Below are 57671 nucleotides of genomic sequence, written 5' to 3' on the forward strand. Positions count from 1 at the left end.
GTTGGAAACGTAGTAAGGCCCGAGATCGAGGATCGGGCCACCACCCGCCTGGAAAAAGAAGTCCGGGTTTGGGTGCCACATTTCCATGCCCGGGCTCTGTACGAAACAGGTGCCTGACGTCACCTTGCCAATGGCGTCACTATCGATCAGGTGCCGGGCAAGCTGGTGTGCTCCGCCCAGGAAGGTGTCGGGGGCCGACCCGACCCTGAGGCCTTTTTCCTTCGCAATCGCGGCAAGGGATTCGCCCTCTTCCAGGCTGAGCACGAACGGCTTTTCCGAATAGACATGCTTGCCGGCTTCCAGAACGCGTCTGGAGACTTCGTAGTGAACGGCCGGAACCGTCAGGTTGACGATGATGTCGATATCGCTTGCCGCCAGCAGGCCGTCAACGGTTTCGGCTCTCAGGCCGAATTCCTCGGCACGTGCTTTTGCGGCAGCTTCATTGATGTCGGCGCAGGCGCGCACCTCGATGCCCTTGAAGAGCGGAGAGAGGCGCATGTAGGCGGCCGAAATGTTTCCGCATCCGAGGATGCCGATGCCAAGTGTCTTGCTCATGGGGTTACCTCAGTAGGTGCGGAAGGCCGCAACGGAGCGGGTGGCGAAACGGTCGAAGTCGGAAGGCTTGTCGTGTTCCATGACGAAGAGATCGACCCCGACGCCGCGAAGCGCCGACATGATGCCCTTCCAGTCCATGGTGCCCTGGCCGACGTCGGCCCAGCCGTCCTCGTCGGCACATTCGCCCTCTGGCGCGATGTCCTTCACGTGGGCCGTGGTGATGCGGCTGGCGTATTTCTCGATCCAGTCGAGCGGGTCCTGATTGCCGCGCACGATCCAGGCAATATCGGCTTCCCATTCGATGGAAGGGGCGGCCTCCATCAGGATGTCCATCGGCAGGCGGCCATCGGCGCAGGCATTGAATTCGAAATCGTGGTTATGCCAACCGAACCGCAGGCCGGCATCGCGGATCTTTTGACCGATGGCTTCCAGCCGCTCGGCGATGGACTGCCACATGGCCGCATCCGGAATGCGTTGCTCGGGCGGCACGGCGGGAACGAAGATCCGCTCCATGCCAAGGGTCTGGGCAGTGCTGATCACCTTGGCGAGGTCGTCTTCGAACTGCTCCATCGGAAAGAAATGTCCCGACGGCATCTTGAGACCCTGGGCGTCGAGCATGTCGCGAAAGGCCGCCAGGTTCTCGTAGTTTCCACGGAACCCCTCGACCTGGGTATAGCCGAGATCCGCAAGCCGCTTGAGAACGCCGTCCCATGGGGTGAATTCGCGGGCTGAATAGAGCTGGAAAGAAATATCCATCTTGATTGTCCTGAAGTGGTTAAGGACCGGCCTAGAGCCGGGATTCCGAGGTTTTGTCGAAAAGATTGGCGCGGGCGGGATCGAACCCGACCGTGATTGCGTCGCCGTGCCGGATGTTCGCCTGACCGTCCATGCGCACCCACAGCGTCTGGTCGCCGGTGGTAAAGCGGACGAGCGTATCCGAACCGAGCGGTTCCACCAGTTCCACCTGCCCGTCCAACCGAACGAGCGCGGTGTCTGCTTCCGCGCCGCTGACCATGTGTTCCGGACGGATGCCGAACCAGGCAGCGCCTGCGGCAGGTGGGCCGTTCTGGAATGTGTAACCGTCAAGCGAGAAGGTCTTTCCGCCTGACGCGAACCGGTAGTTTCCGCCGGCTTCTTCCAGCTCTCCTTCAAAGAAATTCATGGTCGGCGAACCGATGAACTCGGCCACATACTTGTTGGCCGGCCGGTTGTAGATCTCGTTGGGCGAGGCCAGCTGCAGGATCTGGCCACCACGCATGATGGCAATCCGGTCGGCCAGCGTCATGGCCTCGATCTGGTCGTGGGTGACGTAGATCATGGTGTTGGACAGCTTCTGGTGCAGCTGCTTGATCTCGACCCGCAGGTCCGCCCGCAGCTTGGCGTCCAGGTTCGACAGCGGTTCGTCGAACAGGAAAACGTCGGCATCGCGCACCAGAGCCCGGCCGATGGCGGCACGCTGGCGCTGGCCACCGGAAAGGGCGGCCGGCTTGCGGTTGAGCAACGGTTCGATCTGCAAAACTTTTGCGGCCCGGTTCACCCGCTCCTGGATTTCCGCCTTGGGCAGGCCCGCGTTCTTCAGGCCGAAGCTCAGGTTCCCGGCAACGGTCATCTGCGGGTAGAGCGCATAGGACTGGAACACCATGCCGATGCCGCGCTGGGAAGGCTCCTCCCAGGTCACGTTGCGCCCGCCGATGAAGATCTGCCCGCCGGTCACGTCCAGCAGCCCGGCAATGCAGTTCAAAAGGGTTGATTTTCCGCAGCCCGAAGAGCCGAGCAGCACGAGAAATTCACCCTGGCCGACATCGAGGTTGAGATCCTTCAGAACGTCCAGGCTTCCGAAACTCAGGGAAAGGTTATTGATGGAGATACTTGGTTCCATGGGTCGTCTCGTTAGCCTTTCACCGCACCGGCGGCGATGCCGCGCACGAAGAGTTTTCCGGAGATGAAGTAGATGGTGAGGGGAACGAGGCCGGTCAGAATGGTCGCGGCCATGTTGACGTTGTATTCCTTCACCCCTTGCGTGGAATTGACGATGTTGTTGAGCTGCACCGTCATCGGATAAAGGTCCGGCTTGGTGTAGATCACGCCGAACAGGAAATCGTTCCAGATACCGGTCACCTGCAGGATCATGGCGACAACGAAGATCGGCAGGCTCATCGGCACCATGATCTGGAAGTAGATCGCCCAGAATCCGGCCCCGTCCACGCGCGCCGCCTTGAACAGTTCCTGCGGCACGGAGGCGAAATAGTTGCGGAACAGCAGCGTCAGGATCGGCATGCCGAAGATTGTGTGCACGATCACCAGCCCGGTCAGGCTGCCGTAAAGGCCGATTTCCCGCAGCATGATCACGATCGGATAGATCATCACCTGGTAGGGAATGAAGGCCCCGACGATCAGGATCGTGAAGAAGGTTTCCGAGCCCTTGAAGCGCCAGTTGGCAAGCGCATATCCGTTTACCGAGGCAATCGCGATCGACAGGATTACGGACGGGATCAGGATCTTGACCGAATTGAAGAAGCCGCGTGACAGGCCATCGCAGTTGAGGCCGGTGCAGGCTTCCGCCCAGGCCTTCACCCAGGGCTGGAAGGTGATCTCCACGGGAGGTGAGAAGATGTTGCCAAGCCGGATCTCCGGCATGCCTTTCAGCGAGGTGACGATCATCACGTAGAGCGGCAGCAGGTAATAGAGGCAGACGACGATCAGCGTGCCGTAGATCAGGATGTTCCTGCGGGACAGCGCCTTGCGCGGCTTGCGGCCGGCGGGGCCTTCGACCATCCGGCTGCCGGATGGCGTGCCGTCGCCGTGGCGGAGTGCCCGGTCGGGGCCGGCTTCGGCCGGGCCGGCATCGTATTTCATCGATCCTTTGAGGAGGTGGGGCGTCTTGGTCATTTGCGCTTGCCTCCGAACTCGAGATAGGCCCAGGGCACAACGATGATGACGACCGTCAGCAGCATCATGGTGGAAGCGGCAAAGCCCTGGCCGAGGTTCTGCGACAGGAACATGGCGTCATAGACGTATTTGGCCGGAACTTCGGAGGAGATGCCGGGCCCCCCGCCGGTCTGGGCGACGACCAGGTCGTAGACCTTGATGATGCCGGAGGCGATCAGCACGATTGCGGTGATGAAGATGCCGCGCATCATCGGAATGACGATGAAGATATAGGTCTTCCACATCGGGATGCCGTCGATCTTGGCGGCCTTCCAGATGTCCTCGTCAATCCCCCGAAGACCCGCCAGCATCAGGCACATGATCAGCCCGGTTCCCTGCCAAAGGCCGGCGATGAGGATGCCATAGATGACGATCTCGGGATTGTAGAGCGGGTCGAAATTGAAACTCTCCCAGCCGAGGCTGCGCACCACGTGCTGGATGCCGAAGTCGGGATTGAGAATCCACTGCCAGGCAAGACCCGTGACGATGAAGCTGAGCGCGAAGGGATAGAGCAGGATTGTTCTGAACGTGTCCTCGAACCGGATCTTCTGGTCGAGCAGGGCCGCCAGCATGAAGCCGATCAGCAGCGAGAAAATCAGCGAGAATGCTCCGTAGATGGCCAGGTTTTCAATGGAGATCAGCCACTTGCTGCTGCTCCACAGCCGGTCGTACTGGGCAAGACCGACGAATTTCTCACGCGGCAGGAGCTTGGAGTTGGTGAAGGAATAAAGAACCGTCCAGGCGGTTCCGCCGATGAAGACCACCACGGCGGTGATGATCATCGGAACCGCGGCCACCTTGGCGCTGATGTTCCGATGCCACCTCGCGGGGCGCGTAGCTGCGGCCATGCCGAAAACTTCCTTGTCGAGACGTCCAGGGTGATGTCGGGCGCTCCCTGCGCGCCGGAGCGCGCAGGGCTGGAGGACGCCGCCTGGCCGCTGTCCCGGTAAAGTTGGGACCGTGCGGCGCGGGCGGCGGGCCTTTTTCCGCTGTTAGTCGGCGTTGCCGACGATCGACGCGAACATCGACTGTGCGTCTTCAGCGGTCATGGACGGGTTGTTGAAGAACTCGACGAAGAGGTCGTTCACCTGGGTCAGGCTGTCGGCGGACATCAGCTGGTCCGGAGACTGGATGACATTGCCTTTGGCCAGGATGTCGAGGCCCTTCTTCATGCAGTCGTTTGCAGCCGCAAGATCGACGTCGCCACGCACTGGCAGCGAGCCTTTCTTCAGGTTGAAGGCAACCTGGGCTTCCGGGGAAAGCATGACCTTTGCCAGTTCGCCCTGGGCTTCGGTGATGGCCGGGTCGTCCACTTTCGGGAAGTAGAACGCGTCGCCACCGGTCATGATGACCTCGTTGACGCCAAGGCCGGGCAGGCAGGTGTAGTCCTCGCCGGCAACCTGGTTGGCGACCTGGAACTCACCCTGCGCCCAGTCACCCATGATCTGGCCTGCGGCCTTGCCGGTGATGACCATGGTGGTGGCATCGTTCCAGCCTTGGACGTTGGAGTCCTTGGACATGTCGCGAGCAGTCGCGGCGGCCTGGAAGACCTTTGCCATTTCCTCACTGCCGGCAAGCTCTGCATCCTTCTCGCCGAAGATCTTCGTATAGGCCTCAGGTCCGGCGAGCGCGGTGAGAAGCACCTGGAACGCCAGTGTCGTCTGCCAGGGCTGCTGCCCCATGGCCAGCGGCACGATGCCTGCCTCCTGAAGCTTGGGTGCTGCGGCAGCGTATTCGTCCCAGTTGGTCGGAACCGCCAGGCCGTTGTCCTCGAACACCTTGTTGTTCAGCCAGAGCCACTGCTGCGAATGAATGTTGACCGGAACGCAATAGATGCGGCCATCCAGCGTGCAGCTGTCGAGCAGGCTGGAGGGATGGATGACTTCTTTCCAGTTACCTTCCTCTGCAATGTCCGTGAGGTCGCGCATCAGGCCGGCTTCCACCAGTTCCTCTGCCTGGCGGCCATGGTTGAACTGTGTTGCGCCCATCGGATCGCCGCCGGTGATACGGCTGATCATGATCGGGCGGGCTGTGCCGCCGGAACCGGCAATCGCACCGTCAACCCACTTGTTGCCGGTCGCGTCAAATGCCTTTGCGAATTCGGCAACCGCAGCCGCTTCGCCGCCTGAAGTCCACCAGTGGGTAACTTCCAGGTCGGTCGCATTCGCGGCCGTTGCTGCACAAAGGGCGGTCGTTGCTGCAAAAACTGCACGTAGTGCTTTCATCATTTCCTCCCATCGAACGTGAACTGTCCGATTGTCCTCACCATGCGGCCTCCACCGCATTTTGTAATCGATTACATTTTATTGTATGCTATATGTAATCGATTACATTCATCATTCTCGGGAAACGGTCTTGTGTCAACCCGGAATGTCGGATCAGACAGTTTCGAGGACGAACCCGCCGTCATGGCGGCAGGCGCCCAGGCTCAAAAAAGAGAAATACCGGAGAAGGCCTTGGCCCAGAAAATAGCACGAATTCAAGATGTTGCCAAAGAGGCGGGCGTATCGACCGCAACAGTCAGCCGGGCGCTGAGCAATCCTGAACTTTTGACAGAGGCAACCCGCGACATCGTCTTCGCGGCGATCCGGTCCACCGGTTACCGGGTCAACCGGGCAGCGCGTAACCTGCGTACCCAGCAGGCAGGAGCCATCCTGGTTCTGGTGCCAAACCTCGGCAATCCGTTCTTTTCCCAGATCCTGGCCGGGATAAGTGCATCCTTCGGCAACCGTGACTATTCCGTCCTGATCGCCGATACCAAGGACCATGCCACGAGTGGCAAACACGTGGTCGACTACTTTCTGGACGCCCAGATCGACGGCATGATCTGTCTGGACGGAGCGATCTCCCACCAGGAATTGCAGCTGTTCGAAGACAACGGCGTCTCCGGCAAGATCGTCTTTGCGTGTGAATGGGCGCACGACGTGGCGTTGCCTTCCGTGCGCAGCGACAACGTTCGCGGGGCGCAACTGGCCGTCCGGCACCTGTATGACCTTGGCCATCGCAAGATTGCCCATGTCACAGGTCCGCAGGAAAATGTTCTGACGCATGCCCGGCGCGAAGGCATGCTGGCCGAACGTGCAAGGCTGGAGCTGCCTGCCCGTGAGGAATGGATCATCCGGGGCGACTTTTCGCTGGAATCCGGCCGGATGGCCGGTGAGAGGATCCTGGCGATGAATGATCGGCCAACGGCGGTTTTTTGTGCGTCTGACCAGGTTGCCTTCGGGCTGATCTCGACGCTGACCGCAAACGGTGTCCGCGTTCCGGAGGATATTTCCGTCGTCGGGTTCGATGATATCGAGCTGTCGGAGTTTTATGTCCCGGCACTTACAACCATTCGGCAGGATCGGCGCGCGCTTGGTGCCAGGGCTGTTTCCCTCCTGCTGGATTGTATTGACGTTGCGCACACCAAGCCAGACGTCGTGATGGAACCGGTAATGGTTGATGTAGAGCTGGTAGTGAGGGCCAGCGCCGTGCCGCCGGTTTGTTGAATGGCAGCCCTGTTGCCCACCGCTTGTGGGGTCGAAAATCGAGCCCGCAAGGTTCAAGCAGGCATGCGGTTGTAATTTTACAGGCTGCGCGAATTCGATGTAGGCGTCGATCAGCAGTGAATCTAGCCTGCAGCATAAATCATGCAACTTAACGTCGGTGTGAAAAGAAAATCTAAGGTTGAATCGAATACATCTTTCTTGCTCGCAGTCAGGTCATGTGTACCTGTCAATTTATTGGGTGAACGAATTTGCTAAGTCGGTAAATTGTTCCTACTAGGCAAATATTGCCCGAAACTGATTTCAGTTTAATTTCGGCGTTATTTTATTTTTATTTCAAAGATTAAATTAGACTACATATTTATTGTAATTTATCGCGGTGGTTTAGCGTTTAGTTAACTTGAATATGTCACTCTAGATAGTACCGTCAATTTTTGGGTGATAAAAATGCGTAGTTTGGCTTTTGCCTTGGCATTGTCCCTTTGCACTTTTTTCTTACACACTGACGTGTCGTCGGCACAGGGCCCGCTGAAAGTCGTGGGTACCGGTGACGGCCTTGAAATGCTTCAGGAAATTGGTGCGGGCTTTGTCGAAAATCGTTCCGATATCAATCTTGAAATTCCACCAAGCATTGGCTCGGGTGGCGGTATAGCCGCCGTCAGCTCCGGCACGGAGCGCCTGGGCCGGGTCGCGCGTCCCCTGAAGGACAGTGAGGTGGAATTCGGCCTCGTTTATCTGCCGATTGCAAAAATACCCAGCGCAATCTTCACGCACCCGTCTACCGGTATCGATGCTTTGACCAGCGAAGAACTGGTCAAGCTGTATTCCGGTGAAATAGTCAATTGGTCCGAATTGGGCGGTGCCGATCTGCGTGTCCGCCTCGTCCGCCGCGAAGACGCGGACAGCACCTTGCAGGTTTTGAAATCGTCGATGCCGGGCTGGGCGGATATGGAGTTCTCGCCGCGCTCGAAAACGGCCCTTACCACCCAGGAAGCAATTTCCAGCGCGCGCGAAGTCGAAGGCGCGATTGCTTTCGGTCCTTATTCGAAGCCGCTTGAAGACGGACTGTCGGTCCTCAAGATCGATGGTCACCATCCGACTGATCCGGGGTACCCGAGTTCGGTAACCCTCGCCTTGATCTACAAGGAAGGCACGCTGGACGATGAGATGAAGGCCTTCATCGACTACGCCCAGTCGGGTCAGGCTCACACATTGATCAGTAACTACGGTGGCGTACCCGTCGGTAGATAACCCAATTGGTCCACATGATCCGTCACTCGTCCCTTCTCTGGCATTATACATACGGCGCCGTTTTCACGGCGGTGTGTGCATTTGCCGGTCTTATCGGACTGGTGGCTTTCCAGCTTGAAGACAGCATGCAGCGTCAGGAGGCCGAGCTTCTGGAGCTTTCCCGCGCGCGTCTTGTGGAAACCCTGTCCGCCGACGTGAAGCTTGCCGGGACCCGTATGGAGTTCCTGTTTCAGGACAGGCTTCGTCGGATAAATGCGTTGTCGGAGAGGGTGGATACCGCCAAGGCCGTTGAGTCACGCAATGTCGTGGCCATGTCGGAACTGCTTGGCCCGGCGGCGAAACTGGCGGATGTGGATGGCATCGTCGTTCTGGACGAGGAAGGCCATGTGATCGGCGCCTCATCCTATTCTGCGGACCTCGTCGAACTGGGGTCCAAGATGCAGGGTCTGAGCTTCTTCAACGAGGTTGCCAAGTCGCTGAAAGACAGCTTTCCGGGAGAGAAGCTGACCTATTCCGGCGTCTTGCCCAAATCCGAAACGGGTGTGTTCGTGCCGGGCGATCGGGACAATGAAGTGTCTCAGATCGCGTTTGTCCCGGTTTTCGATGATTTCGGCTATGTGATCGGCGGACTTGTCGCGCAACGTTGGCTGCGGCCGGAAGAGCCACTCCTGGCGGATCTGGCAAAAATCAATTCCTTCGAAATGGCGATCGTTTTCGACGGTCAGATCATTTCCACGGCGAATTTCACCGGAAACTATTCGGATCTCACACGCTCGAAGGAAACGCCGAACATCACCCTGGACGGTGGGCATGTCATCGAATGTGGTGTCCCGGTCGTTCCCATGACTGTCTGTGCGCTGACGCCTATCGCGGCGCTGACCGAAATTCAGAACAAACTGACCCGCATCGGCACCGAAGAAGAAGCCAAGCTGCTCCGGCGGCTGTTCCTGTTCGGACTGATCGCGCTGGTGGCTTTTGCTGCAGTCGCCTTTCTCATGTCGCGGCAGATTACCCGGCCGCTGACCAAGATCACACGTGTATTGACCGGCATCGCAGCGGGCGACTTCGAAAGCAAGGTGGTTGGCACCGAGCGGCTGGACGAAGTCGGTGACATCGCCAGATCGGTCGTTTCCTTGCAGCGATCCGTCAAGGAACGCGACGCCTTGCGCGAACGCGTGCACGAAAAGAACTCCATCCTGCGCTCTCAGGAAGCCCAGTTGCGCGAGCAGAACGTTCTCTTTGATGCTGCTCTCAACAACATGTCGCACGGTCTGTGCATGTTCGACGTCGATGGCAGGTTGATTGTTTCGAACCAGCGCTACGCCGAATTGTTCGAAGTCGAGCCGGGCAGGATAAAGTCGGGTATGACGGCTGCTCAGCTCGCAACGCTGCAGAAAGTTGATGCCGTTGAAACCGGTGACATGGCTCTGCACGATTCCCGGATCGGGGATCACAGGTATTCAGGTGGCTCGCAAAGCACCGAAATGGTGAAGATCCGCTCGGGCCGTATCGTCCTGACCACCCGCCAGCCGCTGGCGGAAGGTGGTTGGGTGGCGATATCCGAAGACATCACCGAACGGCAGGAAGCCCGTGACCGGCTGGCGTTCCTGGCGCGTCACGACCTTCTGACGCAGCTGCCGAACCGCATCGAATTCCGGGACCAGCTGGACATGCTGTTGAACCAGCAACTGGTCAAGGGGGGCGAGTTCGCCATTCTGTGCCTCGACCTGGACGAGTTCAAAACGGTCAACGACAGCCTTGGGCACCCGATTGGCGACGAACTCTTGCGGCAGGTGGCGGAGCGTCTGCGCGCCCTCATCGGCCGAAAGGACGTTGTCGTCCGCCTTGGCGGCGACGAATTTGCGATCCTCACCGGTCTGCCCTGCAGGCTGGCTGATGTCGAGGAACTGGCGCAGTCGGTAATCTGGGAGATTTCCCAGCCGTTCCAGATCACGGACCATGAACTCGTAATCGGCGTCAGCATCGGCATCACAATTGCGAGGGCCGACGGCACCGCAGGCGACGAACTGTTCAAGCAGGCGGACCTTGCGCTCTACCGGGCCAAGGAAGACGGCCGCAATACCTACCGTTTCTTTGAAAAGGACATGGGCACGGCCGTGAACGACCGGCGAGAGCTCATAACCGATCTCAGAACCGCGGTCGCCAATGACGAACTGGAGCTTTATTTCCAGCCGCAATACACGCTCGTGGACGACCGGGTGTCCGGTTTCGAGGCGCTGGTGCGCTGGAACCACCCGACAAGGGGCATGGTTTCTCCGGCCGATTTCATTCCGCTTGCCGAAGATACCGGCCTGATCACCCAGCTGGGCGAATGGGTGTTGAAGGAAGCGTGCCGGATCGCATCCAATTGGCCGGACCACCTCAGGATCGCCGTCAACCTGTCACCCCGGCAGCTGCGTGGCCATGCATTTGGTCCGGTGCTGATTGATGCCCTGACGCAAACGGGTCTCAAGGCCGACCGTCTTGAACTGGAAGTGACCGAAAGCGTGCTTCTGACCGATTCCGAAGACGTTCTGGATTCGCTGCACCAGGCCAAGTCGCTTGGCGTGAAGGTGTCCATGGACGATTTCGGAACCGGCTATTCCTCGCTCAGCTACCTGCGCCGCTTCCCGTTCGACAAGATCAAGATCGACCAGTCCTTCGTCCGCTCGATGGCCTATTCGGACGACTCCATTTCCATCGTGAAAGCGGTCATCGAACTCGCCAACAATCTCAACATGACCACCACCGCCGAAGGTGTGGAGACCAAGCAGCTTCTCGACATGCTGACCGAAATCGGCTGCACGGAAGCGCAGGGCTACTATCTGGGCAGACCCATGCCTGTCGCCAGCACCGAAGAGCTGATCTATGCGGGCGAACGGTCTCTGACAACCGCCGCGCAATAGTCCGGCAACACCCACTCACTTTCAGGAGAGGCAGGTGTAGCGCCCTGGCGTCAGCCGGCGGAAGCCGAGGTGAACGGTGCGGATGCCTTTCGGATAAGGTTTCCAGCAAGGGCCAGCAGGCCGCTCTCTTCTTCCGCCACAAAAAACGGATCGGCGTAGAAGGTTGCCCCTGCGCCTAGCGCGATCTCCCGCATGGCGTCGACATGTGACGGCGCACCGGCCGAATAGACGACGTGATCGGGCGTAAGTTGTCCGACCAGTTCATGCGGCCGCGCCTTGCGCACCGTCTCGTCGTCGCCATCGCCTGCCGTCAGCGTGATCGGAATGCCCCGGCCTTGCAGCCAGCGTACCGCGTCGCGCATGTAGATCCCGTCCCGGGTTCTCGACCCGGCAATGATGCGGATTTCACGGCCGGTCTGGCCCAGGCTTGCAGCAACGGCGATCGACCAGATCGGTGCGAACCCGGTGCCGGTCGAGGTGAGCAGGATCGGGTTCTGCTGCCGCCGCAAAAACGCATTGCCGAACGGGCCTCGCAGCTTGACGGCATGTCCCTTGGCAATTTCCTTGCCCAGCTTCGACGATACGATGCTGTCCGGGTAGACCTTGATGTGAAACACAAGGACGTTCTCTTCCGCATCCAGGTTGAGCGGGGTCGTCGGGCTGTAGTCGCGCGGCGGATATCCTGCAAAGGTCGCGCGCAGATATTGCCCCGGCAGCCAGGGCACGGGCCGCGCCGTCTTGACCCGAACTTCCAGGTATCCGTCCTTGATAGGCCGAATGCTTTCCACCGTTCCCTTTGTGGTCTTCACCAGCGGCACCGGGTCATAGGCGATCTCGGCATCGCCTTCCAGAACGGAAAGGCATCCGAGCACGGTGTCCTTTTCCCGGGTGCCCATGTCATCGATCTGCCCGCTCAAAACGCGGACCCGGCAGGTTTCACATTGGCCGGAACAGCAGTCGTGCGGGATGACGAGGCGTCCGCCCAGCCCGGCGTCGATCAGCGTGTCGCCGACATTGGCCTTGATGGCCTTCCCGTTGATGGTGACCGTACAGGTGCTTTTCGACATGAGTGATTACATCCGTTGAAAGAAACGTCCGGAAAAGACAGGAAAGGCGGGAAGGGCAGGCCTCAATTGAAGGTCAGCCGCACGGGACGGGAATGGCGGGTGTGGCGGGTCTGATTGTGGTCGAAGGCAGAGACCCACAGGAAAAGACCGTCCGTCATGGCAAGGTCCTGGCTCTGGCCGGTATCCATGTCCCGGACGACTTCAAGCGTCCAATGGTCGTCCTGCCACCTGGACCCACCCAGCAAATCTGCCCGGCTGCCGGAGTATTCACCCTCGATGAGAACCCCCGGAATAACCGTCCCGACCGGGATCTCCGCATCTTTTTCCGGCGAGTACGGCACGCTTTCGTTTTCGAACATCCACCACTGCGAGCCCTCGTCTTCGCTCACTTCCGTGGAAAGATCGATGGTGCCCATCAGCGATGTCATCTTCTGATAGTCAACCGGGAGCCGGCGCACGCCGACGGTCCCGTGGTAATGGGTCACGGGATCGCCGATGTAGTTGTAGACGTAGAAAGCCTTGCCTTCATCGGGATTGTAGCCGGCGCTGTAGCGGCTCTTGCCGGCAGCCTGGGCTTCGTTCGGTTCCACCGGCGTCGCGAAATGCATGTCGTCGACGCGCCCCAGCATGCCGCCGCGCGCTGCTTTCCATTGCCACACGTCCACCAGGCTGCCGTCAGTCGTATAGTGCAGGCCGCGGTAATTGAAAGCGCCTGGTTTGTCACTCAGGGGCTTCGGGCCCATGTGGGTGGCACCACCGCCGCCAAAGGTGTCGGTGGTGGAAAAGGCAACCGAGAACTTGTCCTCGTAGTAGGCGGTCTCGTCGGAAATGTCGGCCCGGTTGTTCAACATGTGCCAGCCGTCTTCACGCTTGATCAGCGGATGCCGCTTCAACGACCGGTTCTTGTCTTCCCAACGGAAGGCAAACGCGATCTTGTCCCCCACCTGTACGGCGCGCACCTCGACAGTCGATTCACCTGTTCCGTCCAGGTTCGAGCCTTGCTGTGTTCGGATGAAAACAGGGGCCGCGTCCTGCCAGACCGGATCGTCCAGCGTGCCGTCCAGCTCCGGCAGGGTGGTGCCCTTGGCAACGACTAGGCTGTCGCGTGTGCCGAAATCGAGGCTGACGGCGCCGACAAGCACGATTGCGCCCAGTGCAGTCGCCAGGGCCAGTGGGTGACGGCTCATGCCCGGGAAACGTCGCAGCGCCTGCGGGCGGAACAGCCGCAGCAACTGGGCGACACCGCCATAACAATAATGCAGCACCACATGGGCAACGATATAGGTCAGCACCACGAGGGCGGCCGTGTAATGCACCGTCACCCAGATGCCACCATGACCGATGTAAAGCAGGACGCCCGTTGCCGACAGGGTGAGCACGGCCCCGAACAGGATCCAGTAGGCGATGACGTTGACCGCGGCCAGGCGCAGCTTGGTGCTGGCGGGAAGCGTCAGGACAACGATCTTCTTGGAGGAAATGCGCCGTTTCAGGCGGCCAAGCGTCATATAGGCCGCATAGGCAAAGATCACCGCCAGAACGAATATCGCCGACACATAGTGCCAGGTCCAGATTTCACCCTGTGGCAGGATCGGTTCGAAAAGCTTGGAGAACCAGGCGTGTTCCGCATCCGCCGACAGGCGCATGCCCGTCAGCAGGCTGGTGACGATTGCAACTACCAGCGTCCAATGCAGGAGTATCGTGCCGATGTCGCTGCGTACCGGAGGGCTGCGGTCCTCGGGTCTTTTCGCGGCGCTATCCGCGCCATTGGCGTGCCGGCCTCTTTGGGATTTCTTGGATGAATTGGACGATGAAGGCAGTTCCAGGGCGTGATCAGTCACTTGGTCCGTCAACTTTTCCTCCAGGGCCGCCAGCAATGCGACCGGGTTACCGGCATAGGTTGTGCAACCGGATGTCGGGAAATTTCAAAGCGCTTTGCCTAAAAAATATCACATTTTAACAAAAGTGAAGAAAAAATGGCGAATACAACTGACCTTAAACCTATCCGGGTGGTTTTACGCATGCTTAAAAATCTTCCTCTCGGGAAAAAATTCAGATGACTGAAGAACAATATTGGCGGGAAGGCGCGTGATCGTGAAAAAGAAACGATCATGAAGAATGATCGGGAAAATGGATAATTGATATTCCAATATATAGGTAGAATATCAGGTGGATCGTTTGAAAGTTGCTTTAAATTTGTGCAACGCAACAACACGTCTTCCTGAATGCTGCTTTTCCCTGGGCTTATGCCGGAATTAAGCGGATCAGCGAAGTCGGTCCGCCGTTAACGCAAGTGAAATAGGGTTGCGGCAATGCGGGAGTAAGCCTGCTGCCTCTGGCATGAGCACTTTGATGCAAGTCATACGAACGCAATCATTTCTCTCTTAACTTCATTTTGGTTGAAGCAAGTTGGGTGCCGGGCAACAGTTCAGGTTGTGTGGGATCGAAAAACCCGCCTAAGATGGTTTGCGTTGCAGCAGAACGGGTTTGGCCCGATGTGAGTTAATTTCCTTCCCAAGGGGGCGTTAATGCTGGTCTCCCACACACGGATTGTCGATATCGTTGGCGATATCATTCGCATTCAGGTGTCTTCTTCGAAGAGCGAGTCGGAGGGGCGCCCGTGCCTGGGTGATCTGGCACTGGTCGATTCAGGCAATGGTGCGACGTCTCTCGCACAGGTCATCAACATCGACCGGGACATGGTTTCGCTGCAGGTCAATTCCGGTACCAAGGGCCTCGCCAACAATTCGTCCGTACGCTTTCTGGGTGAGCCGGCCAAGGTCACCTATTCGGACAATATCCTGGGCCGTGTGTTCGACGGCGCGGGGCTACCGATTGACCGGGGCCCGGATCTGTCCAGCGACCCTTCCGTCCCGATCGGCGGACCGTCCGCCAACCCGATGAAGCGCGTGCTCGCCTCGCGTATGATCCGCACAGATGTGCCGATGATCGATATCTTCAACTGCCTCGTGGAAAGTCAGAAGATCCCGATCTTCTCGGTTTCCGGCGAACCCTATAACCCGTTTCTGGCGCGTATCGGCATCCAGGCAGACGCCGATATCGTGGTGTTCGGCGGCCTCGGGCTGATCTTCGATGACTATGCCTTTTTCCGGCAGCAGTTCGAGGATGCGGGCGTTTTCCCGCGCACGGTCATGTTCATCAACCAGGCGTCCGATCCGGTGGTCGAGCGTCTGCAGGTTCCGGACATGGCCCTTGCGGTTGCGGAAAAATTCGCCGTTGAGGAAGGCAAGCGCGTTCTGGTGCTGCTTACCGACATGACCGCCTTCGCAGATGCCATGAAGGAAGTCTCCATTGCGATGGAGCGGGTGCCCGCCAACCGGGGCTATCCGGGCGATCTTTATTCCCAGCTGGCCCGCCGTTATGAAAAGGCCTGCGATTTCAAGGGCTCAGGCTCGGTCACCATCCTTACGGTCACGACAATGCCGGGCAATGACGTCACCCATCCGGTGCCGGACAACACCGGCTACATCACCGAGGGCCAGTTCTATCTGCACAGCGGCGTTCTGGATCCCTTCGGCTCGCTGTCCCGTTTGAAACAGCATGTGATCGGCAAAGTGACGCGTGAGGATCACAACCAGATCATGAACACCATGATCCGCTTCTATTCCGGCGCACGCGATGCGGAGCAGAAGCAGTCCATGGCGTTCGAATTGTCGGATTACGACCACCAGCTTCTGAAGTTTGGCGGCCTTTTCCGGCGGCGTTTCATGGATATCAATGTCGCAATGCCCCTGGAGGAGGCGCTCGACCTGTGCTGGCAGACGCTTGCCGAATGCTTCCAGCCGGAACAGCTTTTGATGAAACAGGGGCTGATCGACAAGTATTTCCCGAAAAGCAAACCTGCCGGCGGAGCGTCTGACGAGGAGGCTGCCTGATGGCGAGGCTGGCCCTCAACAAGTCGTCTCTGGCCCGGGAAAGCGGACAGCTCTCGGAATACAAGCGCTTCCTGCCGTCTCTTGAGCTGAAGAGGCTCCAGATCATGGCCGAGCGCGCCAAGGCCAAGGAAGCAGCCGTCCGCCTCGAGGCGGAGTATGAGGAGCGATTCAACGCTCTTGCGCGGTCTCTGCCGATGATGGCCAACAAGCATGTCCCGCTGGAAGGGCTCGTGGTGCTGAAGCAGGCCGTCGTCGGCGAGCAGAACCTCTCCGGCACCCGGTTGCCGGTCCTGGAGGATATCGAGGTCGAGACGAAACCCTATTCCCGTCTGGCACGCCCGCATTGGGTCGACCCCTATGTCGCAGGCATGCAGGAACTGTTGCGGCTCAACAAGGAGCGGGAAATTGCCAAGGAGCGTATTGCCCGGCTGATCGAGGCCGAAGCGGTTATCTCTCGCAGGGTCAACCTGTTCGAAAAGGTGCTGATCCCGCAGGCGGAACGCAACATCAAGAAAATCCGCATGGCCCTGGCGGACGCGGAACGCGATGCCGTGGTCCGTGCCAAGATCTCCAAACGCAAGACAGCAGCTCGCGGCGCCGAAACCTCGGTGGCCGAACTATGACCATCGTCCCGCTCGTCAAGGTGAATCTGGTCGGCATCCTTGAGGACAAGGAAAAGGTGCTGGAAGCCACGCAGGAATTCGGCGCCCTGCACCTGATCCCCCTGACATCGGCACAAAAGGAACTGGAAGCCGTTCCCGCAGGCCGGGGGCGCGAGGCGAGCGAAGCCCTGCGCTGGCTCATGGACAGCAAGGCGCAGCGTCGTCCGGTCACCCATCTTGACGACTTCGACCTGGAAACGGTGGTCGAAAAGACGCTTGCCAACCGCAAGGCGCTCCGTGACTGCGAAGACCGGGTGGCGCGCCTTGACCAGCGCATTCAGGATGTGGAGCCCTGGGGCGAATTCAGCTTTTCCGACCTGGCCGAAATCGGCGACCACCGGCTGTGGTTCTACGTGGTGCCCAACGCCAAGCTCAAGCTGATCGAACCTTCCGACAAGATCCTGGAGATCGTCCACCGCGACAAGTACCGCAGCTACATCGTGTTGCTTTCTCCGGAAGAACCGGCGGCAAATGCCATGCCGGTGCCGCGCGTTCACGTGGGGGCGGAGGCGCTCTCGGTGCTTCGGCGTCAACATGAAGATGCGACCATCCAACTGGAAGAGCTGGAGCTGCAGCGTCAAGCTCTCACCAAATGGCGGTTCGTGCTGGCGCAGAACCTTGCCGCCGCCCGCGACCATTCCGCCCGCCACAGGGCGTCGCTCGAAACAGCGGACACCGAACAGGTCTTCGTGCTTCAGGCCTGGGCGCGGCGGGACCAGGTCGCGGAAGTCCGCACGCTTTCGGACAGTCTCGGCATCGCCCTGCTGGTGACGGATGTCGAAGAGGCCGATGCGCCGCCCACGCTTCTCGACAACAGCCCGGCGCTGGAAGCGGGAGAGGATCTGGTCGAATTCTACCAGACCCCTGGCTACAGGGGGTGGGACCCTTCGGCAATCGTCTATGTTTCCTTCGTGATCTTCTTCGGCATGATCATGACGGACGCGGGCTATGGCCTGCTTCTTCTTCTGCTGTTGTACCTGTTCCGGGCGCGCTTCAAAGGTTCGGCGTTGGGCCGGCGCATGTTCCGGATGTCCGTCTGGCTGATGATCTCGACGGCGGCCTTCGGCGTGGCAACGGGTAGCTACTTCGGTGTCGCGCCTCCCGAAGGAACGTTTCTCGCGCGCCTGAAGGTGCTGCATCTGAAAGACGTGGACACGATGATGAAGATCACGCTGACCATCGGCGTGACCCATATCGTCATTGCCAACCTGATGCGCGCCTGGCACGAAACGAGCCTGAGCGGTCGCCTGCAGCCTGTCGGCTGGTGTCTGGTGGCACTCGGTGGCCTGGCAACGTTTCTGGGGCAGGGCACTTCCATTGCGGTTATCGGTCCGGTTGCGGTGGTTGCTGGGCTCCTCTTGGTCGGCATCTTCGGCAGCGACCGCAAGGTGACATCACTCAAGACCGGCGGCCTCAGGGTCTTCGATGGCCTCGCCTCGCTGGCCCGTATCGTCAACATTTTCTCTGATGTTCTCAGCTACATGCGCCTGTTTGCGCTGGGGCTTGCGGCAGCGTCGCTTGCCGAAACCATCAACTCGCTCTCGGGCCAGCTCAACCACGCGGTTCCTGGCGTCGGTCTGCTGATCGCCATCGCGGTTCTCGTGCTCGGGCACGCCATCAATATCGGGCTGGGGCTGATCGCCGGCTGCGTGCATGGCCTGCGTCTGAATGTCATTGAATTTTTCAATTGGGGTTTGAAGGACGAGGGCACGCCTTTCCGTCCGTTCAAGAAAGAGGAGACACGCCTGTGAACGAATTCGTTGTGGCTCTCGGCTGGTTTGGGCTGTTCGCGCCGGTCGCCCTCGGCGCCATCGGCAGCGCCTGGGGCTGCGCCCTTGGCGGTAGCGCCGCGATCGGCGCCATGCTGGACAGCGACGGTGGTTACGGCCGCTTCATCGGTGTTTCGCTGATGCCGTCGTCCCAGGTGATCTACGGCATCGTGATCATGTTCTCGTTGCAGCAGCCCACCATTGATGCAGCCAATGGCGCCGCGCTTTTCGGCATCGGCCTCCTGTCTGGCGTCACCATGCTCTACACCGGCATTCGCCAGGGCGAGGTGCTCGCCTCGGCCATTCATGCCTCAAAGGCCAAGCCGGAAATCTTCGGCATTTCCCTCGCTCCGGCGGCGGTGCTGGAAGGCTTTTCGGTCTTTGCTCTCGTCTTCGCGCTGGTCCTGTCCGGCTCGATCCCCGCTTAGGGCCAGAAGGAACAGGAGGCGGCAATGTCCAAACATGACGCAGCAGACGACCTGGAGAACGCCGCTGGTGCCGGTGTCCAGGCGCTTATCGAACGGCTGAAGTCCGAAGGCGTGGCCGCGGGCCAGTCGGAGGGGGATGCCATCCTGGCCAAGGCCAGGGAAAAGGCGGAAACCATCGTTGAGGAAGCAAGGCAGAAGGCGGACAGCCTGCTGGCTGATGCAAGAGCGGAAGCAGCCAGGGAAAAGGCGGCGACGGAAGACGGGCTGAAGGTTGCCGCGCGCGATCTTGTCCTCAGCCTGCGCAACGAGCTGGGCGACCGCATTCAGCAGGAAGCCGGCCGGCTGGTGGCAACCACACTTGCCGACCAGGAATTCCTGAAAAACCTCATTCTGGCGATGGCCGCCAACGCAAAGGACAATGCGTCGGTCGACGACGCTGAGCCGATGGAGATCGTCCTGCCGGAGAAGGTCGTCACCTTCGAGGAGTTGAAGCAATCGCCCGAGGCGGTCGAGCCGGGAACCCTCACCCACTTCGTGATCGCGCTTGCGGGCGAAGTGTTGCGGCAAGGGGTCACCTTCTCCACCGCACCGGGCTTTGACGGTATCAAGGTGAAGTTGACCGACAGGGACGTTTCCATCGATCTGACCGAAGAAGCGATCGCGACACTGTTGAAGCGGCACCTGCAACCGCGCCTCAGAGCGGTGATGGAAGGGGTGCTGCGCTGACATGAGCCGGCCGCACCAATATATCGCGCTGGTGTCCAGCCTGCCCCATCTTGGCAAGCTGTTCTCGCGCAAGGACGTGCCGATCTCGGGGTTCCGCTTGAAGCAGCGGCTGTCAATGCTGGAGCCCGCGCATGCGAGCCTGCTGCGCGAGATGGTAGAGGTGACGGCCTGGGCCGGTGTTGCCGGTTATGATCGCGACATCGATGTGATCCGGCGGGCAAACAAGGTTCTTGCCGATCTGGCTGCCTATCCGGATCTGCAACATCTTGTCGGGGCACGCATGGAAACGCGGACGCTGATTGCAGCGCTGCGTCGACGCCGGGATGGACAGGAAAGCGCCGGAGATATCGAGAACTGGGGCTTCGGCCGCTGGTGCGCACAGGTCAAGGCCAACTGGAGCGACCCGGCCTTTGGGCTCGGCCATTTCATGCCGTGGGTGGGCGAGGCTCACCAACTGATGCGGGCGGGCGATCACATCGCCATGGAACGTCTTGTCCTCACCCAGGTCTTCCGACAGATGGGCCATTACGGCAACCTGCATGAATTCGATTTCGAGGCCGTTGCGATCTACGTGCTGCGCTGGGTGATCGTGGAACGCTGGTCGCGCTACAACGAGGCCGATGCACGTGCCCGGCTGGCCACGCTCGTGGCGTCAGCCCTTGACGGCAAGACGGATGACGGCAGTCAAGCCGGCCGGCCGGATCTTTTCTCAGACTTCACTTCTGCCCTTGAGGGAGCCCCTTCATGACGAGCCATGTTCAGTTGCCCGAACCGACCGCGGAAATCGTCGCCGTGCAGGACGATCTCGTCACACTGTCGCCTCTCGGCTCTGCCCCTCTCATCAAGAACGAGGTGGTCTATATTATCCCCCATGGTCCCGAACGTGATGGCAAGCCGCGGGAATATCTGAAGGCCGAAGTGCTGCGCGTGCGCGGAAAGTCCGCTGAAGCACAGGTGTTCGAAAGCACTGCGGGCGTGCGCGTCGGTGACAAGGTGATCCAGAGCGGCGAGATGCTGTCGGTTGCTCTCGGACCGGGCCTGCTCAGCACGGTTTTTGACGGCTTGCAGAACCCGCTGGCCGATATTGCGGCCGAGCACGGCTTCTTCCTGCCGCGCGGGGTGCTCACCAATGCTCTCGACCAGAACCGCAAATGGTCGTTTGAACCCAAGGTGAAATCCGGTGACGTGGTCAAAGCCGGGGAAACGCTCGGCACGGTTCCGGAAGGCAGGTTCGAGCACCGGATCATGGTTCCCTTCGTTACGACGGGTTCCTGGACAGTGGACCGGATACGCGAAGGAACGTTCACCATCAACGAGGTGGTGGCAACGCTCAAGAACGATCGCGGCGAAACCCGCGACCTGACCATGGTCCAGCATTGGCCGGTTCGCCGGGCGATCCCGGAGGGGCTGGTCAAGGCCGGTCAGAGCGAGCGGCTTTATCCAAGCGAGCCGCTGATCACCACCTTGCGCCTGATCGACACGTTCTTTCCCATCGCCCGTGGCGGTATGGGCTGCATTCCGGGTCCCTTCGGCGCGGGCAAGACGGTGCTGCAATCGCTGATTTCGCGTTTCTCGGCGGTCAATATCGTGATCGTGGTTGCCTGCGGCGAGCGTGCCGGCGAGGTGGTCGAAACGATCACCGAGTTCCCGCACCAGCCGGACCCCTCCGGAGACGGCACGCTCATGGATCGTACGGTCATCATCTGCAACACGTCTTCAATGCCTGTGGCGGCGCGCGAGGCCTCGATCTACACCGGCATTACCCTTGGCGAATATTACCGGCAGATGGGCTATGACGTGCTTTTGATCGCCGACAGTACTTCCCGCTGGGCCCAGGCCATGCGTGAGACCTCCGGCCGGCTGGAGGAAATTCCGGGAGAAGAAGCGTTTCCCGCCTATCTCGACAGCGCCATCAAGGGCATCTACGAACGCGCTGGCGTGTTGCGGACCGCCAGCGGCGAGACCGGCAGTCTCACAATGATCGGCACGGTGTCTCCGGCCGGCGGCAATTTTGAGGAACCGGTCACCCAGTCGACCCTCGGCACGGTCAAGACTTTCCTGGGCCTCTCGTCCGAACGGGCCTACAAGCGCTTCTATCCGGCGGTCGACCCGCTGCTGTCCTGGTCTCGGTATCACATTCAGCTCAACGACTGGTACCAGAACAATATCGGCCCGGACTGGGTTCCCCGCGTTTCGGAGATGATTGAACTCCTTCGCAAGGGTGACGAGATTACCCGCATGATGCAGGTGACAGGCGAAGAGGGCGTCTCGACCGACGATTTCATCCTTCAGCAGAAGGCGCTGTTCCTCGACATGGTCTACCTGCAGCAGGATGCCTTTGACGATGTCGACGTGTCGGCGCCGCTCAAGCGCCAGCAGGAAACCTTCGATCTCGTCTACCGGATCGCCCGCACCGACTTTGCCTTTGACGACAAGGAAGCCGTCCGCAAGTTCTTCACCGAACAGACATCGCTCTTCAAGAACCTCAACTACGCCGCCGACGGCAGTCCGGACCGCAAGGAACTGCTGGAGAAGATAAAGGCCAATGTCAGCGCTGCCCCGACACATGTGACGGGGTGATCGCCGTGTATTGCGGGTGAGTAAGCCCCGGGCTTCGCGCTGTCCGCCCGGGGTGACGCTCTGGAAACGCACTTGGTTCTGAAGCTATTCCTGGTCCTCGAACACGCTCAGGATCTCTTCCAGCGGCTTCTTGATCTTGGCGACAGCCGGTACCGTGGCGTCTTCCGCGGGATGGCCGACGGCCAGGATCATGACCGGCTTTTCCGCTTCCGGGCGGTTCAGGATCCCGTTGAGGAATTTCATCGGGTTGGGCGTGTGCGTCAGGGTTGAAAGCCCCGCATGGTGAAGTGCGGTGATCAGGAGGCCGGTGGCGATGCCGACACTTTCGGGCACGTAGTAGTGCTTGTAGCGGGTGCCGTCGTCGAAGGTGCCCCAGCGCTGCGCGAAAATCACGATCAGCCAGGGGGCGATGTCCAGATGCGGCTTGTCCGCGTCGGTGCCGATGGGCTCCAGTGCCTTGATCCATTCGTCGCCCGCGCCGCCATCATAGAACTTGCGTTCTTCCTCCTCGGCAGCCAGGCGGATCTTGTGCTTCAGGTCGGCATTGGAAATCGCCACGAAATGCCACGGCTGGTGATTGGCGCCGCTCGGGGCGGTACCGGCAGCGCGGATGCAGGCTTCGATGATCGAACGGTCCACAGGACGGTCCGAGAAATGGCGAACCGTATGGCGGGTCCGCACATCGTCATAAAAGTCCTGTGCACGGGCCAGCATTTCCTTATCGTCGTAAATTCGCCGATCCGGCAGCGGCAACGGTTGGTAATCCAGGGCTGATTTGGAAATCATGTTTTTTGTCCATTTGCATTGCCGACCGGCGGATTCGCAAGGAATCCGGGCCGCGCAATCTCCTCCCACTATGCACCGTTAAGTATGGATCGACTGACCGGGCGTCAGGCAACTAAAAATCCGATCCACCGGCTTCACAACTTGAACCAAGCCCGCCTATGCTCGTCTTTGAAACGCCAAATGGCCTTGATGAAAAAATAACCTTGACCAGTGACATGGCACCTTTCTAGATTTTCTTGACCAATTGGTCAGCACTGTTCGTTGAGAAGGCAAAATGCCCCGGCGTCCGGATGCGGCCAAACAGCCGGAAGAGGATCAGGCGGCCGGGAACCGCTCCGAGGTCCGCACCGGTTAGGGTTCGAAGTTCCAGAGAAGGGTGAGTCCGACAGCGGCTCGCCCATAACCAGTAGGGGAATGGCAATGAAGGCATTGAAAAGTCTGGCGCTCGCGTCTGTCCTGGGCGCAAGCCTGGTGTCAGGTGCGGCCAACGCCGCGGACGAGCTGACACTGCAGCTTAAGTGGGTCACACAGGGCCAGTTTGCCGGCTATTACGTGGCCAAGGACAAGGGCTTTTACGACGAAGAAGGCCTGGACGTGACGATCAAGCCGGGCGGTCCGGACATTGCGCCGCCGCAGGTTATCGCCGGTGGCGGAGCCGACGTGATCATCGACTGGATGCCGTCCGCCCTGGCATCGCGCGAAAAGGGTGTGCCGCTTGTCAACATCGCACAGCCGTTCAAGAAGTCCGGCATGATGCTGACCTGCCTGAAGGAAACCGGCATCACCTCGCCGGAAGACTTCAAGGGCCGGACACTCGGCGTCTGGTTCTTCGGTAACGAATATCCGTTCCTGTCCTGGATGAGCCAGCTCGGCATTCCAACCGACGGTGGCGACGAAGGCGTGACCGTTCTGAAGCAGGGCTTCAACGTCGATCCGCTGCTGCAGAAGCAGGCTGACTGCATTTCCACCATGACCTACAACGAATATTGGCAGGTCATCGATGCCGGCATTCCGGAAGAAGACCTGATCGTCTTCAAATACGAAGACCAGGGTGTCGCCACGCTGGAAGACGGTCTCTACGTTCTGGAATCCAGCCTGGACGACCCGGCAATGGTCGACAAGCTCGCCCGCTTCGTGAAAGCCTCCATGAAGGGCTGGGCCTATTCCGCCGAAAACCCGGAAGAAGCTGCTGAAATCGTTCTGGAAAACGACGCCACTGGCGCGCAGACAGAAAAGCATCAGATCCGCATGGTCGGCGAAATCAACAAGCTGGTTGATGGATCTGACGGCAAACTGGACATGTCTGCCTATGAGCGCACCGTGAAGTCCCTCCTGTCCGGCGGGTCCGACCCGGTCATCACCAAGGAGCCGGAAGGCGCTACAACAACGGTCGTCACCGACAAGATGTAACGTCAATCGGGCAGCCGGGGCGGAAATCGTTCCGGCTGCCTTTGCCTGATGCCTGCCAAGGCACTAAAAATTAAAGGTTTGAACCCAGACTGCTTCGCTGACAAAAGCTTGGGATTTTGAAAGCGAAATGCGCGATCTGTCTGGAAAAACAGACAAATTCGACCTGGTTCATTCCGCGGCGGAGACAGTGTCCGACGAACCGCGCCGGATGACCGCGAGCGTTTTCGGCATTTCTTCCAGCCTCGTCATCATTTTGATGTTCTGCGCGGTGATTTTTTCTTTCGGCGCCGTGCTGTTCAAGGTGCTGGTCGCGGAGCGCGAAGCTGCGATGCGGGAGACCAAATCGGTCGCGCGTGTCTTCCAGAACCACAAGCAGTTGCTGCTACGCGAAATGGAGCGTTACGCCGCTTCCAACGCCGCCTATCAGAATATCGATACCAATCTGTCGCCCGACTGGATCAGGACCCGGTTCGGCGTCGATATGGCCCTGGATTTCGCCCACGACTACACGGTGCTTTTCGGTCCGGGCGGCAAGGTCCTCTTTTCTTCCAACTTCCACGGCAAGGAGAGAGCGGAAGACTTTTCCAAGAGCGTCCAGACGGGCATTACCGGCACGCTGGACAGCATACGCGGGAATTACGTCGAGGCTCTGGTCCGGTCAGAACCAGGCGAAGTCCGCTTCACCGGGACTTTGGCCGACATTTCGGCCATAGACATCGTCGAGATCAACGACCATCCCTTCATCGTCGCGGCCTTTGCGATCGTACCGGATCCCGGTGGGATCGAAATGTCCTTCGGGCCGCCGAACGTTCTCGTCAACGCATTCGAGATCGATGCGGCGCATCTCAGCAATCTTCTGTCCAGCCTCGCCCTCGACAATCTGAAATTCGCTTCGGAAATTCCCGACGGAATGATCGGCACCCCGGTTCAGAACGGATCCGGCACGGTGCTTGGTTATCTCGCCTGGTATCCGATGAGCCAGTCGTCGGGGATCATCCTGTCTTCGATACCGGTTCTCCTGCTGTCGCTCGGGGTCATTCTGACGGTAGCCCTGATAGCCCTCCGGCAGAATGCCAACGCCAGGGCACGGCTTGCAGCCCGTGAACAGGAAGCCCGTTACGCCGCCAATCACGATTCCCTGACAGGCTTTGTCACACGCGGATACTTCCACGCCACAGCCACGAAAAGACTGGCGCTGAGCAAGGATCAGCAGCGTGGCGCCTGGATCATTTATCTCGACGTCGACAACCTCAAGCAGGTGAATGACATCTACGGGCACACCGTGGGCGACAGCCTGGTGGTCGCTCAGGCCGAACGCATCAGATCGGTGCTCGGCCCGTTCGACCTGGTCGCGCGCAGCGGTGGCGATGAATTCCTGATCCTGACGGAGCGTTGGGAAACGCCGGAGCAAGCCGTGGAGGAAGCGGGCAAGCTGTTTGAAAAGCTGCGGCAGCCGTTCGACTATGAAGGCAAGCGCATTGAAACGTCCGTAAGCGCGGGTATCGCCCGCTTCCCGGACCACGGCCAGACACTGACAGGCCTTGTTCGCGCTGCCGATATCGCCCTGCAGCGCTGCAAGATGGAGCAGAAAAGCTCGTTCCGGATTTACGACGAGCGGATGGACGACCTTCTGCGCGAACGGCGCGAGATCCGTGTGGATCTTGATTCAGCCCTGCGTGAAGAGCAATTCGACCTGTTCTATCAGCCGATCGTCGACGCCCGGTCGGGCGAACTGGCCTTCTATGAAGCCCTGATCCGCTGGCGGCATCCAAGCCGCGGCCTGGTGCCGCCGGTGATGTTCCTGCCGGTTGCCCAGGATGCTGGACTGATGCCTGTGATCGGTGCCTGGGTGCTGGAGCGGGCGCTTCACGATGCAGGCAGCTGGATGCAGACCGGCGTGTCGGTCAATGTCTGCACAAGCCAGATCCAGGCCGCAGGTTTCGCTGACAAGGTCGAGGCACTGCTGCAGAAATACGACTTTCCTCCGGAAAGGCTTGTTCTCGAAATCACCGAGGACCTGATGCTGGAGGAAAGCGCGCAGACGCGGAACACCATTCTCAAGCTGCGCGATCTTGGCGTCGGGCTTGCCATTGACGACTTCGGCACCGGATTTTCCAGCCTGAACTACCTGCACAAGTATCGCTTCGACAAGATGAAGATCGACCGCAGTTTCGTGTCGCGTATCGGCGAGGACGAGGAAGCGGACATGGTCATCCGCTCCATGCTGAGCCTTGCCCGGGTAATGGGCATGCAAAGTGTCGGCGAAGGGGTCGAGACGGAAGCACAGCGCGACTTCCTGGTGGAGGCGGGTTGCGAGTTCCTGCAGGGCTATCTCTTCGACAGGCCGCTGCCGTTCAACGAGTTGATGCCGCCTGATCCTTTGTCGCAGATGGAAGGCATCCGTCGAGCCGGCGGTTGATCTGCCTGCTTGCGGCAATCCCCATCAAGGTTCCCTCGACTGAAAAGCGAACAAAAAAACGCGGGCAAGGGAGGATCCTGCCCGCGTTGAAGGTGACCGCCGGAGCTTTGCCTATTCGGCTGCTTCCTTGACGGCCATCGGGTTGTTCGGGTGCGTCGTCCAGTTGGCGTAGTCTTTTTCGACGGGCTTCTTGGTGCGCGGATCGATGCTGCCGGCCTCCATGGGTTCCATGGTGATGCAGCCTTCGATCGGGCAGACATTGACGCACAGGTTGCAGCCGACGCATTCCTCGTCGATCACCTCGAACTTGCGAACGCCGTCCACCATGTTGGTGATTGCCTGGTGGGACGTGTCCTCACAGGCGATGTGGCAGCGACCGCATTCGATGCAAAGATCCTGATCGATCTTGGCCTTGGCGATGTAGTTGAGGTTGAGGTACTGCCAGTCGGACACATTCGGCACCGCGCTGCCGACAAACTGGTCGACGGACGTATAGCCCTTGGTGTCCATCCAGTCGCTGAGGCCTTCGATCATGTCCTCGACAACCCGGAAGCCATAGGTCATTGCGGCCGTGCAGACCTGCACAGAGCCTGCGCCAAGCGCCATGAACTCGGCCGCGTCACGCCAGGTGGTCACGCCGCCGATGCCGGAAATCGGCAATCCGTGGGTCACCGGGTCGCGGGCGATTTCGGCGACCATGTTGAGTGCAATCGGCTTTACGGCCGGGCCGCAATAGCCGCCGTGCGCACCCTTGCCGTCGACAGAGGGGGACGGCGACATGATGTCGAGGTCGACACCCATGATCGAGTTGATGGTGTTGATCAGCGAAACAGCATCAGCACCACCCGCCTTGGCGGCCTGCGCCGGCTTGCGGACATCGGTGATATTCGGCGTCAGCTTCACGATGCAGGGCATGCGCGAATGCTGCTTCACCCAGCGGGTGACCATCTCGATGTATTCCGGCACCTGGCCGACGGCGGAGCCCATGCCGCGTTCGCTCATGCCGTGCGGGCAACCGAAGTTCAGTTCGACACCGTCGGCTTCGGTTTCTTCGACGCGGCGGAGGATGTCGATCCAGTTCTGCTCCTCGCAGGGCACCATCAGCGAGACGACGAGCGCCCGGTCCGGCCAGTCGCGCTTCACCTGCTTGATCTCGCGCAGGTTCACTTCCAGCGGACGGTCGGTGATCAGTTCGATGTTGTTGAGGCCGATCAGCTGCCGGTCCTTGCCATGGATCGCGCCATAGCGCGGACCGTTGACGTTGACCACCGCCGGATCTTCCCCAAGCGTCTTCCACACGACGCCACCCCAGCCGGCCTTGAAGGCCCGGACGACGTTATATTCCTTGTCCGTCGGCGGCGCGGATGCCAGCCAGAACGGGTTCGGCGATTTGATGCCGATAAAATCAGTACGCAAGTCAGCCATGGTGGCTCTCCCTCAAATCGGTGGCGCCGAGCGCGTCAGCTGCTGCCGGGCGCTCAGGTCCCAGTCGCTCAGGTTTCAGGCGCGCAAGTCTCAGGCGGTCAGGGCAGCGTTAATGCTCTCGGCGGCAATCTTGCCATCCTCGACAGCGGCAACCGTGAGGTCTTCACCGCCCAGCACGCAGTCACCGCCCGCCCATACATCGGCAAGGCTGGTCTTGCGGTCCGCATCAACCACGATGCGACCCTTTTCAAGGGACAGCGCATCGCCGAGATCCGCTTGCACCAGGGTCTGGCCAACGGCCTTGAACACCATGTCCGCAGGCAGGGTGATGACTTCGCCTGTACCGGTCAGGGAACCATTCTGCTCCTGGGTCCGCTCCAGTTCAATCGCGGTAATCGCACCGTTTTCACCGACAAGGCCCTTCGGCTGGGCCCAGGTCATGATCCGGACGCCGCTGGTCTGGGCCAGCTGCTGTTCGTATTCGGAGGCGTTCATCCGGTCCTGACCGCGGCGATAGGCGATCGTGACGTCTTCGGCGCCCAGCAGTTTGGTCTGGACCGCAATGTCGACCGCAGTCATGCCGCCGCCGATCACCACGATGCGCCGACCAACCGGAAGCTGGGAAAGATCCTTCGACTGACGCAGGTCGGCAATGTAGTCGACGGCATCGATCGAGCCGCTCTTGTCTTCGCCTTCAAGGCCAAGCGCATTGACGCCGCCAAGACCGATGCCGAGGAACACGGCATCATATTCGGCACGCAGGGTCGCAAGATCCAGATTGGTGCCGAGGCGCATGCCGGTCCGGACTTCGATACCGCCGATGGACAGGATGAAATCCACTTCCCGCGCGGCAAAGTCGTCGACCGACTTGTAGGAGGCGATACCGTATTCGTTGAGGCCGCCGGCCTTTTCACGGGCATCGAACAGGGTGACGTCGTGACCGTGCACCGCCAGCCGGTGGGCGCAGGAAAGACCCGCAGGTCCGGCCCCGACGACGGCAACCTTCTTGCCGGTTGCAGCAGCGCGCGTGAACGGCGTCGAGCTGAACTCCGACATGAAGTGATCAGTCGAATACCGCTGCAACTCGCCGATCTTCACCGGCTTGCCTTCGGCAACTTCGCGCACGCAGACCTGTTCACACAGTGTCTCGGTCGGGCAGACGCGGGCACACATGCCGCCCAGAATGTTCTGGGCGAAAATGGTCTTCGCGGCCCCGGTCGGGTTCCCGGTCGAGATCTGGCGAATGAACTGCGGAATGTCGATGCTGGTCGGGCATGCCTGCATGCAAGGGGCGTCGTAGCAGAAGTAGCAACGGTCGGCTTCGACCTGCGCTTCGTGCTGGTCCAGCAGCGGGTGCAGGTCGCTGAAATTCTCAGCGTATGCGTCCTCAGGCAAGCGCCCGGCGGCAATGTCCGGGCCGGCTTTGGTCTGGGTCATGGAGATCTCCGGAAGGTTGGCGATCGTTTTCAAGGTGGCTTCCTTCGTTTGATGAGGAGGCTCAGGAATGCATTGGAAGAAAATTTGAACAGTTAGTCAAATTTTTTTTGGAATGATTAAAAACTTGAGGGAAAAAATCAGCAATAAAATTACCGGAAAAACAGCATCTTAACGCAAAAAAGGCGCTGTGATGAAATTTGCGCCATGGCGCAAAATCCGGCCTGACAGCTGCCTGTCACGGTGTATTGGCGGGGAAAACAGGACAGATCAACGCGCACGCACGCCGAAGAGCTCCGGCGCACCTGTGTGCACCGGAGTTAAAGCGGCCGCCAGGCAAACTGGTAGCGTTGGTTCCGGAACCGTGTCCGGTTAGTGCGAGTGGTGTGACAGGCGCAGGGGCGCTGTCTGACGGGGGCTTTGAACCCGTCCGGCCACATTCTGGAACGCGAGCACAAGACTGACTGCAACAAGAGTCGCAGGCCACAAGATCGATGTGACCAGAACTCCCAGCAGCCGCTTTGGTGTGCTCAGTCCGCTATCAAGCAATTCCGCAGACGACAGGATCAGAAACACCAGCGTAACGGCGCCATAGAGGACGGCTCCCATGAAGAACAGGAGATACATGTCGGTTACCCACCTTACATTTTACCCAATGCCGCATCCCGAGCCTCAATGCGGCGTCCTACCTCGCACATCACAAGGCAAATCTTTGGTGTAAATGTGGCCGTTTCGCTTCTGGGTAGGCATAGGTGCGCCCAAACTTTCGCCATCCGGGTCGGGCGGGTTAACCCGGAATGCAGCGCATCTCCTTGGGGAACTCCCGCTAACTGCATGGTTAACAAAAGGTTTCCGGATTTGCAGTGGTGGGAAAATGACCGGTTTTAGCCTGTTTTCGGAACCCTGAGCCTGTGGACATGTTTGTGGACAGAAAAGGAAAATATTTTTCGATTGAGTGCAAAGTGGCGGACGGATGTCGCCATATTTTGCTCCGGGTCGGTAAAGGGCTTGAAACCCACTGCGCACAAAAAGGCAGCGGGCTGAAGACATAATGATGCTTTTCAAGTGTCGCCGACTTGCCTACGCCAAACAGGAACGCATCACGGCAACAGAGTTGGGGCAGCGCCGATGGCCAAGCATTTCTTCTGGAACGAATTGAATGCCTCGGATTTTGCGGCGCTTGATCCCGAGCGAACCATCGCAATCCTGCCGACCGCCTCGACCGAGCAACATGGCCCGCATCTGCCGATCGCGACCGATGTCGCAATCGCCCAGGGAATGCTTGCCGAAACGCGCAAACAGCTGCCCGAAGATCTCGATATCCTGGTGTTGCCTGTGCAGGAAATCGGCAAGGCGAACGAACATGTCTACGGCCCGGGAACATTGTCTCTCGGGGCTGAGTTGCTGATCCCCGTCTGGACCGCCATTGGCCAGAAAGTGTCGGAAGCCGGCATTCGCAAGATGGTGATCGTCAATTCCCATGGCGGCAACACTGACATCATCAGCATCGTCTCGCGCGAACTGCGCGTGCGTTACGAAATGGCTGTTCTGGTGACGCATTGGGGTCGGTTCGGTCATCCGGAGGGCATGATTTCCGCTCACGAGTCCAAATTCGGTATTCATGGCGGCGAGGTCGAAACGTCCTTGATGCTGCATTTCCGGCCTGAACTGGTGCGCATGGACAAGGCCGAGAACTTCATCTCAAAAGCCGAAGAGATGCTGGAAAACTCCAAATACATCCAGCCGACGCCGCCCCATGCCCTGGCCTGGATCGCCCATGATCTCAACCCGGCCGGCGTCGTTGGAGATGCCTCCAGGGGGACGGCGGAAAAAGGAGCGGTGATCAGTGCTCATCAGGCCGCCGGTTTCATTGAGATGCTGCGTGACTTCACAGCCTATTCGCTGACCAACCTGTATAAGCCATAACGATCTTCGGATCTTAAACGGGCAGATTGCCTTCCCGTTGCAATTCCTCCACCTGAGCAACGAGTTCCTGCAGCAGGAATTCGACGAACAGGCTCGTTGCCGCGTCCATCGAGGCTCGCGCCCGAGTAAACAGCTTCATCGGCTGGTGATGTGTCCGGGCAACGTTCAGCGGTCGGAAAACAAGCTCGCCCCGCCGGCATTCGGCCAGAACGTCCAGCGGATTGAGCAGGCTGATGCCGATGCCGCGCCGGACAAGCTGGCGAACCGTTTCCGAGGAGTTCGTTTCCAGGATCGGCTCCACCGGGATCGGCACGGACGACAGTACCAGATTGATCACGTCCCGCAGGCTGGTTCCTGATTGGGCCAGCACCAGACGCTCCTGAACCACATCCACGAGATCGACCGGCCCGGTTTCCTGCGCCAGTTTGTGTCCGGGCGGAACCACCGCACCAATGGGAATGTCGAAGGTGGCCAGCGTCCGCAGGCCCGGCGTCGCGGCAATGTTGAAACCGAGGCCGATGTCGACTTCGCCTGTCAGGACCGGATTGATCGTCGTCGTGCCGCCGTCACTGCGCAGCTTGATGTGAACGCGCGGGTTTTTCTCGATGAACTTCGCGATGATTTCCGACAGCGGTCCCGAGGCGAGGCCGACGGTCGTCACCAGCGAAACCTGGCCGGCCTGCGGCATTTTCAGCGCCCGGATCCGGGTCTCTAGCCTGGCATAGTCTTTCAGAACGCCGCGGATATGTTCAACGCACAGCTCTCCTGCCGCGGTAAGCCGCAGCCCGCGCGGCAGGCGCTCGAACAGGGGAACGCCGAATTCCTCTTCCAGGGCAAGGATTTGCCGGTTGATGGCGGAGGACGACACATTCAGCCGATCAGCTGCCTTCCGAATGGAACCGCAGCGCGCGATCTCATCCAGGTAAAGCAGCTTGCGGGAGTGGAGCAGGGCCAAGAAGTGCCTCCTTTTTGTGCATGCGGCACAATTGATCGTCAGAAAAGATGGCGATGACAATAAGGCATCGCTGCAGGCGAATTTTGATGCTTTTCAACGTGCGCTGCAAGGGATCAAATATTTTCGGAAATGTGCGGTTTCACGGTAGTTTTGTTTTACTGGAGGGTACGAAATGACAGTTTTCCCATCTGCGAAGACGCTTCTCGCAGCGGTTCTTCTCACCGGAACCGCCACTCACCAGGCATTGGCGCTGGATGAGGTGAGCTACGGCACCAACTGGCTTGCGCAGGCGGAACACGGCGGGTTTTACCAGGCCGTTGCCGATGGCACCTACGAGAAATACGGCCTGAAGGTCACGATCGCGCCGGGCGGCCCGCAGGCTGCCAACGATGCGCTGCTGATTTCCGGCAAGATCGATTTTTACATGGGCGGGACGCTGAAGGGCTTCGACTACGTCAAGGAAGGCATTCCGCTCATCAACGTCGCCAGCATCTTCCAGAAGGATCCGCAGATCCTCGTGGCGCATCCCGATCAGGGCATCGACAAGTTCACCGACCTTGCCAAGCTTGAAACCATCTACATGGGCAAGGACGGCTACGTCACCTATTTCGAGTGGATGAAGAAGAACTTCGAAGGCTTCTCCGACGCCCAGTTCAAGCCCTACACCTTCAACCCGGCTCCTTTCATCGTCGATCCCAAGTCCGCGCAGCAGGGCTATCTGACCTCCGAGCCGTATGAAATCGAAAACCAGGCGGGTTGGGCACCGAAAGTGTTCCTTCTGGCCGATGAAGGCTGGACGCCCTACTCGACCATGATCACTACCTCCAAGGCGCTGGTCGAGGAAAACCCGGATCTGGTGCAGCGTTTCGTCGATGCTTCCATCGAGGGCTGGTACAACTACCTGTATGGCGACAACGCCGCGGCAAACGAGTTGATCAAGAAAGACAACCCGGAAATGACCGACGGTCAGCTCGCCTATTCCCTTGCGAAGATGAAGGAATACGGCATCGTGGATTCCGGCGACACGGAAGAGAAGGGCATCGGTTGCATGACCGACGAGCATTTCAAGGCGTTCTTCGATACGCTGGCCTCGATCGCCGTCGTGGATGCCTCTCTTGACTACAAGCAGTCCTACACCACGGACTTCGTCTGCAAGGGCGTCGGCCTCGACCTGAAGAAGTAAGGCCGGTTTGGCAAATACATTCCGCTTCGCGCCACGGCGTGCGAAGCGGCCGCCTCCAGATGCAGAGTTGAGCATGGTCATCGCCGAACAGGGCAGCGCAGAAACGAAGACGCCGTCGGCCCGCAGTGTGAAATCGTCCCGCCCGCTGGTGGCGATGGATAATGTTTCGAAGGTATTCTCCAACGGGACGCTGGCCCTGTCCGGCATGTCCATGACGGTCCGGCCCGGAGAGTTCATAAGTTTGCTGGGGCCGTCCGGTTGCGGCAAGTCGACCGCGCTCAGGATCATCGCCGGCCTTGGCGGCGTATCGGAAGGCGAAATCGACTGGCCGAGTTTCCGCATCAACTCCATAGGGCTGCCTGACGGCGACATCAGCTTCGTGTTTCAGGAACCGACGCTGATGCCCTGGCAGACCGTCTTCGGCAATGTCTACCTTCCCCTGCGCCTCAAGGGCGTCTCGAAGAAAGCGGCATCGGAACGGATCATGACCGCGCTGGAAAGCGTAGGTCTGAAGGACTTCGCCGATGCCTATCCGCGCGAACTTTCCGGCGGCATGAAGATGCGGGTCTCCATTGCGCGTGCACTGGTAACCGAGCCCAAGCTGCTGTTGATGGACGAACCCTTCGCCGCCCTTGACGAGATCACACGCCAAAAGCTGAATGACGATGTGCTGGCGCTCTGGAAGGCGACCGGCATCACGGTGATCTTCGTGACCCATTCCGTCTATGAATCCGCCTATCTGGCAAACCGGATCGTGGTGATGAAAGCCCGGCCGGGCCGCGTGCACTCGGACTTTCCCCTGCACACCAGTCTGGAGCGGGATGCGCAGTACCGTACCTCCGAGGAGTACAGGCAGGCCTGCGCGGAAGTCTCCGCCATGCTGTCGGAAGCCATGGGAGGCGAGGAGCACTGATGACCGCACCAGCAAACGAAACACTGGCCCCCGCCGACGTTCTGCAGGAACCAGACCGCGAAGCGCAGGTCTCGCGCAAAAGGCCGGCATCAGCAGCCAAGCTGCCGACAAAGGAAAGCGCTGCCGCTGCCAAGCGGCGGGAGCGTATCCTGACGGTTCTGGTGCCGATCTTCGTCATCGCAGGCTTGATCGCGCTCTGGCAGGTCATGGTCACCGTGAATGACATTCCGCACTACATTCTTCCCGGCCCGGGACTGGTGGTGAATTCGCTGATGTCCGACTGGCACATCCTGCTGCCCGCCCTTTGGGTGACGACCAAGATCACGCTTGCCTCCCTTGCGCTGGCGTTGATCGGCGGTGGCGGCATGGCGATCCTGCTTGTGCAGTCCCGCTGGATCGAGACGGCGCTCTATCCGATCACCGTTATCCTGCAGGTCACGCCGATCATTGCGATCGCGCCGCTGATCCTGATCTATGCTCCGTCGACACAGGCAGCGCTTCTGATCTGTGCGTTTGTGGTCGCCTTCTTCCCGATCCTGTCCAACATGGTGCAGGGCCTGAAAAGCGTGGATCACAACCTCCTGAACCTGTTTGAACTTTATGGCGCCTCGCGCTGGCAGACGCTGATCTATCTGAAGCTGCCGGCTTCCCTGCCGTATTTCATGACCGGCCTTCGCATCGGTGGCGGTCTTGCGTTGATTGCGGCGGTCGTTGCCGAATTTGCGGCCGGATCGGCCGGTGCAGGCTCGGGACTTGCCTTCCGCCTTCTGGAATCCCAGTTCCGGCTCAATATTTCACGTCTGTTCGCAGCGCTGTTCCTGCTTGCCAGCCTGGGTGTGCTGATCTTCGCTTTGACGTCCTTCATCTCCTGGTGGACACTGCATCGCTGGCACGAAAGCAGCCTGAAGCGGGAAAACTGATGACACTCGACCTTCCCAAAACCGGCCGGTTCGCGCTGCGCACCGCAACCCTGCCCGCCGCAGTTACGCCGGGGTCGGCGCTCCCTGCGCGCGAGGGCCTGTCGTCGGCCGATCTGATCATTTCAGACGGGCGCATTGAGGCCCTCCTACCGGCTGGGACAGCCCCCGCGGACATCGAAAGCGTTGATCTGCAAAGGCGCATGGTCTGGCCCTGCTTTGCCGACATGCACACCCATATCGACAAGGGCCATATCTGGGACCGGCAACCCAACCCGACCGGCGATTTCGACGGTGCACTTGCCGCCGTCAGGGCCGACCGGGAAGCAAACTGGACGGCCAGGGACGTTGAAACGCGCATGGACTTCTCCCTGCGCTGTGCCTATGCGCACGGGACCAGCCTCCTGCGCACCCATCTCGACAGCCTGGCACCGCAGCACCGGATTTCCTTCGAGGTGTTCGCCGACATGCGCGAACGCTGGAAAGACCGGATCGCCCTGCAGGCTGCCGCCCTGTTTCCGATCGATGCCATCGATGACGACGCCTATTTTTCCGACCTGGTGGAGGTCGTCGTGGCAAACGGTGGGCTGCTTGGCGGCGTGACCTTCCCGTTGCCGGATCTAGACCGCAGGCTGGATATCCTGTTTCGCACGGCTGCGGACAACGGCCTCAATATCGACCTGCATGTTGATGAGACCCAGGATGCCAACGTCCTGACGCTGCTTGCTATTGCGGAAGCCAAGCTGCGCAACGGGTTCGAAGGCGCGGTCACGGTCGGCCATTGCTGTTCCCTGGCGCGCCAGGACGACGACAAGGCCAAGGCGACAATCGACAAGGTGCGGGAGGCAGGCCTCTCCGTCGTTTCCCTGCCGATGTGCAACATGTATCTGCAGGACCGGCACCCGGGCCGCACGCCACGGTCGCGTGGCGTCACACTGCTGCACGAACTGCGGGCCGCAGGCGTGCCGGTGGCCGTTTCATCGGACAATACCCGCGATCCTTTCTACGCCTATGGCGATCTCGACATGGTGGAAGTATTCCGCGAGGCCGTCCGCATTGCGCATCTGGACCACCCGCTCGATGATGCGGCCAAGGTGGTCACCAGCCTTCCGGCCGACATCCTGCAAGTTCCCGAAGCCGGGCGGATTGCCGAGGGGCTGGGCGCCGATCTCGTCATCTTCAACGCTCGAAGCTGGAGCGAATTTCTGTCCCGTCCGCAGGCGGACCGCATCGTGATGCGGAATGGCATGGGCATCGACCGTCGCCTGCCGGATTATTCTGAACTTGACCCGCTGACGAAAGGCTGACCATGGCCGATTACGAGACAATCAAGGCTGAACTTGATGGCATTGCGGTTGAGGACAATCCGCGTCTGGTTCAGGCCAAGAGCCGTGACTTTTATTGGTATTCGCCGGTCCTCAAGGCCCAGCTCGACAATGTCACCGGAGATCTTCTGGTCTCGCCGAAAAATGAAGCCGAAGTCATAAAGGTTCTGAAAACGGCATTTGCGCACGGTGTGCCGGTCACGCCGCGTGGTGCGGGCACGGGCAACTATGGCCAGGCGATGCCACTGTCCGGCGGCATCGTGCTTGATATGTCGAAAATGGACGAGGTCAAGGAAATCGCATCGGGCCGGGTCGTCTGCGGTCCGGGCATCGTCATCGCAAAGCTCGACAAGATTACAAAAGAACATTCGGGCCAGGAACTGCGCTTCCATCCTTCAACCGCGCAAACCGCGACCATCGGCGGCTTCATCGCTGGTGGCTCCGGCGGTGTCGGTTCGGTTCACTGGGGCGGACTGCGCGATCTCGGCAACATCCTGCGCCTGCGCATCGTGACCATGGAAGCCGAACCCAGGGTGATCGAGCTGTCCACCTGGGACCTGCAGAAGGTCAGTCATGCCTATGGCACCAACGGCATCATCACCGAAGTCGAAATGCCGCTGACAACGGCCCATGACTGGGTGGACGTGATCGTTGGCCACGAAACCTTCATGGACGCGGTCGTCTTTTCCGACAAGCTGGCGCGCAGCAACGGTATTCTGCTGAAGGAAGTCGCCCCGATTGCTGCACCCATACCGTTCGATTTCTTCACGCGGCACAAGCCCTGGCTGAAGGAAGGCGAGGCGGTCACCGTGCTGATGGTGGCGCCGCATTCCATGTCGGCAATGCTTGCGCTTGCAGAACGGATGAAGGGCGAAGTGCGCTTCCGGTCGGACGAAGTGGAAAGCATGAAGGGCATTCCGCATGTCTATGAGCTTGCCTGGAACCACACGACGCTGCGGGCGCTGAAATTCGACAGTTCCTTCACCTACCTGCAGACGCAGTATCCGGGCCCGAACCACGTGGAGCTTGTGCGCAAGACCACCGAAATGTTCCCGGGCGAGATCTTCGGACACCTGGAGTTCCTGCGGTTCGATGGTCAGGTCCAATGCTCCGGCCTACCCCTGATCCGCTACACGACGGAAGAACGGCTGGACGAGATCATCAGGCTGCATGAGGAAAACGGTTGCCGGGTGTTCAACCCGCATCGCTACACCCTTGAAGAAGGCGGCATGAAACAGACCGACCAGGTTCAGCTCGCCTTCAAGAAGGAGACGGACCCGGAGGGATTGCTCAATCCGGGCAAGATGATCGCCTGGGACAATCCGGACTTCGACTTCAATTCCGGCCAGAACTATCTTTTCCCGGGCCTTCAGGCCTTTGCCGAGGCCTGATCAGATGCGCGTACTTGTTCTCCATTCCCACCCGCAGGAGCACAGTTTCGGCCGGGCGCTCTATCACAAGACCTGTGAAAGCCTGGCGAAGGCCGGGCATGAGGTCGACGGCTGCAATCTCTATGAGGAAGGGTTCGACCCCGTCCTCTCCGCCCGCGACAGGGACATCTATCACACGGTCCCCGACAACCGGGAATTGGTCGACAATTACTGCGAGCGCCTGCTGGCGGCGGAAGGTCTGGTCATCTGCACGCCGGTCTGGAACTTCGGTTTTCCCGCGATGCTGAAAGGTTACTTCGATCGTGTCTGGCTGCCAGGCGTTTCGTTTCATCTGGAAGACGGCACCTTGACGCCGACCTTGCGCCATATCCGCAAGATGGCGGCCGTCATGACCTATGGCGGCAGCCGGTGGCGGGCGTTTCTGGTTGGCGATCCGCCGCGCAAGGTGGTCAATCGGGTCATCCGGGCACAGATCAAGATCGGCGCACCGGTGAAATATCTGGCCCATTACGACATGAACAACTGCACCCCGGCCTCGACCGGTGCCTTTCTGGAGAAGGTCGGCAAGGAGATGGAGCGGTTCTGACACCGCTCCAGGCTGGCTGGGCTAGAAAACCTTCGCCGCGGTCACTTCCACTTCCACCAGAAACTCCGGACGCGTGAAGCCACCAACCACCAACAGGGTCGAGACCGGTTTCAGCGCTCCGGTGTAGCGGTCGCGGACAGCCATATAGTCCGCGAAATCTTCCCGCCGCGTGACGAAGCCGGAAATGCGGATGACGTCTTCGAAGCTCATGTCCGCTTCCTTCAGGATCGCGGCGATGGCCTCGAAGCAAACTTCGGCCTGACCGGTCACGTCCGGCGGAATCGTATCGTCCGGCCGGATACCGAGCTGGCCGGAGGTCACCAGCAGGCTGGCGCCGGGTGGCACGTAAAGGCCGTGATTGTACTGCCCGAAGGGTGTTCGAACGGAAGGAGGATTGAAGGATTTCTTGTCGGTTGGACCGGCCATGAGCCCAGGTTCTCCAGAAATTGCATCTTGTCATGCATGTTCCGGTATAAGAGCCGGAAAGTCATTGAAAAAATGCAGCTTTTCTGAATTTACGATCGTCTCGCGAACCAGTTATTCAGGACCGGAAAGGTGCCTTGCCGGGGCCTACTCCGGATACCAGAGCTTTGCCTTTTCCGCACCCCGTTCAATGATCACGTGACCGTTGGCAAAGACCCGGTAGCCGTGGCTCCAGTCGCCGTCCGGCCATTTGATTCGCACGTTGGCACGTTCCGCTACACCCAGGCCGAAGTGAACGAAGCCCATCTGGCCGGAGGCATGACCTGCCCCTACCTGGATGTCCTTCACCACGGTCCGGTTTCCCGTCTTCACGCTGATCTTGGCACCCACTGCGCGGGAGTTGGGTTTGCCCGGCTGGCGCACGTCCACAGCCAGCCAGTTGCCGAGCTGTTTCGGTTCTTCTGCCGTGCCCTGTCCGGTATTGCGGAACAGGCTCACCGGTCCCGATCGGTTGACGACAACCAGATCCACCAGTCCGTCGGCGTTGAAATCCGCCAGACCCGCCCCGCGTCCGCGCCGGTTCAGCGCAATCCCGGCGGTGTCGCCGGTTTCCACAAAGCGGCCGTCCCATTGGCCGAGCAAGAGATTGTCCGGGTCATAGGCCGCGAAGTCGGGCATGGCTTCCACATTGCCCTTGGCAATGAAGAGGTCCCAGAGCCCGTCATTGTTGACGTCCTGAAACTCGGAATGCCATCCGGTTGAGGGTTTCAGGTCTTCGCCCGCATAGGGCCGGTGCGCGGTAACGCCGAGGTCGAAGGCAATGTCCTGATAGACCGGCACGGTCTCGTCCGATTCCGGGTCAAGCTTCTGCAGCTTGGTGTCGCCCATGCTGGTGAGCGCATACTCGGGAAAACCGTCCACATCCAGGTCGATGGACGCAATGCCCATGCCCCAGATCTTCAGGTGTTGCCAGCCATCGGACTTGCGATAGGGGCGAGGAGGCCTGCCGGGCGCAATGGCCCAGAGCTGCTCCTCGCCACCGCGGTAATATTGCCGGTCGTTCGAGATCCTGAGTGCCGGTTCGCCGGAGCGGTTCCAGTCGGTGAACAGCATCGACAAGCTGCAATATCCCGGCGACAGGCGCGTTGCTTCCGCGTAGAGCGGGCTGCCGTCTTGCGCCTTTTCCGGCCGGAACAGGAAGTTGTCGTGACAGGTGCCCCAGGGCGAACCGGGGGCAGAACGATCGACATAATTGCCAAAGGCAAGCGTTGGATAATCGAGCCCTGGTTCGTAGGTGGCGGAAAAGGAAGTGCTCCATTCGCGGCCGCCGTCGAAGCCAAGGGCCCGGTTGGAAACCTCGAAGGTACAGGCGCCCTTGCCTTCCAGGATCAGGTTTTCACCCAGGCGCAGTACCACGAGATCCAGGATGTCGTCGTTGTTGATGTCGAGCGGATAGGCGCCGAGCACGCCGGTGGCCTGTTTCTCGTTGAGGCCGGTTTCCACCGCGGTGAATTTCAGCGGTCCTGCCACACGGCTTTCGTTGCGAAAAAGCTGCGCCGGGTTCTTGCCGCCGGCAAAGAACAGATCCGGCTTGCGGTCGCCATCGCAATCGAAGATCGCGGTGCCGCCGCCAACGAAGAATTCCCACGCACCGTCATAGGAATGTTCGATGCCCGCAGCCGAAGCCTCTTCCACAAACGAGGGGACGGGCGCAACGGAAACCTGACGGGTGTCGTCTGCCAGAGCTGGGGCCGCAAGGCTTACGCTCAACAGCGCACCGGATACGGAAAGGCTGATAGGCTTCATTCCGCGATCTCCAGGCTGCGCAGGAAGGCGATGATCGTCTGCTGCTCGGTTTCCGTCAGACCTGCATAGGCCTTGCGGCTGTCGGAAGCAGCGCCGCCATGGGCCAGGATCGCTTCTTCCAGCGTCGTGATATCGCCCCGGTGCCCATAGGGCGCCGTGCTGCCGATGCCCCAGAGTTCGGACGTGATGAAAACGTCGCGCGCAACAAAGCGTTGGGCCAGCAGTTCATTACCGAAGGTGTCATTGGCCGCATCGGCAATCGTGTGGCGCTTCAGGTCGCCGTAAAGGGGAACCAGCACCCGGCCCTGGTCATCGCGCGGCAGGGCCTTCACCCAGTCCAGCGTGCCGAGGTCAAGTTCGAGCGGTGCCTTCACGTCGCTCTGGCGCAGGGTACCGGCGGTGTCGAACGGGCCGGGATCCTGAAAGATGAGGCTTTCGAGCGGCAATTCGGGAATGTGGCACGAGCTGCAGCCAATGGTGCCGAAAAGCGCTTCTCCCTTTGCCGCCGCCTGCTGCCAGACATCCGGCAGATCCTGTTTTCGGGTGGGCGCGGGAAGGGTTGCCTGGAAAGCGACCAGCGCCGAGATCTGACCTGGCGAAATTTCGCCCGTATGGCCATCACCGTCGAAGTCGTCCGATCCTGTCCATTCGGCGCCGAACCGCTCGACCGCCTGTATGCCATGATGATCGTTGGTGGCGTTCACGCTGAACTGGCGAAGCGACGCAAAGACACCCTTCTGGCTGAAAGGTCGCAAGGTCAGGTCGTCGTCGATACCCTCGAGACGGGAAACGTCCAGTGTCCCGTCAGGAAAGGCGGTCAACTTGCCGAAGGAGACGCCTTTTGTTTCCAGACTGACAGTTTCTTCCTGACCGCTTTTCCGCACCCTGGCCAGCAGATCCGTCCGCTGGCTGCGCAGGTCCGTGGTCATTTCCCGGGCAAGCAATTCGATCAGCCCGGCTCCCTGAAGCGCGACCGTGTTGCGCTCGTTGGAAAACTGGGGATCCGTGGTGTCGAAGTCGGCGCTTTCGAAGCCTTCGGACACGAACACGTTTGCTGTGAACGCACCGGAACCACCGATCACAGGCTCATTGTGGCAGGAAGAGCAGGAATTGGCGTCCATTCCAGCAAGACGCTGGAACGCCTGCGGTGCCTTGCGGCGCACTTTTGTCGGCACGATAGCTCGTGTCGCGTCCGGCCGGCCTGCGCCATCCAGTGTGGTGAACTTGGCCTTGAACAGCTCTTCTCCAAGCGGCCGCAGCACGGTGATCGCATCTTCGCCCGATTGCGCCAGGGCGTCGATATCGACGTCTTCCTTGATGGCCCGTTCGCTCCAGGGTGCGGGATCGGCAAGTGCTGATGCAGGCAGGGTGATGCCGAGGACGAGAGCAGAGACTGCGAGCCGGGATTTGCCTGTCATGCCGTCGCCTCCTTGCGGTCAAGCCGGGCTATGCGACCCGAGGGCGGAGTTGCATTTCCAAGAAAATCCTTGTCGAGACGTTCCATCGACTGGGCGATCAGGCCGCTGCGAATGAAGTCCTCATTCCACGGCATCACGTCCAGGGAGAAATTGTTCCTGAGATCGGAAACAAGAGCCTCTTCCAGCCCTTCCCACATGCCTTTTTCCATGAAGGAGAAGGCACGCATCGCAGCGCCGGTCAGCACCACGCGCTTGGGGTCGATCATCGCAATCACCCGGGCAAGACCATAGCCCAGAACCCGGCCCGCATCGTGAAACGCGTTGCAGGCGTCCTTGTCTCCCGAGCCGGCCAGTTCGATCAGCCGGGCAAGGCCGCTGACGCCCGCCTTGATGGTGCCCGGATCGGTGTTCTCCGGCAGATGAGAGGCAGCCCGCACCAGCGCGTAATCGGAAAGATATGCCTCAAGGCAGCCTTTCTTTCCGCATCGGCAGAGCGCCCCGCCGGGCAGATGGTTGGCATGGCCGAACTCGGCGGCCGTGCCGCTTGCTCCCGAAAACAGCCGGTTGTCGAGGTAAAGCCCCATGCCGACACCGTAATCGAGCATGATCACGGCAAATGTCCCGCTGTACTTGTTCGGGTCCGACCAGTGCAGCGCTTCGGTGATCATGTTGGTGTCGTTGGAAATGTAGCAATCCGCCCCGAAGGCTTCGTGCAATGGACCGACGACAGGGATCTTGCGCCCGGCAAAGGCGGGGCTCCAGGCAACGACGCCGGTTTCCGTTTCGACGACACCCTGTGCGGCAACGCCGATTTCCCGAACCCGTGACGGGCCGATGCCGGCCTCGTCGAGGAACTGCCTGATCGCAGTGATCAGGGTTTCGGGAAAGCTGTCGGCATCATCGGTGGCGCTGTCAAAATGGCTGCGCCTGTCGCACACCACCTCGCCGGCGAAATTCACCAGCGACAGGTCGATGTTGTTGACCGACAGACGGACGCCAACCGTATAGACCGCGTCCGGCTTGAGCTTCAAAAGGGTGCGTGGCCGTCCACGCGCCTGGTGTGTTTTGGGCTCCTCGCTCTCCAGGCTCAGGATCAATCCCTGGTCCAGAAGATCGGAGGTGATGGCCGTCACCGTCGCGGGGCTCAGCCGTGTCATCTGGCCGAGATCTATCCGCGCCATAGGGCCGTTCCGGCGCAGGGCCTGTAGAACAATACTTCTGTTTTGCCGCCGGATCTGATCCCGGTCCGCCTTGCGTGTCATGCTCGCTCAGCTCTTCCCAAGGTGTTTCCTCTGTCCCGGGTTTCTCCCGGTTTTCCTGCTTCTCACCGGGTGTGTCAAACCCCGCGGAACAGTGTTTTGCAAAACCATGTTGACAGGAGCAGCGCTTTCCTGCAACTTTTTTTCGGGCACCAAAAAAAATAACAATAAGGCTGTCCTTTCTGAAGGCGCCTCGAAAAGGCGCTTCGACACTGACGCATTTCAGGCACATCCGTCCGACGTGGGATGCGCCAACTGGAGGAAACATCGCAATGCGTAAAATCACCACTTTGCTGGCGGGCGCTCTGCTGTCCGCGACCGCACTGAACCTGGCCCACGCAGAAGACGTCATTGTCGGCGTGAGCTGGTCCAACTTCCAGGAAGAACGCTGGAAGACTGACGAAGCCGCCATCAAGGGCGCCCTTGAGGCAGCCGGCGCGACTTACATTTCCGCCGACGCGCAGAGCTCGTCCGCAAAACAGCTTTCCGACGTTGAGGCACTGATCGCACAAGGCGCGACTGCCCTCATCATCCTGGCGCAGGATTCCCAGGCAATCGGCCCGGCCGTGCAGGCTGCTGCCGACGAAGGCATCCCGGTTGTCGGCTACGACCGCCTGATCGATGATCCGCGCGCCTTCTACCTGACCTTCGACAACGTCGAAGTTGGCCGCATGCAGGCTCGCGCCGTTCTGGCTGCCGCGCCGAAGGGCAACTACGTCATGATCAAGGGCTCCCCGACCGACCCGAACGCGGACTTCCTCCGCGGTGGTCAGCAGGAAGTCCTGCAGTCCGCAATCGATGCGGGTGACATCACGATCGTTGGCGAAGCCTACACCGACGGCTGGCTGCCGGCGAACGCACAGCGCAACATGGAACAGATCCTGACCGCCAACGACAACAAGGTCGACGCGGTTGTTGCTTCCAACGACGGTACGGCCGGCGGTGTTGTGGCCGCTCTGACCGCACAAGGCATGGACGGCATTCCGGTGTCAGGTCAGGACGGCGACCATGCCGCTCTGAACCGTGTTGCAAAGGGCACGCAGACGGTTTCCGTCTGGAAGGACGCTCGTGAACTCGGCAAGGCCGCCGGTGAAATCGCCGTCAGCCTGGCCAGTGGCACCGAGATGGGCGGCGTCGATGGCGCAGCTGCCTGGACGTCTCCGTCCGGCACCGAGCTGACCGCCAAGTTCCTGGCACCGCTTCCGGTCACCAAGGACAACCTGACCGCGGTCGTCGATGCAGGCTGGATCTCCAAGGATGATCTGTGCCAGGGCGTCGAGAACGGCCCGGCTCCCTGTAACTAATAACACTACGCTTAATGTGCGGCCCCGGTTACTGTTAACCGGGGCCGTAATAACAGGGACAGCTGCTGCGAAAGCCGCTCCCCGGGATGGGCCACCCGATGCGTAAGCGTAATGGTCTCCAAGCAGGAGTAACCTCTATGTCTGACACCGCACTGTCAGGGCCCAAAAGCCCGACAGCACGAAACTTGTTTGCCGCATTGCAGCTGGACACACGGCTTCTCGGCATGATCGGGGCGTTCATCGTCCTGTGCCTGGTGTTCAATGTGATTACGGATGGCCGGTTCCTGACGCCGCGCAACATCTTCAACCTGACGATCCAGACCGTGTCCGTTGCCATCATGGCCACCGGTATGGTGTTCGTTATCGTCACCCGCCACATCGATCTGTCCGTCGGCTCCGTTCTGGCGACCGTTGCGGCCGTCATGGCGGTTGTCCAGACCGATGTCCTGCCGCCGCTGCTCGGCCTCGGCAATCCGGCTATCTGGATCCTGGCCATTCTGGCCGGTGTGGTTGTTGGTGTGCTGATCGGTGCCTTCCAGGGCTGGATGGTCGGTTATCTCGGCATTCCGGCCTTCATCGTGACGCTTGGTGGCCTCCTGGTCTGGCGCAACGTTGCCTGGTTCATCACCTCCGGTCAGACGATCGGCCCGCTCGATGAAACCTTCACCATGATCGGCGGTATCGGCGGCACCATGGGCGAAACGGGATCGTGGATCTTCGGCGTTCTGGCCGTCGCCGTTGCGTTGTGGATGCAGGTCTCCTCGCGCCGCCGCAAGGCTGCACATGGGTTCCCGGTCAAACCCGGCTGGGCGGAAGTCACCATGGGTGTCATCACGACCGGGGCAATTCTCGGGTTCGTCTGGGTGCTGAATGCCTATGACATTCCCACCGCCCGTCTTGAGCGGATCTTCGAGGCCCGGGGCGAAACCATGCCGGAAGGCCTGGTCATGGGCTACGGCATTCCCTACTCGGTGCTGCTTCTGATCGTGGTTACCGTCGTCATGACCATCGTCGCACGCCGCACCCGTCTCGGACGCTACATCTTCGCAACCGGCGGAAATCCGGATGCTGCGGAGCTCTCCGGCATCAACACCAGGTTCCTGACCGTCAAGGTGTTTGCCATCATGGGCGGCCTCAGCGCGCTCGCAGCCGCTGTCGCGGCCGCACGCCTCGGCTTTTCGACCAACGACATCGGCACGCTGGACGAACTCAGGGTCATCGCCGCGGCAGTGATCGGCGGCACCGCGCTTGCCGGCGGTGTTGGCACGATCTACGGCGCCATCCTGGGCGCGCTGATCATGCAGTCATTGCAGTCGGGCATGGCCATGGTGGGCGTCGACGCCCCGCTGCAGAATATCGTCGTGGGCACCGTGCTCGTCATCGCCGTCCTCGTCGACATCATCTATCGCAAGCGCACGGGAGACTGAGACATGGACGCGCCTCTCGTAGAAATGAAAGACATGTGCATCTCCTTCGGCGGGGTGCAGGCCGTGGATCATGTCTCTGTCGATCTTTACCCGGGTGAAGTCGTGGGTCTGCTTGGCCACAACGGTGCCGGCAAGTCGACCCTGATCAAGATCCTTTCCGGTGCCTACAAGGCCGACAGCGGCGAAATCCGCATCAACGGCAAGGAAGTGCACATTCACTCGCCGCGCGACGCGCGGGCGCAGAACATCGAGACCATCTACCAGACGCTTGCTCTGGCTGATAATCTCGATGCCGCGTCCAACCTGTTCCTCGGCCGTGAACTGACCTCGCCGCTCGGCTTTGTCGACGACGATGCCATGGAAGCGGAAACCCGCAAGATCATGGGCCGGCTCAACCCGAACTTCAAAAAGTTCCATGCGCCGGTGAAAGCCCTGTCGGGTGGTCAGCGCCAGTCGGTGGCCATTGCCCGCGCGGTCTATTTCAATGCCAAGATCCTGATCATGGACGAACCGACCGCCGCGCTTGGCGTGCATGAAACGCAGATGGTGGCTGAACTCATCCAGGAACTGAAGAAACAAGGCCTTGGCATCTTCCTGATCAGCCACGACATCCACGACGTCTTCCAGCTTTGCGACCGTATCGCGGTCATGAAGAACGGTCAGCTTGTCGGCACCGCCCGCACGACCGACGTCACTGATGACGACGTGCTTGGCATGATCATTCTGGGTAAATGCCCGGAAGGGGCGATCCCGGGTCCAGGTGCTCTTGTGGACGATACAGTGGTCGGATAAACCGACTGGACCCGCGGGCTCTTGCCCGCGGGGCTTCCTCATGGTTTGAACAGATGGCCTGGCCCTGTTCGGACGGTGTGGACCCTCATGCCGACACCCGGTCACGGGCCATCGGCATTCTTTTTGATTGTTTTTGAGGAACGCACCTCATGTATATCGGCCTCGATATCGGTACCAGTTCGGTCAAAGCCATTCTTCTTGGTGAGGACCAGTCCCTGATTGCATCGGCAACCGCGGAGTTGACGGTCCAGCGTCCCCATCCGGGCTGGTCGGAACAGGACCCGGACAGCTGGTGGCGGGCTTGCGAAACCGTTCTGGACGCGCTCAAGGCGGAAGCGCCGAAGGCCATGGCCGCGGTGCGTGGCATCGGCTTGTCCGGCCATATGCACGGCGCCACGCTTCTGGATGCCGCCGGTAAGCCGCTGCGCCCCTGCATCCTGTGGAACGACGGCAGGTCGGGCAAGCAGTGCTCGGAACTGGAAGCGGCCGAGCCGAAATTCCTGACGCTCGGCGGCAACCGGGTGATGCCGGGCTTCACCGCGCCGAAGCTGCAGTGGGTGCGCGAGAACGAGCCGGAAATCTTCGCCAGAACCACCATGGTTCTGCTGCCCAAGGACTATGTCCGTTTCAAGCTGACGGGCGAGTACGTCGGCGAAATGTCGGATGCCGCCGGAACGCTCTGGCTGGATGTCGCCAGACGCGACTGGAGCGAGGCGCTTCTGGCCGCAACGGGCCTCACCCGTGAGAACATGCCGCGCCTTGTCGAAGGGTCCGAAAGCTCGGGCACACTCAAGGCGGATCTTTGTGGCCGCTGGGGTTTCGACGCCGCTCCGGTGGTGGCCGGCGGCGGCGGCGACAATGCCGCATCTGCCTGCGGTGTCGGTGCGGTCGATCCTGGTTCGGCCTTTGTCTCGCTCGGGACCTCCGGCGTGCTGTTCGTGACCAACGACCGCTTCTCGCCCAACGTCGACAGCGCGGTTCACGCCTTTTGCCATGCCGTGCCGGACACCTGGCACCAGATGGGGGTGATCCTTTCGGCAACCGACAGCCTCAACTGGCTCGCAAAGGTACTGAAGCGCAATCCGGGTGAACTCACCGGTCTGGTTGGCAATGTGGAAGGGCCTTCGCCCGTTTCCTTCATGCCTTATCTCGGCGGCGAACGGACGCCGCACAACGACGTCGACATCCGCGCCGGCTTCTTCGGCATTTCCCACGGAACCGACGATGCCGAACTCTGCCACGCGGTACTCGACGGTGTCGCCTTCGCGCTGAAGGACTGCCTGGAAGCGCTCAGCGTTGCCGGCACCGGGATCGAACGCGTTCTGGCGGTCGGCGGCGGGTCTCGCTCGACGGTCTGGCTGGAGATCATCGCCAGCCTGCTCAATGTTCCGGTCGACGTTCCGGTGGATGGCGACTTCGGCGGCTCGCTTGGCGCAGCCAGGCTCGGCCAGGCCGCCGCGCTCGGTAGCACCGAGGGCATTTTCACCAAGCCGGCCCTCAAGGCCAGCATCGATCCGGTGCCGGCCCTCACACAAAGATATGCCGAAGGCTACGAGCGCTGGCGCAAGCTTTATCCGGCGCTCAAACAAGCCGGCTTTTAGGAAACATATTCAAGGAGATGACAACATGAGCACTGGGTTCTTCGGCGATCTTCAGCCGATCCAATACACCGGGCCGGCAAGCACCGAGCCGCTGAGCTATCGCCACTACAACAAGGACGAGGTCGTCCTCGGCAAACGCATGGAAGACCATCTGCGTCTTGCCGTGTGTTACTGGCACAGCTTCTGCTGGCCGGGCTCCGATCCGTTCGGCGGCGAAACCTTCAACCGGTCCTGGATGGCGGCTGGCGGCGATCCGATGGAACAGGCCAAACTGAAGGCGGACGTTGCCTTCGAGATGTTCCAGATCCTGGGCATGCCGTTCTTCACTTTCCATGACCGCGACGTCGCGCCGGAAGGCCGGACGCTTGCCGAAAGCAATGCCAACGTGAACGCGATTGCCGACATCTTCGAAAAGAAGATGGCCGACACCGGCATCAAGCTCCTTTGGGGCACGGCCAACATGTTCTCCAACCGCCGCTTCATGGGCGGTGCGGCCACCAATCCGGATCCGGACGTCTTCGCCTATGCCGCCGCACAGGTGAAGAACGCAATGGACGTCACCTATCGCCTCGGTGGTGAAAACTATGTGCTCTGGGGTGGCCGCGAAGGTTACGAGACCCTGCTCAACACCAACATCAAACAGGAGCTGGACCAGTTCGGCCGCTTCCTCAACATGGTGGTCGAGTACAAGCACAAGATCGGCTTCAAGGGCACGATCCTGATCGAGCCGAAGCCGCAGGAGCCGTCCAAGCACCAGTACGACTACGACGTCGCCACCGTCTATGGGTTCCTGAAGGCCTATGGGCTGGAAAACGACGTCAAGATGAACATCGAGCAGGGCCACGCCATTCTGGCTGGCCACTCGTTCGAGCACGAGCTGCACATGGCCCGTTCGCTCGGCATCTTCGGGTCCGTCGACATGAACCGCAACGACTATCAGTGCGGCTGGGATACCGACCACTTCGGCATGAACGTGCCGGAACTGGCGCTCGCCTACTACGAGATTCTGATGGCTGGCGGCTTCACCACCGGCGGCACCAACTTCGACGCCAAGCTGCGTCGCCAGTCACTCGACCCGGTCGATCTGATCCAGGCGCACGTCGGCTCAGCCGACGCAATTGCCCGCGGTCTGAAGGCCGCGGCAGCGATGATCGAGGACGGCCGACTGAAGGGCTTCGTCGATGACCGTTATGCCGGCTGGCAGAAGCCGGAAAACGCCGACATCCTCAAGGGTGGTTCCTCGCTCGAGACATTGGCCGAGCGCGTCCACAAGGCCGACCTGGAACCGCAGCCGAAATCCGGCAAGCAGGAATACCTGGAAAGCCTGGTCAACCTGTTCGTTTGAGGACTGCCTGCACACAAGAACGGAGGTCACGGGCACCGTGACCTCCTTAATTCGGCTGACCGCTTGGCTGGCAGACTGCCTCAGCTGCGCATTTCCGATGAAGTCCCTTGTTTCGTGTCCTTGTTGCGCCTGCAGCGTTCGGAGCAATGGCGCACCTCTTCCCAGTCACGCGCCCATTTTCGACGCCAGGTGAAGGGGCGTCCGCAAGTGGCACAGAGCTTTACCGGCAGATCCTCTTTCTTGCGCATTTTCATGAGTTTGGCCCGAAAAGGTCTGCCTGATCGGGATTGACCCGCGGTTTCCTGCCGCGACGGGCTTTCTCCTGGCCGCGCATTGCAATCCCGCTTTTCCGGCTGCCGTGTTTCGATTGGATATCTGCCGCTGCCCCGCGGAATGCTTGCCCCTTCCGTACAGCCCAGACCTTGTCCCGCGCCTCGCGCGCCGCCTCGAGATAATCGACGACCGGGAAGGGATAGCATTTGCCCAGAACCTTGCTCGCGTTATCTGCCTTCCAGGGTTCGTGAACATGCGCGGTCGGAATGTCCTTCAGCTCCGGCACCCACCGTCTAACGAACAGACCCTGCGGGTCCTGATCGAGACCCTGCTTCACCGGATTGTAGATCCGGATGGTGTTGATCCCGGTGGTTCCCGATTGCATCTGCACCTGCGGCCAGTGAATGCCGGGTTCATAATCGGTGAATAGCCGCGCCAGATGCAGGCCCGGTGCTCGCCAGTCCAGCCACAGATGATAGCTGGCAACTGCCATCAGCATTGCCCGCATTCGAAAATTCATCCATCCGGTGGCCGCGAGTGCCCGCATGCAGGCATCGACAAAGGGCAGGCCCGTCTCCCCTTTCTGCCAGGCTTCAAGCCGTTCTCGGTCAGGCTGGGCCGGTCGAAGACCCTCGTAGGCGGGGTGCAGGTTGCGGAACTCCAGAGAGGGCTCGTCTTCAAGTTTCTGCATGAAATGGCAGTGCCAGTGAAGACGGCCCGAAAAGGACCGCATGGCTGCCTGCCATGTGCTGCGGCCGGGAAACTCCGAACCCTTCAGATCGCGCTGGCGGCTCCAGGTCGCCTGGGTTACCTCGCGCAGCGACAGCGAACCGAATGCCAGATATGGCGAAAGCCGGGAGCAGGCATCGAAGGCCTTGACCGGCGTCGCCATGGCAGCCCGATAAGGCTTGCCGCGCTGAAACAGGAAGCTGTGCAAAGTTGACTGTGCAGGGGACCGCCCGCCGCGCTGCCGGTTCGGGCAATGGTCGTTGGGCAAACCCAGTTCCGATGCTGCTGGAGGCTTGCCGAGATCGATACCGGGATTGCTTTCGGTAAGCGGCGACAAGCGGGGTGGATCGACAGGCGCTTCTGCCATGAAGCGGTCCCAATGCGCGGCCCAGCCGTCCCGTGTTTGAAGGCGTCGAATTACGCCGGTTTGCCGGCACTCCGTCCAGGGAATTCCCTGAGCCCTGCACCAGGCGGCAACACGCTTGTCCCGGGCAAACGTCCAGTCGTTTCCCGTCTCTTCATGTGACCAGAGCCCGGCAACTCCGTTTGATCGCAAGAAGGCACCGAGAACCTCGGTAACCTCGCCCGTGCGGATGACCAGCGGCTGGCCAACCGCTGCCAGGTCTCGTCTCAATTCGGAAAGGCATTCCAGCAAAAACGCATAGTGGCGTCCGGCCATGTCAGGCTGTTGCCAGAGGTCGGGTTCGATGACGTAGAGCGGCAGTACCGGACCGTGAAGGCTTGCCCGTTTGAGCGCTGCATTGTCCTCAATCCTCAGGTCCTTCTTGAACCAGACGATCTGGATGGTTTTCGTCACGACATTCTGTTCCCGTCCAGGAAGGCGTTCTTCCTTGATACGCGTGAACAGGGCGTTGGATTTGTGCCGGAAGCGTTTGTCAGAACCGGTTGAAGATCTGTGCGCCGTCCGGGTCTGACAGGTTGTGCAGGCGGTGTGCGGCATGGCGGGCGAAGCGATGGGTTACCGATTTCCGGGTGGCTGCCGCCAGCTTGTGTTCCGGTGCTTCGCGCAGGATCTCCGCCCCGAAGCCGTCGGAAACAATCAGCCCGGCCTCCTCGGGAAAGATCTCCAGCGGGACGTCCGGATGCGTTGCGAAATAGAGCCGGTCGCAATGAAGGCGGTAGTCCGGCCACTTGGTATCCGCCCGGAAATCGGCAATCGAGGATTTGACCTCGACTATCCAGAGCTCATGTTTCGGCCCAAGCGCCAGAAGGTCCGCTCGCCGGGCGGAGGCAAGGGTGACTTCCGGCAGGCAGGCGAAATCGAGTTGTCGCAACAGCCGCGCGGCCCCGCGCCAGACCTTCAGTGCGGTTTCCGACTGACGTCCGTCCTTGAGCGGGTCATCCAGCTGAATCCGCCCCGCTAGTGGCTGATGATCGGGTTCCATGCGCATTTTGTTCCACATTTGTTCGTTTTTTGCAAGTTTTGCCGTTGGCGACATTGACCTTTCCTGCCAACTTGCGCGATGTTTCGGCGCATCGGATAATCCGGTTGGATCTTGTCACTCCGGGAGGGGGTAGCGGTTGAACGGTTTCACACGAAATGCCTTGTTGGGCGTTGCACTGGCGTTTGCGTGCGGGCCTGCGCTTGCAGGCAAGGGAGACCTGATGTTCCAGGTGCCGAAATCCGCACCCCTTTTGCAAGGGCGGGCACTGGATCTGCGTTTTGCGGATTTCGCGCAAGGCATATGGGTGCGGGAACTGCAGGATTGTCCGGCTCCGCGGATCGACCGTAGCGCACCTGGCTCGACGCTGGCCATCTACCGCGGCCTTCTGGAAACCCCGGGGCGCATCTGCCAGGTCTATGGGGCTGAAAAGAGCGGCAAGATGACCCAGCGTGCGGCCATCAATTGCCTGCTGACGGATGGCGGCGAGGCGATCGAACTGGTCACCGTTCAGCCTCGCGGCACCGAAGGGCTCATGGTTCAGGAAGGCGAGAAGCCGCCGGTCCATTTCCGCTTCTGCGAGAAGATCGTGCCGATCCTCCAGTCGTCAAACAGCAACTGACGCCCTTTTGCCGGTTGGTTTGGGGGCGAGCAGCTCTCGCCTCAAGCGCCTGACAGCAAAAATGCCTCATCCTGAGGAGCGGTGGATCAGACAGAAATGCGGTAACAACCGGTTCGACCCTCTCACAGCAAAATAGCCGGAGCCGGATCAGATCTCCGGCCCGCTCCACAGGTTCGATTTCGCGGTCTTCTTCGGCGTGCGGCTTTCCGAGATATGCGCCGTCAGCGGGTCGAGCGTGCAAAGGGCGTCATACTGGCTGAGGAACACCTGCCCGCTCAAATGCTTCAGGAAATCGGTCCGCTTCAGTCGGTCCATCACCGGTCCCTTCACCTCCGAAAGGTGGAAGGAAACACCGGAATCCGACAGGCGGTGGTTGATTTCCTCAAGGCTCTCCAGGGCACTGGCGTCGATCTCGTTCACGGCCGGGCACATCAGCACCACGTGTTCGATATCGGGCTTTTCGGCCACCAGTGCATAGATCCGGTCTTCCAGAAACCGCGAATTGGCAAAGAACAGGCTTTCATCGACCCGTAGCGTCAGCACCCGGTCACCCGTCACCACGGCGTGCCGGTCAACATTGCGGAAGTGCTCGGTTCCCGGCACGACGCCGACAATTGCCATATGTGGCCGGCTGCTGCGGTAGAGGTAGAGCGCAATCGACAGGGCAACGCCGGTCACCACGCCCGGCTCGACACCGAAGAACAGGGTGATCAGGATCGTCGCGGCCATGGCCGCGAAATCGCTCTTGGAATAGGCGAAGGTCCGCTTGATCGCGCCGAGATCGACGAGCGACAGCACGGCAACGATGATGGTGGCGGCCAGAGTTGCCTGTGGCAGATGCGTCAGCAGCGGGGTCAGGAACAAGGTGGCCAGCGCAATGCCGACGGCGGTGAAGGCACCAGCCGCCGGGGTCGCTGCCCCGGCATCGAAATTGACGACCGAGCGGGCGAACCCGCCGGTGACCGGATAGCCACCGGAAATGGCGGAGGCAATGTTGGAGGCTCCGAGGCCGATCAGCTCCTGATCCGGCTCGATCCGCTGACGCTTCTTGGCTGCCAGCGTCTGCGCAACGGAAACGGATTCCACAAACCCGATGACCGAAATCAGCAGCGCGGGACCGGCAAGCGCCAGCCACAACTCGCTGTCGAAGGCTGGCAGATGCGGCACCGGCAGGCCGGAGGGAATGTCGCCGACAACACGCACGCCTTTCTCGCCGAGTTGAAAGACGGCGGACAGGATCGTGGTCACCGCTACGGCTGCCACCGGCCCGGCCTTGGTCAGGATATCGGCAAAAAACGGTTTCATTCCCATACCAAGCAGCAGCTTTTTCAGGCCTTTGCGCACCCAGAAGAGGAAAGCCGTGGCCGATACGCCGATTGCGAAGGTGATCCAGTTGATCTCGCCAAGGTGCTGCAGGATGGAGCCCAGGATATCGTAAAGCGTATGCCCGTTCGCCTTGACGCCGAGGATGTGCTTGAGCTGGCTGGACGCAATCAGCAGGCCCGACGCGGTGATGAAGCCGGAAATCACCGGATGGCTCAGGAGGTTCGCCAGGAAGCCGAGCCGGAACAGGCCCATGGCGATCAGCATCAGGCCGGACAGGAAAGCGAGAATGATGGCGGCACCCAGATATTCCGGGGTGCCCTGCCTGGCCAGTTCGCCAACGGCGGAAGCCGTCATCAGCGAGACCACGGCAACCGGCCCGACGGCCAGCGCACGGCTGGTGCCGAACAGGGCGTAGGCGACAAGCGGCAGGATGGATGCATAAAGGCCGACTTCGGGCGGCAAACCAGCCAGAAGCGCGTAAGCAAGAGACTGCGGGATCAGCATGATCGTCACGATCACCGCCGCAACGAGATCGTTTGTCGCCGTTTCCCTGTCATAGCTTTTGCCCCAGTCGAGAATGGGCAGATAGCGCTTTAGGCGGATCATTTTTCTTGGCCTTTGTCGGGGCTGGTAAAAACTCGAGCCGGGAAACCGGCTCGAGTTGCAGGTTGGTACGATGGGCCCGTTTCCCGGACTTTTTATGCTGCCGATACTTTTTCCGGCTTGGCCAGCCATTCCTTGCCGCGCAACATGGCACGCCAGTAAATGGGAGGCAGGATTCGCTCCTTCAGGAGCCATGCGGTGCGCGTTGGCTTGGTCCCGTCCACCAGCCAACGCGGGAAGCTCGGCAACAGCGTTCCACCGTAGCCGAACTCGGCCAGGACGATCTTGCCACGTTCAACGGTGAGCGGGCAGGAGCCGTAGCCGTCATATTGGGCCGTCGCGCTGTGCCCTGCGATATCGGAAACGATGTTTTCCGCGACCACCGGTGCCTGTTTGCGCGCGGCCGCGGCCGTCTTGGCATTCGGTGCGTTCATCACATCGCCGAGCGACCAGATGTTGTCGAAGGTCTTGTGGCGCAGCGTGGACTGGTCGACATCGACCCAGCCGGCGGCATCCGCCAGCGGCGAGACGCGGATGAAATCGGGCGCTGTCTGCGGCGGCGTCACATGCATCATGTCGAACTCGACTTCCACCTGGCGTGGATCCTTTTCCGGTTCCTTCACCTCGAAGACGGCCTTTTTGCCAGGCCCGTCGACGGCAACCAGATTGTGGAAGAAGTTCAGGCCGGCATCGTATCGCTTCACGTAGTCCATTAGCGCAGGCACATAGTCCTTCACGCCGAACAGCACACCGCCGGCATTCATGAACTGGATGTCGATCTTGTCCAGAGTGCCGGACTTAAGCCAGTGGTCTGCCGAAAGATACATGGCCTTTTGCGGCGCACCGGCACATTTGATCGGCATGGGCGGCTGGGTGAACAGCGCCCGTCCAGCCTTCATGGTCTGCACCAGGTGCCAGGTGTAGGGGGCCATGTCGTATCGATAGTTGGACGTCACGCCGTTCTTGCCGAGCGTGTCGACAAGGCCTTCGACCTTGTGCCAGTCGAGCTTCAGGCCCGGGCAGACCACCAGCCGTCCGTATTTGACCACACGGCAGCCGTCCAGAACGACGGCATTGTCCTTCGGTTCGAAGGCGGCGACAGCCGACTTGATCCAGTGAACGCCCTTCGGAATGAGGGAGCCCATGGTCTTGGCGGTGTCCGAAGCCTCGAAGATGCCGCCGCCGACCATCGTCCAGCCGGGCTGGTAGTAGTGAACGTCTGCCGGATCGATGATGGCGATTTCCAGGTCCGACTTGCGGGAAAGCAGACTGGAGGCCACCGAGATGCCGGCCGCGCCACCGCCCACGATGACGACGTCGAAACGCGCATCCTCGGCAGTTTCGGTCGGTGTGCGGCCGCCGTTGGCAATGCGCCGCACCACGCCAGCCATGTCGTAGCCGGCGGCCTTGGTTTTGGAGAGGATGTCGGAGAGCGGCAGCTTTTCGGCCTGCGACAACGACCAGAGCGTTGCCGAGCGCGTACCGGTCCGGCAATAGGCCAGGATCGGTTTCGGCAGGCTTTCCATCAATCGTCCGAACTCTTCGGCATCCGTATCGCCCACCTTGCCGGCAACGATGGGCAGATACCGCGCTTCCATACCGAGCTTGCCGGCAGCCGCTTCGATTTCCTCGAACGAGGGCTGGTCGGCACCTTCCCCGTCGGGGCGATTGCAGATCACCGAGCGAAAGCCCTGTTGTGCAAAGTCGGCCATGTCCTCGGGTTTTACCTGGGGAGCTACCGATATCTGGGAATTGATTGCTTTCATGGGTCCTGTCCGCCTCCTCCCGGCGATGAAGTCTCGACCGATTTTCTGCAGACGCCTCCCCGCGTGGATACACGGGGGTCAGCCGTCTGCTCCGGTTCTGCTAGAGGGGCCGTTCAATGGCCTCGATCAGAGGCCGTTGACCGGCACTTTCAGGAAGGTCTTGCCGCTTTCATCCGCGGGCGGCAGCTTGCCGGCGCGCATGTTTACCTGCAGCGAGGGGATGATCAGCTTCGGCATGTCGAGCTGGGCATCGCGTTCCGTGCGGAACTTGACGAATTCTTCTTTCGTCTTGCCGCCACCGACGTGGATGTTGTGTTCCTTCTCGGCACCCACCGTGGTCTCCCACTGGATGTCGCGGCCGTTCGGCCCATAGTCGTGGCACATGAACAGGCGCATGTCGTCCGGCAGGGCCAGCACCTTCTGGATGCTGTCGTAAAGCGTTGCCGCATCACCGCCCGGGAAATCGGCACGGGCCGAGCCACCGTCGGGCATGAACAGCGTATCGCCGACAAAGGCGGCATCGCCCATCACATGCACCATGCACGCCGGAGTGTGGCCGGGCGTATACATGGCAAAGGCGGTCAGCTCGCCGATCTGATAGACGTCCCCGTCACGGAACAGGCGGTCGAACTGGCTGCCGTCGCGCTGGAA

At 60.4% G+C, this 57671-nt stretch carries 48 protein-coding genes (2 of these 48 running past the window's edge); 25 read left to right on the forward strand and 23 right to left on the reverse strand.

The genetic code is table 11. The features are described from left to right. From Q666_RS35010 to Q666_RS35035, 6 genes are all read right to left on the reverse strand, one after another. Positions 1-555 carry the beginning of a Gfo/Idh/MocA family oxidoreductase gene (locus Q666_RS35010; RefSeq protein ID WP_022999285.1) on the reverse strand. The gene continues 567 nt to the left of window position 1, outside the view, so the window shows 555 of its 1122 coding nt (coding positions 1-555); it begins with the start codon at positions 553-555; its stop codon lies off the left edge, out of view. A gap of 9 nt (positions 556-564) precedes the next feature. After that, positions 565-1311, reverse strand: coding sequence for a sugar phosphate isomerase/epimerase (locus tag Q666_RS35015; protein WP_022999284.1), 747 nt, complete (start codon positions 1309-1311; stop codon positions 565-567). 31 nt (positions 1312-1342) lie between these two features. Further along, positions 1343-2434 (reverse strand): ABC transporter ATP-binding protein, encoded by a 1092-nt coding sequence (locus Q666_RS35020; RefSeq protein WP_022999283.1) that lies wholly within the window; start codon positions 2432-2434, stop codon positions 1343-1345. Between the two features lie 11 nt (positions 2435-2445). Further along, on the reverse strand, positions 2446-3330 hold the full coding sequence (locus Q666_RS35025) for a carbohydrate ABC transporter permease (protein WP_031268755.1): 885 nt from the start codon (positions 3328-3330) through the stop codon (positions 2446-2448). 110 nt (positions 3331-3440) lie between these two features. Then, positions 3441-4331, reverse strand: a complete 891-nt coding sequence (locus tag Q666_RS35030; RefSeq protein WP_022999281.1) for a sugar ABC transporter permease — start codon at positions 4329-4331, stop codon at positions 3441-3443. Positions 4332-4475: 144 nt separating this feature from the next. Then, positions 4476-5711, reverse strand: coding sequence for an ABC transporter substrate-binding protein (locus Q666_RS35035; RefSeq protein ID WP_022999280.1), 1236 nt, complete (start codon positions 5709-5711; stop codon positions 4476-4478). 228 nt (positions 5712-5939) lie between these two features. On the opposite strand from Q666_RS35035, the gene Q666_RS35040 reads away from it, so the two are divergent. From Q666_RS35040 to Q666_RS35050, 3 genes are all read left to right on the forward strand, one after another. Further along, positions 5940-6974 (forward strand): LacI family DNA-binding transcriptional regulator, encoded by a 1035-nt coding sequence (locus tag Q666_RS35040; protein ID WP_031268754.1) that lies wholly within the window; start codon positions 5940-5942, stop codon positions 6972-6974. A 504-nt stretch (positions 6975-7478) separates the two neighbouring features. Further along, positions 7479-8222, forward strand: a complete 744-nt coding sequence (locus Q666_RS35045; RefSeq protein WP_022999278.1) for a substrate-binding domain-containing protein — start codon at positions 7479-7481, stop codon at positions 8220-8222. Positions 8223-8236: 14 nt separating this feature from the next. Beyond that, complete coding sequence (locus tag Q666_RS35050) at positions 8237-11128, forward strand: EAL domain-containing protein (RefSeq protein WP_022999277.1); 2892 nt, start codon at positions 8237-8239, stop codon at positions 11126-11128. Between the two features lie 50 nt (positions 11129-11178). Here Q666_RS35050 and Q666_RS35055 read toward each other — a convergent pair whose 3' ends face one another. Together Q666_RS35055 and Q666_RS35060 are read right to left on the reverse strand one after the other, a co-directional pair. After that, a complete protein-coding gene (locus Q666_RS35055; RefSeq protein ID WP_022999276.1) occupies positions 11179-12195 on the reverse strand; it encodes a 2Fe-2S iron-sulfur cluster-binding protein in 1017 nt (338 codons plus the stop codon). Positions 12196-12257: 62 nt separating this feature from the next. Next, complete coding sequence (locus tag Q666_RS35060; protein WP_286133750.1) at positions 12258-14045, reverse strand: ethylbenzene dehydrogenase-related protein; 1788 nt, start codon at positions 14043-14045, stop codon at positions 12258-12260. Between the two features lie 675 nt (positions 14046-14720). On the opposite strand from Q666_RS35060, the gene Q666_RS35065 reads away from it, so the two are divergent. Genes Q666_RS35065 through Q666_RS35095 form a run of 7 tightly spaced genes read left to right on the forward strand, consistent with a single transcriptional unit; the run spans position 14721 to position 22253 of the window. Continuing rightward, the gene (locus Q666_RS35065; RefSeq protein ID WP_022999274.1) at positions 14721-16088 is read left to right on the forward strand and encodes a V-type ATP synthase subunit B; all 1368 of its coding nucleotides are present in this window, start codon (positions 14721-14723) and stop codon (positions 16086-16088) included. Next, positions 16088-16711, forward strand: coding sequence for a V-type ATP synthase subunit D (locus tag Q666_RS35070; protein WP_022999273.1), 624 nt, complete (start codon positions 16088-16090; stop codon positions 16709-16711). Before Q666_RS35065 ends, Q666_RS35070 begins: the two co-directional genes overlap by 1 nt. Continuing rightward, positions 16708-18501 carry an ATP synthase subunit I gene (locus Q666_RS35075; protein WP_022999272.1) on the forward strand — a complete coding sequence of 598 codons (1794 nt, stop codon included), beginning with the start codon at positions 16708-16710 and terminating at the stop codon, positions 18499-18501. Before Q666_RS35070 ends, Q666_RS35075 begins: the two co-directional genes overlap by 4 nt. Then, entirely contained in the window at positions 18498-18947 is a 450-nt protein-coding gene (locus Q666_RS35080; RefSeq protein ID WP_006939055.1) for an ATP synthase subunit C, read from the forward strand. Before Q666_RS35075 ends, Q666_RS35080 begins: the two co-directional genes overlap by 4 nt. A 24-nt stretch (positions 18948-18971) precedes the next feature. Beyond that, positions 18972-19673 (forward strand): ATP synthase subunit E, encoded by a 702-nt coding sequence (locus Q666_RS35085; RefSeq protein WP_022999271.1) that lies wholly within the window; start codon positions 18972-18974, stop codon positions 19671-19673. A gap of 1 nt (position 19674) precedes the next feature. After that, on the forward strand, positions 19675-20421 hold the full coding sequence (locus tag Q666_RS35090) for a hypothetical protein (RefSeq protein WP_022999270.1): 747 nt from the start codon (positions 19675-19677) through the stop codon (positions 20419-20421). After that, complete coding sequence (locus tag Q666_RS35095; protein ID WP_022999269.1) at positions 20418-22253, forward strand: V-type ATP synthase subunit A; 1836 nt, start codon at positions 20418-20420, stop codon at positions 22251-22253. The genes Q666_RS35090 and Q666_RS35095 overlap by 4 nt, the downstream gene beginning before the upstream one ends. An 84-nt stretch (positions 22254-22337) precedes the next feature. On the opposite strand, the gene Q666_RS35100 is transcribed toward Q666_RS35095, so the two are convergent. Continuing rightward, positions 22338-23039 carry a nitroreductase family protein gene (locus Q666_RS35100; RefSeq protein WP_022999268.1) on the reverse strand — a complete coding sequence of 234 codons (702 nt, stop codon included), beginning with the start codon at positions 23037-23039 and terminating at the stop codon, positions 22338-22340. A 414-nt stretch (positions 23040-23453) separates the two neighbouring features. Here Q666_RS35100 and Q666_RS35105 point away from each other — a divergent pair, with 414 nt between their 5' ends. Together Q666_RS35105 and Q666_RS35110 are read left to right on the forward strand one after the other, a co-directional pair. After that, entirely contained in the window at positions 23454-24449 is a 996-nt protein-coding gene (locus tag Q666_RS35105) for an ABC transporter substrate-binding protein (RefSeq protein ID WP_023014426.1), read from the forward strand. 127 nt (positions 24450-24576) lie between these two features. Beyond that, positions 24577-26868, forward strand: coding sequence for an EAL domain-containing protein (locus Q666_RS35110; RefSeq protein ID WP_022999266.1), 2292 nt, complete (start codon positions 24577-24579; stop codon positions 26866-26868). A 111-nt stretch (positions 26869-26979) separates the two neighbouring features. Here Q666_RS35110 and preA read toward each other — a convergent pair whose 3' ends face one another. From preA to Q666_RS35125, 3 genes are all read right to left on the reverse strand, one after another. Further along, positions 26980-28293 (reverse strand): NAD-dependent dihydropyrimidine dehydrogenase subunit PreA, encoded by a 1314-nt coding sequence (preA, locus tag Q666_RS35115; protein ID WP_022999265.1) that lies wholly within the window; start codon positions 28291-28293, stop codon positions 26980-26982. 90 nt (positions 28294-28383) lie between these two features. Then, entirely contained in the window at positions 28384-29730 is a 1347-nt protein-coding gene (locus Q666_RS35120) for an NAD(P)-dependent oxidoreductase (RefSeq protein WP_031268749.1), read from the reverse strand. A gap of 369 nt (positions 29731-30099) precedes the next feature. Then, a complete protein-coding gene (locus Q666_RS35125) occupies positions 30100-30354 on the reverse strand; it encodes a hypothetical protein (protein ID WP_022999263.1) in 255 nt (84 codons plus the stop codon). Between the two features lie 501 nt (positions 30355-30855). On the opposite strand from Q666_RS35125, the gene Q666_RS35130 reads away from it, so the two are divergent. After that, positions 30856-31653 (forward strand): creatininase family protein, encoded by a 798-nt coding sequence (locus tag Q666_RS35130; RefSeq protein ID WP_022999262.1) that lies wholly within the window; start codon positions 30856-30858, stop codon positions 31651-31653. Positions 31654-31666: 13 nt separating this feature from the next. Here Q666_RS35130 and Q666_RS35135 read toward each other — a convergent pair whose 3' ends face one another. Further along, complete coding sequence (locus Q666_RS35135; protein WP_031268748.1) at positions 31667-32602, reverse strand: LysR family transcriptional regulator; 936 nt, start codon at positions 32600-32602, stop codon at positions 31667-31669. Between the two features lie 178 nt (positions 32603-32780). Here Q666_RS35135 and Q666_RS35140 point away from each other — a divergent pair, with 178 nt between their 5' ends. From Q666_RS35140 to Q666_RS35165, 6 genes are all read left to right on the forward strand, one after another. Then, a complete protein-coding gene (locus Q666_RS35140; RefSeq protein WP_022999260.1) occupies positions 32781-33791 on the forward strand; it encodes an ABC transporter substrate-binding protein in 1011 nt (336 codons plus the stop codon). Positions 33792-33945: 154 nt separating this feature from the next. Continuing rightward, the gene (locus Q666_RS35145) at positions 33946-34704 is read left to right on the forward strand and encodes an ABC transporter ATP-binding protein (RefSeq protein ID WP_208993828.1); all 759 of its coding nucleotides are present in this window, start codon (positions 33946-33948) and stop codon (positions 34702-34704) included. Further along, complete coding sequence (locus Q666_RS35150; protein ID WP_022999258.1) at positions 34704-35624, forward strand: ABC transporter permease; 921 nt, start codon at positions 34704-34706, stop codon at positions 35622-35624. The genes Q666_RS35145 and Q666_RS35150 overlap by 1 nt, the downstream gene beginning before the upstream one ends. Next, complete coding sequence (locus tag Q666_RS35155) at positions 35624-36928, forward strand: cytosine deaminase (RefSeq protein WP_022999257.1); 1305 nt, start codon at positions 35624-35626, stop codon at positions 36926-36928. The genes Q666_RS35150 and Q666_RS35155 overlap by 1 nt, the downstream gene beginning before the upstream one ends. 2 nt (positions 36929-36930) lie before the next feature. Continuing rightward, the gene (locus tag Q666_RS35160; RefSeq protein ID WP_022999256.1) at positions 36931-38337 is read left to right on the forward strand and encodes an FAD-binding oxidoreductase; all 1407 of its coding nucleotides are present in this window, start codon (positions 36931-36933) and stop codon (positions 38335-38337) included. 4 nt (positions 38338-38341) lie between these two features. Continuing rightward, positions 38342-38923 carry an NAD(P)H-dependent oxidoreductase gene (locus tag Q666_RS35165; RefSeq protein ID WP_022999255.1) on the forward strand — a complete coding sequence of 194 codons (582 nt, stop codon included), beginning with the start codon at positions 38342-38344 and terminating at the stop codon, positions 38921-38923. A gap of 21 nt (positions 38924-38944) precedes the next feature. Here the strand turns inward: Q666_RS35165 and Q666_RS35170 are convergent, their stop codons facing one another. From Q666_RS35170 to Q666_RS35185, 4 genes are all read right to left on the reverse strand, one after another. Next, positions 38945-39349, reverse strand: coding sequence for a Rid family hydrolase (locus Q666_RS35170; protein WP_022999254.1), 405 nt, complete (start codon positions 39347-39349; stop codon positions 38945-38947). A 144-nt stretch (positions 39350-39493) separates the two neighbouring features. Continuing rightward, positions 39494-41152 (reverse strand): CRTAC1 family protein, encoded by a 1659-nt coding sequence (locus Q666_RS35175; RefSeq protein WP_022999253.1) that lies wholly within the window; start codon positions 41150-41152, stop codon positions 39494-39496. Beyond that, positions 41149-42570, reverse strand: coding sequence for a di-heme oxidoredictase family protein (locus Q666_RS35180; RefSeq protein WP_022999252.1), 1422 nt, complete (start codon positions 42568-42570; stop codon positions 41149-41151). Before Q666_RS35180 ends, Q666_RS35175 begins: the two co-directional genes overlap by 4 nt. Further along, positions 42567-43751, reverse strand: a complete 1185-nt coding sequence (locus Q666_RS35185) for an ROK family protein (RefSeq protein ID WP_208993821.1) — start codon at positions 43749-43751, stop codon at positions 42567-42569. The genes Q666_RS35180 and Q666_RS35185 overlap by 4 nt, the downstream gene beginning before the upstream one ends. Before the next feature lie 350 nt (positions 43752-44101). Between Q666_RS35185 and xylF the strand changes: the two genes are divergently transcribed. The 5 genes from xylF (at position 44102) to xylA (ending at position 50298) form a co-directional block, all read left to right on the forward strand. Continuing rightward, a complete protein-coding gene (gene xylF / locus Q666_RS35190) occupies positions 44102-45133 on the forward strand; it encodes a D-xylose ABC transporter substrate-binding protein (RefSeq protein WP_022999249.1) in 1032 nt (343 codons plus the stop codon). 137 nt (positions 45134-45270) lie between these two features. Beyond that, complete coding sequence (locus tag Q666_RS35195) at positions 45271-46560, forward strand: sugar ABC transporter permease (RefSeq protein ID WP_031268746.1); 1290 nt, start codon at positions 45271-45273, stop codon at positions 46558-46560. Between the two features lie 24 nt (positions 46561-46584). Beyond that, positions 46585-47352, forward strand: coding sequence for an ATP-binding cassette domain-containing protein (locus tag Q666_RS35200; protein WP_006939086.1), 768 nt, complete (start codon positions 46585-46587; stop codon positions 47350-47352). A 149-nt stretch (positions 47353-47501) separates the two neighbouring features. Continuing rightward, positions 47502-48953, forward strand: a complete 1452-nt coding sequence (gene xylB, locus Q666_RS35205; protein ID WP_022999246.1) for a xylulokinase — start codon at positions 47502-47504, stop codon at positions 48951-48953. A 25-nt stretch (positions 48954-48978) separates the two neighbouring features. After that, positions 48979-50298 carry a xylose isomerase gene (gene xylA / locus Q666_RS35210; RefSeq protein ID WP_022999245.1) on the forward strand — a complete coding sequence of 440 codons (1320 nt, stop codon included), beginning with the start codon at positions 48979-48981 and terminating at the stop codon, positions 50296-50298. Between the two features lie 80 nt (positions 50299-50378). Here xylA and Q666_RS65395 read toward each other — a convergent pair whose 3' ends face one another. From Q666_RS65395 to Q666_RS35220, 3 genes are all read right to left on the reverse strand, one after another. Continuing rightward, the gene (locus Q666_RS65395; protein ID WP_208993827.1) at positions 50379-50546 is read right to left on the reverse strand and encodes a DUF2256 domain-containing protein; all 168 of its coding nucleotides are present in this window, start codon (positions 50544-50546) and stop codon (positions 50379-50381) included. Positions 50547-50548: 2 nt separating this feature from the next. Next, a complete protein-coding gene (locus tag Q666_RS35215; protein ID WP_031268745.1) occupies positions 50549-52117 on the reverse strand; it encodes a deoxyribodipyrimidine photo-lyase in 1569 nt (522 codons plus the stop codon). 79 nt (positions 52118-52196) lie between these two features. Next, a complete protein-coding gene (locus Q666_RS35220; protein WP_031268744.1) occupies positions 52197-52706 on the reverse strand; it encodes an MmcB family DNA repair protein in 510 nt (169 codons plus the stop codon). A 136-nt stretch (positions 52707-52842) separates the two neighbouring features. Between Q666_RS35220 and Q666_RS35225 the strand changes: the two genes are divergently transcribed. After that, positions 52843-53325: a hypothetical protein gene (locus Q666_RS35225; RefSeq protein WP_031268743.1), complete on the forward strand. Its 483-nt coding sequence runs from the start codon at positions 52843-52845 to the stop codon at positions 53323-53325. Positions 53326-53472: 147 nt separating this feature from the next. Here Q666_RS35225 and sulP read toward each other — a convergent pair whose 3' ends face one another. From sulP to Q666_RS35240, 3 genes are all read right to left on the reverse strand, one after another. Further along, positions 53473-55257 carry a sulfate permease gene (gene sulP, locus Q666_RS35230; RefSeq protein ID WP_022999241.1) on the reverse strand — a complete coding sequence of 595 codons (1785 nt, stop codon included), beginning with the start codon at positions 55255-55257 and terminating at the stop codon, positions 53473-53475. A 92-nt stretch (positions 55258-55349) separates the two neighbouring features. Then, on the reverse strand, positions 55350-57020 hold the full coding sequence (locus Q666_RS35235) for a bifunctional protein tyrosine phosphatase family protein/NAD(P)/FAD-dependent oxidoreductase (protein WP_022999240.1): 1671 nt from the start codon (positions 57018-57020) through the stop codon (positions 55350-55352). A 126-nt stretch (positions 57021-57146) separates the two neighbouring features. Further along, positions 57147-57671, reverse strand: the 3' portion of a protein-coding gene (locus Q666_RS35240; protein ID WP_022999239.1) for an MBL fold metallo-hydrolase. The gene runs 369 nt beyond the window's last position; the window shows 525 of its 894 coding nt (coding positions 370-894); its start codon lies beyond the right edge, outside the window; the stop codon is at positions 57147-57149.

This window comes from Labrenzia sp. C1B70, assembly GCF_000475395.1.
Taxonomy (GTDB): domain Bacteria; phylum Pseudomonadota; class Alphaproteobacteria; order Rhizobiales; family Stappiaceae; genus Roseibium; species Roseibium algicola.

Excerpts from the sequence above, each read along its gene's own strand:
- Q666_RS35015 (WP_022999284.1), bottom strand. The coding sequence starts at position 1,311 with ATGGATATTTCTTTCCAGCTCTATTCAGCCCGCGAATTCACCCCATGG.
- Q666_RS35020 (WP_022999283.1), bottom strand. The coding sequence starts at position 2,434 with ATGGAACCAAGTATCTCCATCAATAACCTTTCCCTGAGTTTCGGAAGC.
- Q666_RS35025 (WP_031268755.1), bottom strand. The coding sequence starts at position 3,330 with ATGGTCGAAGGCCCCGCCGGCCGCAAGCCGCGCAAGGCGCTGTCCCGC.
- Q666_RS35030 (WP_022999281.1), bottom strand. The coding sequence starts at position 4,331 with ATGGCCGCAGCTACGCGCCCCGCGAGGTGGCATCGGAACATCAGCGCC.
- Q666_RS35035 (WP_022999280.1), bottom strand. The coding sequence starts at position 5,711 with ATGATGAAAGCACTACGTGCAGTTTTTGCAGCAACGACCGCCCTTTGT.
- Q666_RS35050 (WP_022999277.1), top strand. The coding sequence starts at position 8,237 with ATGATCCGTCACTCGTCCCTTCTCTGGCATTATACATACGGCGCCGTT.
- Q666_RS35055 (WP_022999276.1), bottom strand. The coding sequence starts at position 12,195 with ATGTCGAAAAGCACCTGTACGGTCACCATCAACGGGAAGGCCATCAAG.
- Q666_RS35065 (WP_022999274.1), top strand. The coding sequence starts at position 14,721 with ATGCTGGTCTCCCACACACGGATTGTCGATATCGTTGGCGATATCATT.
- Q666_RS35070 (WP_022999273.1), top strand. The coding sequence starts at position 16,088 with ATGGCGAGGCTGGCCCTCAACAAGTCGTCTCTGGCCCGGGAAAGCGGA.
- Q666_RS35075 (WP_022999272.1), top strand. The coding sequence starts at position 16,708 with ATGACCATCGTCCCGCTCGTCAAGGTGAATCTGGTCGGCATCCTTGAG.
- Q666_RS35085 (WP_022999271.1), top strand. The coding sequence starts at position 18,972 with ATGTCCAAACATGACGCAGCAGACGACCTGGAGAACGCCGCTGGTGCC.
- Q666_RS35090 (WP_022999270.1), top strand. The coding sequence starts at position 19,675 with ATGAGCCGGCCGCACCAATATATCGCGCTGGTGTCCAGCCTGCCCCAT.
- Q666_RS35095 (WP_022999269.1), top strand. The coding sequence starts at position 20,418 with ATGACGAGCCATGTTCAGTTGCCCGAACCGACCGCGGAAATCGTCGCC.
- Q666_RS35100 (WP_022999268.1), bottom strand. The coding sequence starts at position 23,039 with ATGATTTCCAAATCAGCCCTGGATTACCAACCGTTGCCGCTGCCGGAT.
- Q666_RS35105 (WP_023014426.1), top strand. The coding sequence starts at position 23,454 with ATGGCAATGAAGGCATTGAAAAGTCTGGCGCTCGCGTCTGTCCTGGGC.
- Q666_RS35110 (WP_022999266.1), top strand. The coding sequence starts at position 24,577 with ATGCGCGATCTGTCTGGAAAAACAGACAAATTCGACCTGGTTCATTCC.
- preA (WP_022999265.1), bottom strand. The coding sequence starts at position 28,293 with ATGGCTGACTTGCGTACTGATTTTATCGGCATCAAATCGCCGAACCCG.
- Q666_RS35120 (WP_031268749.1), bottom strand. The coding sequence starts at position 29,730 with ATGACCCAGACCAAAGCCGGCCCGGACATTGCCGCCGGGCGCTTGCCT.
- Q666_RS35125 (WP_022999263.1), bottom strand. The coding sequence starts at position 30,354 with ATGTATCTCCTGTTCTTCATGGGAGCCGTCCTCTATGGCGCCGTTACG.
- Q666_RS35130 (WP_022999262.1), top strand. The coding sequence starts at position 30,856 with ATGGCCAAGCATTTCTTCTGGAACGAATTGAATGCCTCGGATTTTGCG.
- Q666_RS35140 (WP_022999260.1), top strand. The coding sequence starts at position 32,781 with ATGACAGTTTTCCCATCTGCGAAGACGCTTCTCGCAGCGGTTCTTCTC.
- Q666_RS35145 (WP_208993828.1), top strand. The coding sequence starts at position 33,946 with ATGGATAATGTTTCGAAGGTATTCTCCAACGGGACGCTGGCCCTGTCC.
- Q666_RS35150 (WP_022999258.1), top strand. The coding sequence starts at position 34,704 with ATGACCGCACCAGCAAACGAAACACTGGCCCCCGCCGACGTTCTGCAG.
- Q666_RS35155 (WP_022999257.1), top strand. The coding sequence starts at position 35,624 with ATGACACTCGACCTTCCCAAAACCGGCCGGTTCGCGCTGCGCACCGCA.
- Q666_RS35160 (WP_022999256.1), top strand. The coding sequence starts at position 36,931 with ATGGCCGATTACGAGACAATCAAGGCTGAACTTGATGGCATTGCGGTT.
- Q666_RS35165 (WP_022999255.1), top strand. The coding sequence starts at position 38,342 with ATGCGCGTACTTGTTCTCCATTCCCACCCGCAGGAGCACAGTTTCGGC.
- Q666_RS35170 (WP_022999254.1), bottom strand. The coding sequence starts at position 39,349 with ATGGCCGGTCCAACCGACAAGAAATCCTTCAATCCTCCTTCCGTTCGA.
- Q666_RS35175 (WP_022999253.1), bottom strand. The coding sequence starts at position 41,152 with ATGAAGCCTATCAGCCTTTCCGTATCCGGTGCGCTGTTGAGCGTAAGC.
- Q666_RS35180 (WP_022999252.1), bottom strand. The coding sequence starts at position 42,570 with ATGACAGGCAAATCCCGGCTCGCAGTCTCTGCTCTCGTCCTCGGCATC.
- Q666_RS35185 (WP_208993821.1), bottom strand. The coding sequence starts at position 43,751 with ATGGCGCGGATAGATCTCGGCCAGATGACACGGCTGAGCCCCGCGACG.
- xylF (WP_022999249.1), top strand. The coding sequence starts at position 44,102 with ATGCGTAAAATCACCACTTTGCTGGCGGGCGCTCTGCTGTCCGCGACC.
- Q666_RS35195 (WP_031268746.1), top strand. The coding sequence starts at position 45,271 with ATGTCTGACACCGCACTGTCAGGGCCCAAAAGCCCGACAGCACGAAAC.
- Q666_RS35200 (WP_006939086.1), top strand. The coding sequence starts at position 46,585 with ATGAAAGACATGTGCATCTCCTTCGGCGGGGTGCAGGCCGTGGATCAT.
- xylB (WP_022999246.1), top strand. The coding sequence starts at position 47,502 with ATGTATATCGGCCTCGATATCGGTACCAGTTCGGTCAAAGCCATTCTT.
- xylA (WP_022999245.1), top strand. The coding sequence starts at position 48,979 with ATGAGCACTGGGTTCTTCGGCGATCTTCAGCCGATCCAATACACCGGG.
- Q666_RS65395 (WP_208993827.1), bottom strand. The coding sequence starts at position 50,546 with ATGCGCAAGAAAGAGGATCTGCCGGTAAAGCTCTGTGCCACTTGCGGA.
- Q666_RS35220 (WP_031268744.1), bottom strand. The coding sequence starts at position 52,706 with ATGGAACCCGATCATCAGCCACTAGCGGGGCGGATTCAGCTGGATGAC.
- sulP (WP_022999241.1), bottom strand. The coding sequence starts at position 55,257 with ATGATCCGCCTAAAGCGCTATCTGCCCATTCTCGACTGGGGCAAAAGC.
- Q666_RS35235 (WP_022999240.1), bottom strand. The coding sequence starts at position 57,020 with ATGAAAGCAATCAATTCCCAGATATCGGTAGCTCCCCAGGTAAAACCC.